The sequence below is a fragment of the Blautia glucerasea genome, assembly GCF_020537505.1.
In the GTDB taxonomy this organism is placed as follows: Bacteria; Bacillota; Clostridia; order Lachnospirales; family Lachnospiraceae; genus Blautia_A.
In genome coordinates this window covers 1-57,671 of the sequence record NZ_JAJBMO010000016.1, presented here as the reverse complement: position 1 = coordinate 57,671, position 57,671 = coordinate 1, and the positions used below count along the sequence as shown (strand labels likewise).

The following is a 57,671-nucleotide window of genomic DNA, read 5'->3' as shown; positions in this document are numbered from 1 at the left end:
AACCTCCTGTGGGAACATACCTTCCCAGGTATAGAGGACCAGCTCGGAATCAGCTGCGTATACAGGTGCCACGCAGCCACAGATTGCTGCTGCAGCAAGAATTACCGCAAGTAACTTTTTCTTCATAATAGTCGTTCTCCCTTCTTTCTTGTGAAGACACATCCAACATTTTCCAGCTATGTCTTCACTATTTACTCATCTACATTTTGAAACAAGCACCCTGTCCTTCCAATTTCCGAATTCATTTTCGTACTTTCGTTTTAAATGGGCGTTACTGTTCACAGTAACGAATGGGCTTCTCTTCTGCTTACTCTGCCTTGATCTTCGTCCACAGCTCCGCATATTTCTGCTTGATCTTCGGTTCCTGATAACGGAAGATCTCGCTGTTTGGATTTTCAAAATCCGGGATGTAGGAGGAAACGCCCTCATACTCTCCGGTGATCATAGTTTCGTAAACACTCTTTACAGGAGAAGTATAACCTACTTCTTCCGTATTGGAAAGAGCAGATTCTTCATTTAGCATAAAATTAATAAACTGATGGGCAAGCTCTGTCTCATTGCAGTCCCTTGTGATAACCATTGCATCATACCAGTTGTTGGTTCCCTGACTCGGTGTGAAGTAATCCATATTTGGATTTTCGCTTATGATATAGGAAGCATCTCCGGAATAAACAACTGCCATAGCCTTGTTTCCGGAAATCATATTGTCAATGACGTCATCACCTGCATAAATCGGGTCCATGGTATTTCTCTGGTCAACCAGCCACTGGTAAGCTTCCTGAATCTGATTCTCATCTGTAGTATTCATGGAATATCCAAGAGCCTTCAGTGCTATCATAAAGGAATCCCGCTCAGAATCATACATGTAAATATTTCCTTTATATTTGGTATCCCTAAGAAGATCCCAGCCCTCCTGAAGATCTGCCGGATCAACCACAGTCGTATCATAAAGAATACCAACCGTTCCCCAGAAGTACGGGCAGGAATAACGATTTCCCGGATCATAGCTTTTATTCATGACCTCATCCATCAGGTTTCCCTTATTCGGGATCAGATCCCAGTCAATATACTGTAGATAATCCTCTTTAATCAGACGCTCGATCATATAATCAGAAGGAATCAGCACGTCATAGGACTCACCGCCTGAAAGCTTGGTGTACATCATTTCGTTGGATTCGAAGGTTTCGTAAACTACAGTACAATTATATTCCTGCTCAAACTGTGTCAGAAGATCCAGATCCATATATTCTCCTGCATTATAAACCTTCAGGACATGGTTCTCCGCTGCACCGCCTCCGCACTTGATCAGTCCGAAGCCAAGGGCGAAAACCAGCAGAAGGGCAATCACGCGCTGAATCTTTTTCGCATGCTTGCTGGCATGCTTTTCCAGGAGCTTTGGAAGCACGTTGGCAAAAACCATGACAAGCACAATGACCAGGATTACAATTGTGGACAGGGCATTGATGGTAGGGTTGATCCGCTTGGTCATATTGTAAACCACAATGGAAATATTTTTCACACCGTTTCCTGACACGAAGTACGAAATTACGAAATCGTCAAAGGACATGGTAAACGCCAGCAGCGCACCTGCGAAAATACCGTCCTTGATCATTGGCACAATTACCTTAGTAAGCGCCTGGAAAGGGGTAGCTCCAAGATCCATGGCAGCATTTGCCAGATTAGGGTCCAGGCTTCGCACCTTTGGATAAACACTGGTGATGACATAAGGCGTACAAAAGGAAATGTGCGCCAGCAGCATGGTAAAATATCCTTTTCGGAATCCCAATGAGGAAAACAGAAGCATCAGTCCGATGGCGGTTACAATATCCGGGTTCAAAATGGGCAGGTTGTTGATATTTAAAAGTGTTTCCTTTAACACCTTCCGGGACTTGGAAAGACCAATTGCAGTGATAGTTCCCAGCACTGTGGAGATCACAGTTGCCAGGATGGCGATGGTCACAGACACGTAAACCGCTTTGCTGACCTCTGTATTGTGCAGCAGCTCTGTATACCATCTCATGGAAAATCCCGTAAACCTGGTCAGGGATTTGGATGAGTTAAAGGAAAAGATCATGGTCACCAGAATGGGCAGGTAAAAGAACACCAGGCAGATGGCCACGTAAAATTTCTGAAAAAAGCTTGTTTTTTTCTGCATGATATCCCTCCTACTCTCCTTTTTCCTTGTCCATCCGCTTCATCAGGCTCATGGAGATCAAAATGATCACCGCAAGGATCATGGAAATGGCACTACCGAAGTTCCAGTCTCCAACAGAGATAAACTGGGACTCGATCAGGTTTCCGATGAGCATGTACTGTCCGCCTCCCAGAAGCTTCGGAATAACGAAGGAGGAAATGGAAAGAAGGAAAACCATCATAATACCATTTACCACACCAGGCAGGGACAGCTTCCAGATCACCTTCCAGAAGGTCTGGAAACGGTTGGCACCCAGATCGTAGGCTGCCTCGATTAGGGATTTGTCCATTTTATTTAAGGAGGTATGGATAGGGATGATCATAAAGGGCATAAAGTTGCAGATCAGACCTACCATTACGGAAAAATCCGTATACATCATACTGATAGGTCCCAGTCCGATTTTTGCCAGAAGGTTGTTGATGATTCCGTTATCTGCAAGAAGATTCATCCACGCATAGGTACGAAGAAGCATGTTGATCCACATTGGAATGGTTACCAGCATAATGAGAAGTCCCTGGACTTTCTCAGAGCATCTCGCAATGATCAGGGCAAGGGGATAGCCAAGCACCAGACAGATAAAGGTGGTGAGAAGTCCCAGCCAGAAGGATTTCAGGATCACATTCAGGTAGGTAGCTTCCAGGAATTTGGCAAAATTTCCCCAGGTGAAGGAAAGTGTCATTACTTCATTTCCTTCTGTTGTGAACGCATACAGGGCAATGAGAAACAGTGGGATCACAAGGATAACAATTGCCCAGATAAAGTAAGGAATGATCAGGCGCTTAAACTGTTTCATCAATAAGCTCCCATTCTGTACATGACGTGAATGTCTTCCGGTCCGAATTTCAGTCCTACCTGGCGGCCCACTTCCGCATAATCGGTGGTCTGAACTTTATAGGTGCGCAGTTCTGTTTCTACGAGAATTTCGTAATGAACGCCTTTGAAGGTGACGTTTCGGACAACACCGTTGATTTTCGCCTGAGATGGTTCCACAATGTCAAGGTCCTCAGGACGAAGCACAACCTCGATTTCTTCATTATCCTCAAAGCCTTTGTCCACGCATTCGAATTCAAATCCGTCAAACTGAACCAGATAATCTCTGATCATAATTCCTTCTATAATATTGGACTCTCCAATGAAGCCTGCTACGAAACGGTTTTCGGGCTCGTTATAAATATCGGTAGGAGAACCGATCTGCTGAATTTCACCGTTATTCATAACGACCACAGTATCAGACATGGAAAGAGCTTCCTCCTGGTCATGCGTAACGTAAATGAAGGTAATTCCAACCTCCTGCTGGATTTTTTTCAGCTCAATCTGCATCTGTTTTCGTATTTTCGCATCCAAGGCGCCAAGAGGCTCGTCAAGAAGAAGGATTTTCGGCTCATTTACCAGCGCACGGGCAATGGCAACTCGCTGCTGCTGTCCGCCGGAGAGCAGGGTGACATCTCTTTTTTCGAAACCTTCCAGACCTACCATTTTCAGCATTTTTCTGACTTTCTGGGCAATCACGTCTTTGTCCATTTTTTTCAGATTCAGGCCGAATCCAATATTTTCTGCCACATTCAGATGTGGAAAAAGGGCATATTTCTGGAAAACGGTGTTTACCTCTCTCTTATATGGAGGTAACTTGGAAATCTCAATTCCGTTAAACAATACTTCGCCGCCGCTTGGCTCCTCGAAGCCTGCAATAATACGAAGGGTTGTGGTCTTTCCACAGCCACTTGGTCCCAGAAGGGTGAGAAACTCGTTCTCATAGATGTCCAGATTGATTCCGCGGAGAACCTGCTGGTCATCAAAGTTTTTGGTGAGGTTTTTCAACTCTATGAGTTTGTTCATTCGTGTGCTCCTTTCCGTCCCTAAGTGGAAATATCCATATATTTCCTCATGCCGTGAAAAAACTGGCTTTTATCAGGTGATTTTCTTCGCTAATTCCTGTGATCAGATTACTTATACTTTCTCTTTAACTTCTTTATAAGAGAGTAAACAAGAAGAATTACCACTGTAAAAGCCAGCATGATCGTACACAGCGCATTGATTTCCGGCGTGACACCGGTTTTTATCTGAGTGTACACCTTGATCGGCAAGGTGGACAGCCTCGGACCGTTAATAAAAATACTGATCACCACATCGTCCATGGACATGGCGAAGGCAAGTAATGAGCCAGATGCCACAGCCGGCATGATCAGCGGCAGTGTGATGTCAAAAAAGGCTCTCATGGAAGTGGCTCCAAGATCCCGGGCGGCTTCCTCAAGGGAAGGATCCATGCCCACAAGCCTTGCTTTTACTTCCATCAAGATATAAGGAATGCAAAATACCGTGTGCCCGATGAGCAGGGTAAGCATTCCAAAGGGCAGGTTCAGCATATAAAAAAATGCCATCAGCACCATACCCAGAATGATTTCCGGTATCATAAGGGGCAAAATGGAGATGTACTCCAATGCGCCTTTTGTTTTCCAATGGATCCGGGACAGGCCCACAGCTCCCAGAGTTCCAATCACTGCAGATACTGCGCAGCTAGCCACCCCAAGGATCAGGCTGTTTACCAGGGCTTCCATCATAGCACTGTCTGCGAACAGCTTTTCGTACCACTGGAGGGAAAATCCGGTGAGGCGCACGGGAAGCTTGGATTCATTGAAGGAGAAAATGATAACTACGGCTACGGGGAGGTACATTAAGAAGAAAATGATGCCAAGGTATATCTTCTCAAAGCGGGTGCTCCGCTTCATGCCGTAGCTCGCTTTTCTCTTCTTTCCAGCCTTTCTGGCTAATGCACTGTTTTTACCTTCGTTGTTTCGTGTGTTCATCATCCTAGTCCCTCCACTTCTTTCGCATTTGTAACCTTGCGGTACAGCAAGATCATCAAAGTGGTAAGGATCATCATGATCACCGCCAGGGCTGCCGCGAAAGGCCAGTTATTTCCCCTGGTCATCTGATCCTGGATCAGGCTTCCGACCAGCACCACCTTGTTTCCGCCCAGGATATCTGCTATGAAAAACAGTCCCATGGAGGGAATAAAGGTTAGGATCACGCCGGACAAAAGCCCTGGCAGGGTCAACCTAAAGCTTACCGTCCAGAATGCCTTCGCCTTACTGGCTCCCAGATCGCGGGCAGCTTCTACCAGTGACCAGTCCAGTTTTTCTGCGCTGGAATACACAGACAGGATCATAAATGGCAAAAGAACATAAATCATACCAATGACGATTGCCGGGTAGCTGTACATGATTTTCAGCGGCTTCTGGATCAGGTCCAGCTTTTTCAGAACAAAATTCAGAAGACCTTTTTTCTGGAGTATGATGATCCAGCCATATAAACGGATCAGGGAATTCACCCAGAACGGAAGCATTAGGAGAAGCATGGCTTTCTTTTTGCCCCCTGCTGGTAATTTCGCCATGAAGTAGCCAAATGGGTAGCCGATCAGGGTGATAAAAAGAGTGCTTGTAATGGCTAACTGGAAGGACTGGACGAAGGTGTTCAGGTACACGGGTTCCAGGATCTTCCGGTAATTATCCAGGGTAAAGATCCACTGTACACCGTGGACTTCTCCCGGGGTGGCGAAGCTTAGGGCCACCATGTACAGGAGGGGACATGCCACGAAAATCAAGGTAAAAATGTATAGCGGCAGGATCATGCCGATGGTGGCGTGAGTGTGCTTCGCCGAAGATTTGCTCCGGCTTATTTTGCCCCTCACAGTCTTTCTCCTTTTGCATTGTCTACTATAACAGCATTCTTCAGATCAAAGTACCAGTTTATCTGCTGGCCTGGCTGAATATTTGCATTCATGCCGAATCGGCTGGCTGTGATTTCTGTTCCGTCTGACAAGACTAGCAATACTCTTAGCTGTCCCGCAGCAAAATTTTTCTCCTTTACCACTGCCGAATAGCCCTGTTTACAATTTTCATCCAATATTATGTTCTCACTTCGAATTGCCACTGTTCCATCCATACCCACAAGCTCGCCTTTCAGGATATTGGCATTTCCCACAAAAGTTGCCACATAACTGGTTTTCGGGTGGTTGTAGATTTCATCCGGAGTGCCGATCTGCTCAAAACGACCCTGGTTCATAACCACAATCCGGTCAGACATGTTGATGGCCTCTTCCTGATCATGAGTGATATAGATAAAGGTAATTCCCAGCTTCTTCTGCAGGCGCTTTAATTCCAGCTGCATAGCCCTGCGAAGCTGCAGATCCAAAGCTCCAAGCGGCTCATCCAGAAGCAGTACCCGGGGATTATTTGCCAGTGCTCTTGCAATTGCCACCCGCTGCTTCTGTCCACCGGACAACTCGGCAGGTTTCCGTTTCTCATACCCCTCCAGCTGCACCAGCTCCAGCATTTCCTTTACCTTTTTCCTGATATCTGCTTTTGACACTTTTCGTATTTTCAAGCCATATCCGATATTGTCCGCCACGTTCATATGGGGAAAAAGAGCGTAATTCTGAAATACCGTATTTACGTCTCTTTCATTTGGCTCCAGATTCGTCACATCCTTTCCCTCCAGCCATACACTTCCGCTGTCTGGTTGTTCCAGGCCAGCGATAATGCGGAGAGTGGTGGTCTTGCCGCAGCCGGATGAACCAAGCAATGTGACGAATTCGCCTTGCTCTATTTTTAAGTTAATCCCCTGAAGGACATATTCTCCTGGAGTAAAACTTTTTTTCAGATCTTTTAATTCAAGAAATGAGTCAGACATTTGTCCCCTCCTCTCTGTGTGATTTCAAATTTACGAAAAAAAACACGGGATACCGACCAGCTTTATATAGAGAAATGCTTCTGCATAAACACTATACATGTCTATGCGGTGCATTTACTGCATATTGCTATATCGGTAACCCGTATTCTCATACATTTTTTCGAAAAAAGGTACACCAAAAGCTGGTCCGTCCTGCTCCATCCAGTCAGAACGCACCCCGGTAGCTCCAAGATTCTCAGAGCCTCTTCCAAGCCCGCCTAAAAAAGCCGCAACACGCGCCGTGGTCTCACGCTCTATTTTCTTTTCAAAAAAGCCTGGGGCAGAATAACCTGACATATACCTCGTCTCCTTTGTGTTACTGATCACATCCTGACCAGTAACCCTTTGTTTGCAATCAAGGTGTATTCTATCATAGAATGAACCATTTGAAAACAATTATTTTCCCATTGATGACATATTTTTTCATTTAATAAATTAGGAGCAGACTCCAAATGGCTCTGCTCCCTTGCAAAAAATTTTCTCCTATAAGAAAAAGCTGGAAATGAGACTCGAACTCACGACCCCTTCATTACGAGTGAAGTGCTCTACCGACTGAGCTATTCCAGCTTATGATCTGGCAAATGGAATCATCTGCCAGACACAAAAATTATTTTAGTTTATATACGGGAATTTGTCAAGAAATATTTAACTTGAGTTTTCTTTGCATTTTCTCAGGTAATCTCTTGTTTCCTTTTCAAAGGTAATATTCCCAAGCTTTACATAACCTTTATTTTAAACCAGTCCTTCTCTGGAAATTCCACAACTGTACAGTCGTTTGCATAGGTACATTCCGGAAGAATGATCATGGCGTGAAGGACTTCGTTATGTACTGGCAGTGGACATAAATGCCAGATTGCCTGGTTGATTTTTACCATACAGCCCTTTGGAACAATGAAAGCCTTGGTAAGTTCCGGAACCGGAGTTCCTCCGGAAGCCGGGGCAACATGGATGATCATATCATCGTCCAAAGCTACGATTCCCTCCCAGGTTGTGGTGTGATACTCAGCCATCTTTACAACGCGGTCATCTTTTTTCACCGCGATCGGAGAAAAGCCCATGCTGCCGACACAGGTTCCTGAAATGCGGTCTGGGTAAAATTTATGGATCTCACCCTGCAGCGGATATCCCTCTGGCTCTGTCATAGAATAAAAGCTTCCATATGGTGCAAAATCTGCGGTGTTAATCTTTATTGCCTGAATTTCTTTCATTTGTAAAAACCTCCTGTTTTTGTTTCCCCATTTTTATATTATTTTATTGCTTTCTCTTTTTTCTCTGCCTTGACAGCTTCTTCTGCCTTTGCAGATTTTTCTTCCTTTACTGGCTTCTTTGTAGCAGCTTTCTTTTCTACAATTTCTGTTTTCTTAGCTGCTTTTTCTGTGGCTGCTTCCACTTTCTTTGCAACTTTCGTTCTCGCAGCCTTTACCAGTTTTCCTGCATTCTTGTCTTTCGTGGTTTTCACAGCTTTTGCTACTGTCACTTTCTTCTTAGCTGGTGTCTTCCCTGGAGTACAGCTGAAAATACTTACCCCCAGTGCTGGAAGTTTTACTTTAATGGAGTGCTCCCGTTCGTCGCACTCTTCTGCTTTCGCGGTCTTTATCCGTGGATTTACCACGCCCTCGCCGCCAAATTCTGCCGCGTCGCTATTAAAGATCTCTTTATATTTACCTGCAAAAGGCACGCCCACCTGGTAATTCCCGTAGGGAATTGCGGCAAAATTACAGATTACAAGCAAAGTCTCTTCTGGCTTCTCCGTCTTGCGGAGGAAGGTGATCACATTCTCCTCATATTTCATCAACTGGATCCACTCGAATCCGTCGTATTCATCGTCCATCTGATATAGGGCTGGTGAACTCTTATAGAGGGCATTCAACGCCTGAATACATTTCGAAAGCCCCTCCGGCATCTCTGCTCCCGGCGCCATCATCTTGCAGCCAGGATGAACCATCATATAGGAATAAGCCTCTCTCACCTGCGCCAGCTTCTGCTTCCCGTCCCCTGGCAGCTTTGCCATAAGCTCCTCAAGACTTCCCACGTCCCGGCTTCCAAGCGTCAGAATATAATGCTCGGAATAGGCATACAAAGTGGAGAGTGTCAGCTGGTCATGATAATTCTTCCGCAAAATGGGATCCACAGACAGATAGAACAGGAAGTCCCTTGTCCATCCGCCGCTCCATTTGTAATCAAATCCAATGTGATCATTCTCTACGCTGTCGGTCAGCTCTGGCCACAGGCCATCCTCCTGGGCGATCAGAAGAGCACCTGGAGCACGCTTTTTCACAATGGAATTGAGATGCTTTAAAAACTCAATGGCATGGAGGTTCTCATTAGAACCATAGATATTCGGAGTCCATCCATCTTTTCTTCCATAATCCAGGTACAGCATGGCGTCTACATCATCCATGCGGAGCCCATCTGCATGGAAAACCTCCAGCCAGAAGCAGGCATTGGAGATCAGGAAATCCTTTACCATTGGACTGTCATAATTGTAAAGCATGGTCCCCCACATTGGGTGAACTGCCATATCCGGATCCTTCACCTCATAAAGAGGTGTTCCGTCAAATTTCTCCAGGCCGCCTGCGTACCCTGGAAACTGGGCCGGCGACCAGTCCAGGATCACACCGATTCCCTCCTGGTGAAGTCCATCCACCAGCGCTGCAAAATCTGCCGGTGTACCATAGCGTGTGCTTACTGCAAAATAGGCGGAAGTCGGATAGCCATCTGACCCCTCCTCCAGAAACTCCATAACCGGATGAAGCTCTACATGGGTGTAACCCTGCCCCTTTGCAAAAGCGATCAGCTCTTTTCCCTCTTTCCACTGTCCAAGGCTTGTCTCATAAATAGAAACAGGCTGCTTCCGGTCATCGTATTTCTTACGGTCTGTCATCCATTTCTCATCTGTCCACTGGAAACCGTCCACCTCTGCCACAACAGAATCCCACACTGGCGCCGGCTGGGTTCTGTTTCCATAAGGATCCGCCTTCTGAAGGATCACATCCCCCTTCACCTTGATCTCATAGCGGTAGGCATCTCCTGGTTTCACCCCTGGCACAAACAGCTCAAAAATACCGGACATGGGCATCTTGTGCATGGGAAGCACTCTGCCATCCCAGTTGTTGAATTCTCCAACCACACTTACCCGGATGGCATTTGGCGCCCACACTGCGAAATGGGTACCAGCGACACCATCCATGGTCATAGGATGTGCTCCCATTTTCTTATAGGCCTCATAATAAACGCCGCCCAGAAAAGCTCTCTCATCTTCCTCTGTGAGAAGTCCTCCAAATGCGTAAGCATCCTTGAATTTCTTCGTCTCCTTCTCAAGCTCTACCTGGAATTCATAATCCGGGATCTTTCTTCCTGGGAGCAGCACTGCATAATAACCAGCTTCGTCTTCCAGCTCCATCTCATATTTCTTACGTCCCACAGTCACAACCGCACTTTTGGCCTCTGGGAAAAATCCCTGTATCAGCACACCGTCCGGTGTCAGTCTGGGTCCCATCACATCCCTGGGCGCTGTCTCTTCCCCGTATACAACCGCTTCAATTCCTGGCCAGTCCATATAATCATATACTGTTTTACTCATAAGCCTCTCCATTTCCCCGCCACCATTCACGGATTGTCAGTCTTTCCGAAAAATATCATTATTGTTATAATTTTTCAGAAATCCAACCTGTTATTTCCTATTATTTTACCATTTTTCTCCCAGAAAGAAAAGGAATTTGTTTGACAAATATCCTTTTCTGCGTTAAATTATTGGTATATATTTTTGAAAACATCTAAGGAGGATTTTTCAATGAGCAATCGAAACTATGACGTGACTGCACTTGGCGAGCTTCTCATTGATTTTACAGAGAATGGCACCAGCACACAGGGCAACCCAATTATGGAAGCCAATCCTGGTGGGGCTCCATGTAACGTTCTGGCTATGCTGGAGCGCCTTGGCAAGAAGACCGCTTTTATCGGAAAAGTTGGAAAGGACATGTTTGGAAACCAGCTGAAGACCGCTGTGGAAGAAGTTGGAATTGATACCAGGGCTCTTATTATGGACGAGGAAGTACATACCACACTGGCATTTGTCCACACCTATCCAGATGGAGACAGAGATTTCTCCTTCTACCGCAATCCGGGTGCTGACATGATGCTGACCATGGATGAGGTACCGGACGATCTGATCCGTGATTCCCGTATTTTCCATTTCGGAACCCTCTCTTCCACCCATCCAGGAGTAAGGGAAGCTACCCGTCACGCCATTCATGTGGCCAAAGACGCTGGCTGTATCATCACCTTTGATCCAAACCTTCGTCCTCCGCTGTGGAATTCCCTTGAGGATGCCCGTAAAGAAATTGAGTACGGTCTTACCAAATGTGACGTCCTGAAGATTTCTGACAACGAGGTCGAATTCCTTTTCCATACTACAGACTATGACAAGGGCGCTGCACTTATTGAAGAGAAATATCACATTCCACTGGTTCTCATCACCCTGGGTAAAGACGGAAGCCGCGCTTACTACAAGGGACACCGTGTAGAATGTGCCCCGTTCCTTCAGGAGAATACCATCGAGACCACTGGTGCCGGAGACACCTTCTGCGCCAGCATCCTGAACTACGTTCTCGACCACGGCCTGGAAGACCTCACCGACGAGAACCTGATGGAAATGCTCACCTTCGCCAACGCAGGCGCATCCCTCATTACAACCCGTAAGGGTGCTCTTCGTGTCATGCCAACCCGCGAAGAAGTTGAGGAATTTATTGCAAAGAGCGGCAGATAAACTTACTCTTAATCTATATAAAAAAACAGAGGCAACTGATTTCTTAAATCGGTAGTCTCTGTTTTTTTATATAGCCAGATTTCCCCGGTGTGAACGGTTGAAGACAGTTAGTCGAATTTGGGGATTTTGTGAGCATAGCGATAGCCAGGTATGCACTGTCTGAGCCTTTAGGCGAGTTTGCATACCTGGCTATCAATAAGCGGCGGAGCAAAATCCCCAAATTCGACGTTGTCTGAAAACGTTCACACCGGGGAAATCGTCCGCCTTGAATATTCTTATTTATTTTACCACACGAACCTTAGAAACACCCTCAATGGCCTTCAGCGCATCCAGTGCCTCTGCGGAAGCCGCACTCTCCAGATCGATCAGGGTATAGGCGAACTCCCCTTTACTCTTGTTGGTCATATCCGCAATGTTCAGTCCCTCTGCACCAAGGATCTTAGTGAGCTGGCTGATCATGTTCGGGATATTTTTGTGGGTGATGGCGATACGTCCAACAGCCACACAGGTACCCATATCACAATTCGGGAAGTTTACGGAATTCTTGATATTACCATTCTCAAGGAAATCACGAACCTCCTTCACAGCCATAACTGCACAGTTCTCCTCAGACTCCTCTGTGGAAGCTCCAAGATGAGGAGTCACCAGAATGCCCTCATGGCCTGCAACGGTATGGTTGGCAAAGTCCGTTACATACTTCTTCACCTTACCGCTGTCCAGTGCCTCAATAAGAGCATCCTCATCCACCAGAAGATCACGTGCAAAGTTCAGGAGCACAACGCCGTCCTTCATCTTCCCAAAAGCTTCTTTATTGATCATCTTCTTTGTAGAATCCAGAAGCGGAACATGAACCGTAATATAATCACATTTGCTGTAAATCTCCTCTAAGCTCTTGCTGTGCTTAATGGTACGGGAAAGATTCCATGCTGCATCAATGGAAATGTATGGGTCATAACCATAAACCTCCATGCCAAGGGAGGCTGCCGCATTTGCCACCATGCTTCCGATGGCGCCAAGGCCGATGATACCAAGCTTTTTGCCCATGATCTCACAGCCTGCAAACTGCTTCTTCTGCTTCTCAGCAAGCTTATCAATGTCCTCCTGGTCCTTCTCCCTCTGTACCCACTCAATACCGCCTACAATATCACGGGAAGCAAGAAGCATACCAGCAAGAACCAGCTCCTTTACACCATTTGCATTAGCTCCAGGAGTATTAAATACAACAATACCTTTCTCTGCACACTCTTTCACCGGAATGTTATTGACACCGGCACCAGCACGTGCGATCACAGCTACACTTTCCGGAAGCTCCAGGTCATGCATCTTTGCACTTCTTACAAGAACTGCCTGGCAGTCATCCAGAGTATCTGCTTTTCTGTATTTTTCATCAAAAATGTCCAGGCCTTTCTGGGCAATAGGATTCAGGCAATGATACTGAAACATTACGCATTTTCCTCCTCAAACTTTTTCATGAATGCAACCAGCGCTTCCACGCCAGCCTTCGGCATTGCATTGTAAATGCTTGCTCTCATACCGCCAACGGTTCTGTGGCCTTTCAGGTTCACAAGACCAGCCTTAGCAGCCTCAGCTACAAATTTCGCATCCATCTCCTTGTCACCAGTTACGAAAGGAACATTCATAAGGGAACGGTCCTTCGGTACAACAGTGCCATGGAAAAGCTTGCTGGAATCAAGGAAATCATAAAGGATCTTTGCCTTCTCCTCATTGCGTTTCTTCATTTCTTCCAGACCGCCCATTTTCTTCAGCCATTTGAAAACCTTGCCGCATACGTAAATACAATATGCGTTCGGTGTATTATAAAGGGAGCCTGCATCTGCATGTGTTTTATATGTAAGCATGGTAGGTGTTCCCGGAAGAACATCCTCTGTGATCAGATCCTCACGGATGATGGCGATGACCATACCAGCCGGTCCAATATTCTTCTGAACACCGCCATAAATAATGCCGTATTTGCTTACATCAACAGGCTCGGAAAGGAAACAGGAGGATACATCCGCTACCAGTGTTTTGCCCTTTGTATTCGGAAGCTCTTTGAACTTGGTTCCATAAATGGTGTTGTTCTCGCAGATATAAACATAGTCTGCATCCGGGCTGACCGGCAGATCACTGCAATCCGGAATGTAGGAAAAGGTCTTATCCTCGGAAGAAGCAATCTTATTTGCTTTTCCATATTTCTGTGCTTCCTGGTATGCTTTTTTTGCCCACTGGCCAGTTACGATATAATCAGCCACCTTATTTTTCATAAGGTTCATAGGGATCATGGCGAACTGCTGGGAAGCGCCGCCCTGAAGGAAAAGTACCTTGTAGTTGTCCGGAATATTCATCAGCTCGCGAAGATCCTTCTCAGCTGTGTCGATGATCTCCTGGAATGCAGCACTTCTATGGCTCATTTCCATAACGGACATTCCGGTACCATTGTAATCCATCATCTCGTCTGCGACTTCTTTCAACACCTCTTCCGGAAGGACTGCTGGTCCTGCGGAAAAATTATAAACTCTGCTCATTTCTTCACATCCTCCTCGTCAAATACCTCATCTAAACTAGCTCCTGCAGGGACCATAGGATATACGCTTAAATCCTGGTCGATCCAGCAGTCGAGAACTACCGGTCCCTCTGATGAAAGCGCCATCTTAAGTGCAGGCTCTACTTCTTCCATCTTCGTAACGCGGATTGCTTTTGCTCCCATTGCCTCAGAGACTTTCACGAAATCCACACCGTCGTTTAAAACGGTCTGGGAATATCTGTGATCATAGAAAAGAGTCTGCCACTGGCGTACCATTCCAAGAACATGATTGTTCAGGATGATCTGGACAAGAGGTTTCCCGCAGCGAACTGCTGTGGCAATCTCGTTCATGTTCATACGGAAACAGCCGTCTCCTGCTATATTTACCACGGTTTTGTCCGGGCGGCCCATCTTTGCTCCGATAGCTGCACCAAGGCCGTAACCCATGGTACCAAGCCCTCCTGATGTAAGGAAGGTTCTCGGCTCCTTAAATTTGAAATACTGGGCAGCCCACATCTGATGCTGTCCAACATCGGTGGAAATGATCGCGTCTCCACCTGTCAGTTCATAAAGCTTCTGGATCACATATGGTCCGGTAAGCTGGGAATGATCGTAATTTAACGGATATTTTTCCTTCATATCCTGAATATGCTGTACCCACTGCTCATGGCTCTTCTCCGGAATTTTCTCAAGGAGAAGCTTCAGCACTTCCCTCAGATCTCCGATCACAGAGGCATCCACCACAATATTCTTGTTGATCTCCGCTGCATCTACATCGATCTGCAGGATTCTGGCCTTCGGTGCAAAGGTCTTGGTATCTCCTGTTACACGGTCGCTGAAACGTGCGCCCAGAGTGATCAGAAGGTCACACTCACACATTGCGTAGTTGGAAGTCTTTGTTCCATGCATTCCAACCGGACCGGTATAAAGCTCATCTTCTCCGGAAAAAGCACCTTTTCCCATAAGGCTGTCGCAGACAGGAGCCTGGATCTTATGGGCAAGTGCGCGAACCTCTTCAGATGCATCTGCGATCACGGCACCGCCGCCTACAAAGATAAATGGCTTCTTCGCTGCTGCGATCATCTGTGCTGCTGTATCCACATCTTCCGGACGGATGGCGTCCACCTTGGGCTCTACAGCTGTGATAGTGTGACGGATATATTCGCATTTTGCTGCGGTCACATCCTTGGGTACGTCTACAAGTACCGGACCTGGGCGGCCGCTTTTTGCAATAATAAAGGCTTTGCGAATGGTGTCCGCAAGCTGTGTTACATCTTTCACAATGTAGCTGTGTTTTGTCACAGGCATTACAATACCTGCAATATCAACCTCCTGGAAGGAATCCTTTCCAAGAAGGGCAGTTCCAACGTTACAGGTAATTGCTACCACAGGAACAGAGTCCATACACGCGGTGGCAATTCCTGTTACCAGGTTTGTGGCGCCTGGTCCGGAGGTTGCCAGACACACGCCGACTTTGCCGGTTGCACGCGCATAGCCGTCTGCTGCATGGGAAGCTCCCTGCTCATGGGAAGTAAGTACATGTTTGATTTTGTCACTGTATCGGTAAAGGGCGTCATAAACATTCAGGATGGCTCCGCCTGGATAGCCGAAAACGGTATCCACGCTTTGCTCCAGTAAACATTCTATGATGATCTCCGCTCCTGTAAGCTGCAATTTTGTTTCCTCCTTAGGGTATATCTTATATCTGTCCCGTCAGATCTATTATTTCACTAAAAATCCTGACGGCGGATTTCTGACTATTTCGCTTTCGGAACCTCAAGGATTGCGCCGCGGTTTCCGGAGGTAACCATTGCTGCATATCTTGCAAGGTATCCGGTAGTAACCTTCGGCTCTCTTGTCTGCCATTTTGCTTTTCTTGCTGCAAGCTCTTCATCAGAAACCTTCAGTTCCAGCTTCAGCTCCGGAATGTTGATACTGATGATATCGCCTTCCTCAACAAGGGCGATAGGGCCACCTACTGCTGCCTCTGGTGAAACATGTCCGATGGAAGCTCCTCTGGATGCACCGCTGAAACGTCCGTCTGTAATAAGGGCTACAGAAGAACCAAGTCCCATACCTGCGATTGCAGAGGTAGGATTCAGCATTTCTCTCATTCCAGGGCCGCCTTTTGGTCCCTCATAACGGATGACAACAACGTCACCCTCTACGATTTTGCCGCCCTTGATGGCTGCAATAGCATCTTCCTCACAGTCAAAGACTCTTGCAGGTCCTTCATGAACCATCATCTCAGCAACAACTGCAGAACGTTTTACAACGCTTCCGTCTGGTGCAAGGTTGCCGCGGAGTACAGCAAGTCCACCTGTGGTGCTGTATGGATTATCGATTGGGCGGATAACTTCCGGATTCAGGTTTACACAGTCTTTGATGTTCTCGCCAACAGTCTTGCCGGTTACTGTCATGCACTCTGTATGAAGAAGTCCCTTCTTGTTCAGCTCGTTCATAACTGCGTATACACCGCCGGCTTCATTCAGGTCTTCCATATAAGTCGGACCTGCTGGTGCAAGGTGACAGATGTTTGGAGTCTTTGCACTGATCCCATTTGCAAAGCTGATATCGAAATCCCAGCCAATCTCATGTGCGATTGCCGGAAGATGAAGCATACTGTTTGTGGAGCATCCAAGTGCCATATCTACGGTGAGGGCATTTAAAATTGCCTCTTTTGTCATAATATCTCTTGGACGGATGTTGCGGCGGTACATTTCCATAACCTGCATTCCCGCATGCTTTGCAAGACGAATACGCTCAGAATATACAGCCGGGATGGTTCCGTTTCCTTTTAGTCCCATACCAAGAACCTCGGTAAGGCAGTTCATGCTGTTTGCAGTGTACATACCAGAACAGGAACCGCAGGTTGGACATGTTTTGTTCTCGCACTCAGTCAGGCCTTCCTCTGTGAGCTTGCCTGCAGCGTAAGCTCCAACAGCCTCAAACATGCTGGAAAGACTTGTCTTGTGTCCGTTTAAGTGACCAGCCAGCATCGGGCCTCCGCTTACGAATACGGTAGGAACGTTGATTCTGGCTGCTGCCATCAGAAGTCCAGGTACGTTCTTGTCACAATTGGGGATCATAACAAGGGCGTCAAACTGGTGAGCCAGTGCCATGGCCTCTGTGGAGTCTGCGATCAGGTCTCTTGTTACAAGTGAATATTTCATACCAATATGTCCCATTGCAATACCGTCACAGACAGCGATTGCAGGGAACATGATCGGGGTTCCACCAGCCATTGCTACACCAAGCTTTACAGCCTGTGCGATTTTATCCAGGTTCATGTGGCCTGGTACGATCTCATTGTAGGAACAAACAATCCCTACTAATGGGCGGTCCATTTCTTCTTTTGTCAATCCAAGGGCATTAAACAGGGAACGGTGAGGTGCCTGCTGTGAGCCTGTCTTTACTGCGTCACTTCTCATAACTTGTATCTCCTTTATACTTCATAGCCGGGAAAAATTATCTATTTGCTTATAAGCGGATATCAACCAGCTCATGTAATTTCCTGGATAAGCATTTTCCACGGCTGCTAAATCATTTTGTTTCTTTCGAATTCTAAATTTCCTTAGCGATCAGGTCACCCATCTCTTTCGTTCCAACCAGGGTGCAGCCCTCAGACATAATGTCGCCTGTGCGGTATCCGGCAGTTAGAACCTTCTGTACAGCTGCTTCAACTGCGTTTGCTTCCTGATCCAGATCCAATGAGAAACGAAGCATCATGGCTGCGGAAAGGATGGTTGCAATGGGATTTGCCTTGTTCTGTCCTGCAATATCAGGTGCGGAACCATGGCTTGGCTCGTAAAGGCCGAACCTGGTCTCGTTCAGGCTTGCAGAGGAAAGCATTCCGATGGAACCGGTAACCATACTTGCCTCATCGGAAAGAATATCTCCAAACATATTCTCAGTCAGGATCACATCGAACTGCTTCGGATCTCTTACCAGCTGCATTGCACAGTTATCAACCAGCATGTGTTCAAGAGTAACTTCCGGGTAATCCTTGGCTACTTCTTCTACCACTTTTCTCCAAAGTCTGGAGGAATCCAGAACGTTTGCCTTGTCAACGCTTGTTACTTTCTTGCGGCGTTTCATGGCAATATCAAATGCCTTGATGGCAATTCTGCGGATCTCGTTTTCGTTATAGGAAAGGGTGTCGATTGCTTTCTTTACGCCGTTCTCTTCTACTGTCTTTCTTTCTCCGAAATAAAGACCGCCTGTAAGCTCACGTACGATGATCATGTCAAAACCATCTCCGATGATCTCATCGCGGAGCGGGCATGCTGCACGAAGCTCATTGTATAAATATGCAGGGCGAAGGTTTGCAAAAAGATTCAGCGCCTTACGGATAGCAAGAAGTCCTGCCTCCGGGCGTTTGGATGGCTCCAGTTTATACCATGGGGATGTCTTGGCATCTCCACCAATAGAGCCCATAAGAACTGCATCCGAAGCTTTCGCTGTGGCGATGGCCTCATCTGTAAGCGGTACCCCATGTACATCGATGGAAGCTCCGCCTAAAAGTACTTCTGAATAAGAAAAAGTATGTCCGTATTTCTCGCATACTTTGTCCAGAACCTTCTTTGCTTCTGCAACGATTTCAGGACCGATGCCGTCTCCTGGAATCAGTGAAATATTGTAATTCATAAAAAATTTCCTCTCCTTCGTTCATGATATCAGTGGGGATTTCACATCTCGCCTGCCATCAATGAATAATTGTTATTATAATAACGCACTTTCTTTCAGATTTCAACCTGTTAACGTAAAAAACTGTCGTTTGTAAAAGAAAAAGCCCCACTCTTCATAGAGTGAAGCCATTCTTTAACTCATATTCAGAAATTTCAGATTAAGCAGAAGCCTGTTCTGCTTTCTCAACTTCGGCGATTGCCTGTTTTCTCATAGGGATACGGCAGTTCTTATTGTTACCGAACTCTACGATCACGTCTTCTTCTGTCATGTCGATGATGACTCCGTAGAAGCCACTTGTAGTTACAATGCTGTCACCTACAGCCATATCGCTGAGCATAGCCTGTACTCTCTTCTGCTCTTTCTTCTGAGGTCTGATCATCAGAAAATACATAATACCGAAAAGTACAACCAGCCATACGATGGTAAATCCCATACTCATTCCGCTTGATGCGTCCATTTGCTAATCCTCCTGTCTCTTACTCTCACGCTCTGCTTTTATTGCCAGCGCATTATAGTATACTATACACAAAAAAGCCCGGTTCTTCAAGTAGTTTTGCTATTTTTTTATTTATTTCAGGAATCCCTGCTGTTTACAGCTTTCACAGAAACAGGCTGTAATTTTATTATTGGGCATATCTGCTGTTTATTTTACCCTCTTCAAATCCAGCCAGGCGCATTTCCTTATATTCTGCAAAATTGCCCTGATCCAGTGCATCCCGGATTTCTTCCATCAAGTGGTTGTAGAAATACAGGTTATGCAGCACACAAAGACGCATCCCCAGCATTTCCCTGGCTTTCAGAAGGTGACGGATGTAGGCTCTGCTGTAATGCTGGCAGGCCGGACACTGGCAACCTTCCTCAATAGGCTTCGGATCCAGCTCGTACTTGGCATTGAACAGGTTCAGTTTGCCATGATTGGTGTAAACATGGCCGTGGCGTCCGTTACGGCTTGGGTAAACACAATCAAAGAAGTCAATTCCTCTTGCAACGCCTTCCAGAATGTTCGCCGGAGTACCAACGCCCATAAGATAAGTGGGCTTATCCTGTGGAAGGTGAGGTACTACTTCATCCAGAATATGATACATCTGCTCATGGGTCTCCCCAACTGCCAGACCGCCAACTGCGTAACCGTCCAGATCCAGTTTGGAAATGGTATCTGCATGTGCAATACGGATGTCCCCGTAGATTGCTCCCTGATTGATTCCGAAAAGCAGCTGCTCTTTATTCACTGTGTCCGGCAGACTGTTCAGTCTGGCCATCTCTGCCTTGCATCGCTCCAGCCATCTGGTGGTGCGGTCTACAGAAGCCTGTACGTATTCTCTGCTTGCCACACTGCTTGGACATTCGTCAAACGCCATGGCAATGGTGGATCCCAGATTGGACTGGATCTGCATGCTCTCCTCCGGTCCCATGAAGATCTTGTGACCATCAATGTGAGACTGGAAATAAACGCCCTCTTCCTTGATCTTGCGAAGACCAGCCAGGGAAAATACCTGGAAGCCGCCGGAATCGGTGAGGATCGGTCTGTCCCAGACCATAAATTTGTGAAGGCCGCCAAACTCCTTGATCAGCTTGTCTCCTGTTCTTACATGGAGATGATAGGTATTGGAAAGCTCCACCTGGGTTCCAATATCCTTCAGATCCATGGTAGATACCGCACCCTTGATGGCACCAACCGTTCCCACGTTCATGAACACAGGCGTCTGGATGGTTCCATGTACAGTTTCAAACTGGGCACGCTTGGCGCGGCCTTCTGTTTTCATAAGTGTATATTTTGCCATATGTGAATCCTTTCTTGATTTGAAATGTTGATTTTCAAAAATTTCTTTCCTCCATCCTTTGTTTTACACTTACGGAAGAGTGTAAAACCAGGCAGAAAACTTTATATATTATAGCCCGAAATCACTGAAAATTCAACACTTGTGCAAAGAATCCTTGTTAAACTTTTACATTGCCATTTAAGCCGGGGTATCGTATAATATTACGGAATATTCCGCATTTGATATTTTACATTTAAATAAGAAAGTTTAGACACATATGCAAACAGATGAGGAGGCATATTTTTTACATGAGCAGTAAATACACATTAGGAATTGACATTGGTTCCACCACTGTCAAAATTGCAATACTTGACGAAAACGACACCCTGCTTTTCGCAGATTACCAGCGTCATTTCGCCAACATTCAGGAGACCCTGGCTGAGCTTTTGGAGAAGGCCTATGGGAAGCTTGGAGAGCTTACCCTTCATCCGGTGATCACAGGCTCCGGCGGACTTACACTTGCCAATCACCTGGGCGTACCTTTTGTCCAGGAGGTTATTGCGGTGTCTACCTCCCTTCAGAAGATTGCGCCGCAGACAGACGTAGCCATCGAGCTTGGCGGCGAGGATGCCAAGATCATCTACTTCGAAGGCGGCAATATTGAACAGCGTATGAATGGCATCTGTGCAGGCGGTACCGGTTCTTTCATTGACCAGATGGCATCCCTGCTTCAGACAGACGCCACCGGACTGAATGAATATGCGAAGAATTATAAGGCCCTTTACCCAATCGCAGCCCGCTGCGGTGTATTTGCCAAGACAGATATCCAGCCCCTGATCAACGATGGTGCTACCAAGGAAGACCTTTCCGCTTCCATTTTCCAGGCCGTTGTAAACCAGACCATTTCCGGTCTTGCCTGCGGTAAGCCGATCCGCGGACATGTTGCTTTCCTTGGCGGTCCCCTTCACTTCCTGGATCAGCTGAAGGCTGCCTTTATCCGTACCCTGAAGCTGGATGACGAGCACGCCATCACACCGGAGAATTCCCACCTTTTCGCAGCCATGGGTTCTGCCATGAATGCCAAGGATGACGTCACTGTTTCTCTTACGGATATGACAAACCGCCTGAAGAATTCCATTAAGCTGGATTTCGAGGTAGAGCGTATGGAGCCTCTTTTTGCCACAGAGGAGGATTATGAGGCATTTAACAAGCGTCAGAGCGCTTACCAGGTAAAGAAGGGCGATCTTTCCCAGTATCATGGCAACTGCTATCTGGGAATTGATGCAGGTTCCACTACTACCAAGACCGCTCTTGTAAGCGAGGACGGAACCCTGCTTTACTCCTTCTACAGCAATAATAACGGAAGCCCTCTTAAAACTGCCATCCGTTCCATTCAGGAGATCTACAGCATTCTTCCTGAGGATGCCCACATTGCTTTTTCCTGCTCCACAGGTTACGGCGAGGCACTGATGAAAGCTGCCCTGCTGCTGGATGAGGGCGAGGTTGAAACCGTTTCCCATTACTATGCAGCAGCTTTTTTTGATCCGGAGGTTGACTGTATCGTAGATATCGGTGGCCAGGATATGAAATGTATCAAGATCCGCAACCAGACCGTAGACAGCGTACAGCTGAACGAGGCATGTTCCTCTGGATGCGGTTCCTTTATTGAGACATTCGCCAAATCCCTGAACTATTCCGTACAGGATTTCGCCAAGGCTGCCCTTTTTGCAGAGCATCCGATTGACCTTGGAACAAGATGTACCGTATTTATGAACTCCAAGGTAAAGCAGGCCCAGAAGGAAGGCGCTTCCGTAGCTGATATTTCTGCAGGTCTTGCATACTCCGTTATCAAGAACGCCCTTTACAAGGTTATCAAGGTTTCCGATGCCAAAGAGCTGGGCCGTCACATTGTAGTACAGGGTGGAACCTTCTACAACGATGGTGTTCTTCGAAGCTTTGAGCGAATTGCAGGCTGTGAAGCCATTCGTCCTGACATTGCCGGAATCATGGGTGCCTTCGGTGCTGCCCTCATTGCCAAGGAGCGCTGCCACGCAGAAGGCCGCGAGACCACTATGCTTTCCATTGACAAGATCAACGAACTGAAATACACCACCTCCATGGCGAACTGTCACGGATGTACCAACAACTGCCGTCTTACCATCAACAAATTCACGGGCGGACGCCAGTTCGTAAGCGGCAACCGCTGTGAGCGCGGTATTGGTAAGGAGAAGAATAAGGATCACATCCCGAACCTTTACGAATATAAATATAAGCGGCTTTTCTCCTACGAGCCTCTTTCCCCAGATAAGGCAACACGAGGAAAAGTTGGTATTCCCCGAGTTCTGAATATGTTTGAGAATTATCCTTTCTGGTACACCTTCTTTACAGAGTTGAAATATCAGGTAGTGCTTTCTCCTACCTCCACCAGAAAGATTTATGAGCTGGGTATTGAGTCCATTCCAAGTGAATCCGAGTGTTATCCGGCCAAGCTTGCCCACGGACATGTGACCTGGCTGCTTCGAAACGGTGTGAAATTTATTTTCTACCCTTGTATTCCTTACGAGAGAAACGAGTTCCCGGATGCAGTCAACCATTACAACTGCCCGATCGTTACCTCTTATGCGGAGAATATTAAGAACAACGTGGACGAGCTTCACGATCCGTCCATTACCTTTATGAACCCGTTCCTGGCCCTGACCTCTGAGGAGATCGTTACCAGGCGTCTTACTGAGATTTTCCCGGATATCCCGTCATCTGAGGTGAAGGAGGCTGCCCACAAGGCATGGGAGGAAATGGCCGCCGTACATAAGGATATTGAAAAAAAAGGCGAGGAAACCCTTCAGTATCTGAAGGAAACCGGCCGCAGAGGCATCGTGCTTGCAGGACGTCCTTACCACATTGACCCGGAGATTCACCATGGTATCCCGGATCTGATCAACAGCTATGGAGTTGCAGTCCTCACCGAGGATTCCGTTTCCCATCTGGTACCGGTTGAACGCCCGATCCGTGTTAATGACCAGTGGATGTACCATTCCAGACTGTATGCAGCCGCAAACTTTGTCAAAACCCGTGATGATCTGGATCTGATCCAGCTGAACTCCTTTGGCTGCGGACTTGATGCAGTCACCACAGATGAGGTATACGAGATTCTGGATGGCAGCGGCAAGATTTACACCTGTCTGAAGATTGACGAGGTAAACAACCTTGGTGCAGCAAGGATCCGTGTCAGATCTCTTCTTGCCGCCCTTCGTGCAAAGGATGCCCAGAAGAAGATCCGTGACATTAAACCATCTTCTATTGAGAAGATTGTGTTCACCAAGGAAATGCGCAAGGATTACACCATCCTCTGCCCGCAGATGTCACCAGTGCACTTTTCTCTTCTGGAAGCTGCCTTTAATGCAAACGGCTATCATCTGGAGATTCTTCCAAATGATAATAAGCATGCCGTAGATGTAGGTCTGAAATATGTAAACAATGATGCATGTTATCCTTCCCTGATCGTAGTCGGTCAGATCATGGATGCCCTTTTATCAGGCAAATATGACCTGAATAAGACGGCGGTGGTCATGTCCCAGACTGGCGGTGGATGTCGTGCTTCCAACTATATTGCTTTTATCCGCCGTGCCCTTAAGAAGGCTGGAATGGAGCAGATTCCGGTTATTTCCATTAACTTAAGCGGTCTGGAGAGCAACCCTGGATTTAAGCTTACCCTTCCCCTTGTGAAAGCAGTTGTGTATGCGGCTGTATTTGGGGATATCCTGATGAAGTGTATTTACCGTATGCGTCCATATGAGCTGGAGAAAGGTATTGTAAACCGTAAGCATAAGATCTGGGAAAAACGTGTGATCGCATTTGTTTCCGGAAGTTCCTTAAGCCACAGCCAGTTTAAGAAAATGTGCCGGGAAATGGTTCATGATTTTGATACCATTCCCATCAGTGATGAGAAGAAACCTCGTGTTGGTATTGTAGGTGAGATTTTGGTGAAGTTCCTTCCAGCTGCAAATAACCATCTTGCAGAGCTTCTGGAGGCAGAAGGCGCTGAGCCTGTGGTGCCGGATCTGATCGACTTTATGTCCTACTGCTTCTATAACCAGAACTTCAAGGTTGAAAATCTTGGATTCAGGAAATCTAAGGCGTTCCTTGGAAATATGGGTATTAAAGCCATTGACTGGGTTCGTAAGACTGCAAATGAGGCACTTGCAGAGAGTCGTCACTTCCATCCCACTGCAGATATCCGTGATCTGGCGAAGATGGCAAGACCGATCGTTTCCGAGGGTAACCAGACTGGTGAAGGCTGGTTCCTGACCGGTGAAATGATGGAGCTGATCCATGATGATGTTCCGAATATTGTTTGTATCCAGCCATTTGGCTGCCTGCCGAACCACATTGTTGGTAAGGGTGTTATCAAAGAAATCCGCCGTCAGTATCCGAAGGCAAATATTGCAGCCATCGACTACGACCCGGGTGCAAGTGAAGTAAACCAGCTGAACCGAATTAAATTGATGCTTTCTACTGCGCAGAAGAATCTGAAGGCGGAGGAAGAGAATAACGCGTAAGAATGCGTTTTCGAAGACTATAAACCATACAAGAGAGCGCCGCAGGCGGTCTTTCCTATAAAGTAAAAAAGCAAGATAAAAACCCTCAGAGTTGCCGCTCCGAGGGCTTTTATCCTGCTTACATTAAGCAATATCAATTCCTTGTGCCTAATAATATTTTAGCATATCTCGTCTTTCTTTCAATATACAAAATATTCATAATATATATTTTGTTACTGGTCATGGAGTGAACAGTAACTATATTTCTTAAAACGGTAATTTTCCCGCAATTTTCTTCAAATAAGCTCCGCCCGGCATCATGGCGAACTGTTCATCGGATGGTTTGCTTACGGCAAGGTAAACAATGAAGTAGACGATTACGCCAAGAACTACTGCAATTCCAAGGCTGATAAAGTTGGAATGGATCAGTTTGTAGATTCCATAATAGGAAAAGCCTGCTACTACTGCCATAGGCACAGAAGCCAGAAGCGGATTCAGGTATGCACTTCTCCATGGATTTTTATACTGCATGTACTGCTTCATGGCACGCTCATTTAAGAGGCACATTACCACTGCATAGATGATCATTGCCACTACAATGGCATAAACGCCAAGATCTGTTGCCAAAAGCAGGATTGCCATGGCAGCTACATCCACCACCAGGGCAATGGCTGCATTGATCATCGGGATATTCGGCTTGCCGATTCCCTGGAGTACACCATTGGAAATGTTGGAATTTCCGTTGAGGATGATAGTAATCACGCCAAGCATCATCAGCTGGGCTGCTGCACCCTCAGTTCTTGGGAAAAGAAGGCGGGTGATGGGGCCTGCCAGAACTGCCAGACCTACTGCACAGGGGATGGAAATAAACATACTGATCCAGGTAGCGCGGTCAATCTTATCTCTTGCACTGCCCATGTTCCTCTTGGCATACTGGGCAGAAACCTCCGGAATCATGGAAGTAGGTGCTGTACTGGCAAGAGTCAGCGGAATATTAATCAAAGTCATATAGTAACCATACTCTGCATAAAGGCTTGTGATGGTATCATGATCAAGCCCCTTGAATCCCTGGATGCCAGAATACATGTAGCTGTTAATAAAGCCATTTACATTGTAAATGAAAGAACTGAGGATGATCGGCATTACAATGAGGACAATATTTTTCATTACCTCACTGGTAGCTTCGTCACGGGAATGGGTATCTCTGGCCAGTCTCTTTTTGATATTCTTTCGGTTCACCCAGTATACAAAAAGCATAAAGAGCAACGCAGAGGCAACTCCGGCTCCAGTTCCCATAGTCGCTCCGGCAGCGCCCCACGCATTTCGTACAGACTCTTCTGCACCGCTGAATTTGTTCAGCATAACCGTAGACATCAGGATTGCAAAAACCGCTACGAAGCACTGCTCCACGATCTGGGACAGTGAGGTAGGAAGCATATTTCGATATGCCTGGAAATAGCCTCGGAAGGTTCCCAGAATTCCGGAAAGGAAGATGGTCGGCGCCAGCATTTTCAGGGCAAGGCGTGCACCGGACATGGATTCCGGTACCAGAATGGAAGAACCAAAGAGACAAAAAAGTGCCACCACGCCTCCCATTATGATTACATACAAAAGTGCGCAGCGGAATACCTTCTGGGCATCTCTATAGCGCTTAAATGCCAGCTTTTCCGCCATAATCTTGGATACCGCCTGCGGAATACTAAAGGAGGCGATCATCAGCAGGATGAAGTATACGTTCTGGGCATAATTAAAAAGACCCATACTGCTGTTTCCAAGGGTATTGGAAAGCGGACTTTTATAGAGCATTCCGATGATCTTGGAGATCAATGCTGCGATCATCAGGAAGGATGCATTTTTTACAAGTGTGTTGTCGTTCTTTTTCCCCATTTCTTATTGTTCCTTTTTTATATTTTCGATCTGCCAGTCAATGGGGGCAAGCCCGTTTTTCTCCAGAAATTCATTGGTCTGGCTAAAGTGCCTGCATCCAAAAAATCCTCTTGACGCAGACAGCGGGCTTGGATGTGCAGCGGTGAGTACCAGCTGCTTCGGATTGTTCAGCATTGCTTTTTTCATCTGGGCAGGTCTTCCCCAGAGAAGATATACGATTGGGCGGTCTTGTTCATTCAGGGTCTGGATAACGGCGTCTGTGAATTGTTCCCAGCCGATTCCTCTGTGGGAGAATGCCTGGTGCGCACGGACAGTAAGGACTGTGTTCAAAAGGAATACGCCCTGTTTTGCCCATTTTTCCAGACAGCCATTGTCTGGGATGTAGCAGCCAAGATCACTGTGAAGTTCTTTATAGATATTTACCAGGGACGGAGGGATGTCTACGTCTTCTCTTACGGAGAAGCAGAGACCGTTTGCCTGACCGTCATTATGATAAGGGTCCTGGCCCAGGATTACAACTTTTACGTCGTTCAGGGGTGTGTATTCGAAGGCGTTGAACATGTCCTGGGGCGGGGGGAAGATCTTCGTAGTGCGGTATTCTTTCATTACTGTTTTATATAGTTTGGCGTAGTAGGGCTGATGAAACTCATTCTTCAGCGCTGCCTGCCAGTCACCAGATATCTGACCCATTGTGATTGTCACCTCATCTTTTGTATTTTTGTTTGTTAAAAGTTCTTCAATAGGGACGCATTCGGACAATGAATATTATTTGCTATAAATTTTATCACTCTATATCCTATCTTCGTACCGGAACTCCCTTTTCTGCCAAATAATCTTTTACTTGACTAATTTCCAGTTCTTTGTAATGAAACAGGGAGGCTGCGAGGACTGCATCAGCGCCACCATCGGTAAGGCCCCCGTAGAAGTGTTCCAGGGTGCCGGCACCGCCGGAGGCGATGACGGGGATGGATACAGCGTCGGATACCGCACGGGTTAAGGGGATGTCGTAGCCTGCTTTGGTTCCGTCGCAGTCCATGCTGGTGAGAAGAATCTCACCTGCACCGAGGGCTTCCACCTTCTTCGCCCATTTGATAGCGTCAATACCTGTATCCAGGCGGCCGCCATGTTTATAGATGTTCCAGCCACCGTCAGGACGGCACTTGGCATCAATAGCAACTACTACGCACTGGCTGCCAAATTTGTCTGCTGCCTCGCGGATCAGCTCCGGACGATCAATAGCTGCGGAGTTTACGGAAATCTTGTCTGCGCCCTCGCGGAGAAGCTTTTTGAAATCATCTACAGTACGGATTCCACCACCCACTGTAAAAGGAATAAATACGTTGGCTGCTACTTTTCGCACCATGTCTACTACAGTGTCACGCTGTTCACAGGAGGCGGTAATGTCAAGAAATACTACTTCATCTGCTCCTGCAGCATCGTATGCTTTCGCAATCTCTACCGGGTCTCCGGCGTCTTTCAGGTCTACGAAATTGACACCTTTCACCACACGACCATTCTTTACATCCAGACAAGGAATAATTCGTTTGGTAAACATGATTATGCCTCCTTCCCAAGCTTTGCAAAGTTCTCCAGTATTTTCAGACCGTATTTACTGCTCTTCTCCGGGTGGAACTGGCAGGCAAACAGGTTGTCTTTTTCAACGGAGGCATGGATAGTTACACCGTATTCTGTAGTCGCCTTCACAATTTCTGGCTCTTCTGCCTGAAGATAATAGGAATGGACAAAATAGACATAGGTTTCTTCCGGGATTCCTTTAAACAGACGTCCATCGTTCTGAAGGTGAAGGGAATTCCAGCCCATGTGCGGAATCTTAAGTCCGGGAGCCGGGGGAATCTTCACGATCTTACCTTTCAGAAGGCCAAGCCCCTCTACTCCTGGAGTCTCGTCGCTGGACTCGAAAAGCAGCTGCAGTCCCAGGCAGATTCCAAGGAACGGAGTTCCCTTCCCTGCGATCTCTTTGATCACAGGGACAAGTCCGAATTTGTTCAGATTATGCATAGCATCTCCAAAGCTTCCAACACCTGGAAGTATTACTTTATCCGCATTCAATAGGAGCTGGGGATCCCTGGAAACAGCAGTTTCCTCTCCAAGATAATGAAGGGCTTTTTCCACACTTTTTATATTACCTGCATCGTAGTCGATAATTCCAATCATTCGGACTCCTCCTGTTGTCTGTATTTTATACCGTGCAACCTATGCACAGCACATTTCTGTCATTATGCGAATCCTTTATCCATCTTTCTTACTGCCATGATATTCTTTGAATATATGGTTTCATATTCTTACAGTATAACGCAAAAACAGACGGTTGCAAAGAGCTAATTCCCTGCTACCGCCTGTTTTGTTAGTTTGTACTGTCTTGCACGATTAGCACTAATTTTTTTATGAAAAATTACAATTGCCGTCTTTTTCCAGTACCCTTTTCTTTGCAGAAGAAACTCTCTGCGCCTTACTTCCGGTCCAGCGTAAACCAGAATTCCACACCATTGTCAAAATTCTGCACACCATACTGCTGGTTCATGCCTTCCATAATGGCCTTTACAATGGAAAGTCCGATTCCACTGCCGCCATATTCCCTTGTGCGGGCTTTGTCTACCTTGTAGAACTTGTTCCACAGATTCGGAAGATCGGCCTCCGGAATCGGAGTACCGGTATTAAATACGGTTACTTTCACTCTGTCTTCCTGCTTCTGGACTTTGATCTCCACAATCTTTTCCCCATCCAGATGATGCAGGGCATTGCTTACATAGTTGGTCACAACCTCTTCTGTCTTAAACTCATCTGCCCATACATAAACAGGCTCTGTTTCATTAAAGATCACCCGGGCTTCTTTCTGTTTGATCATAATATCCATGGTGGAAAGAACGCCTTTGATCAAAGCCGTCAGATCAAAACGCTCCATAACAGCTGCATCTTTTCCAGATTCCAGCTGATTCAGGGTAAGAAGGTTCTTAACCAGCTTATTCATCTTGGAAGCTTCGTCGATAATGACATCACAATAGAAATCCATGCTCTCCGGATCATCGTTGATGTTCTCCTTCAGGCCTTCTGCATAGCCCTGCACAAGGGCGATGGGAGTTTTCAGCTCATGGGAAACATTATCCAGGAATTCCTTTCGCATCTCATCGATCTTCACCTTATTTTCAATATCTTTCTGCAATTCATTGTTAGCAGATTTCAGCTCGGAAATGGTCTGTTCCAGCTGACTGGACATTTTGTTGAAATTTTCACCAAGTACATCAATTTCGTTGCCAGCTTTACTCTTATATCTGGTCTCAAAATCAAGATTTGTCATCTTGCTGGTCAGCTCGGTCAGCTCGGAGATCGGTCTTGTCAGCCTTCTGGTGACTGCCATGATGCACACTCCACTTATCACAATAATGATAATTCCTACAAAAAAATAAAATTTATTGGAAATATCTGCACTTTCACGGATACTCTCCAACGGACTTCTGATCAGGAAATAATTACCATTGTCAAATTTGCCCCAACACTCTACGTAATCCATTCCCACGAAACGGTCGTGCACCTGCTGGACTACGCAGTTATCAGTTTCTTTCAGAATCTTGCCCTTGCCGTTGTCCATATCCAGGTCACTGGCATAACCGAAGAAAAGCTTACTGCGGAGCTGGTCCTCATTCTCCGGCCAACAGAGATACCTGGTATTGTCCTCGTTGATCAGAACCCAGGCCAGATTATTTCGGGAGCTTGCCTGAATAAGCTCCGATGGAAGATCGGCCTGCTCGCTTTCCCCATCGTCATCTGTCATGGAATCTGCAGCAATTTGACTTAAAACAGCTTTTGCGTCCAGAAGAGTATCTGTTTTCTTGGACACATAATATTTCTCCAGGAAAACACCGTTGATCACAAATATGGTAAGGATGGACAGGAAGAGAAGCCCAATGAAGGTAAAGGTGATCTGGTGCTTTATGGAGCGGATTTTCTTTGGCTTCTTCATCATTCAACCTCAAACTTATAGCCCATTCCCCATACGGTTTTGATGTATTCACCTTTGTCACCCATTTTGCTTCTCAGCTTCTTCACATGGGTATCAATGGTTCTGGCATCTCCAAAATAGTCGTAATTCCATACAGAATTCAGGATCTTCTCCCTGGAAAGGGCGATTCCCTGATTTTCCAGGAAATAAGTAAGAAGCTCGAATTCCTTGAAGCTGAGATCCATTGGCTTCTCATCTACGGTTGCAAGATGGGCTGCCTTATCGATCACAATGCCGCCTGCGCTGAGCACATTTTCAGCCCCAGCCTGACCAGTACGGCGAAGGATGGCTTCTACTCTGGCAACCAGGATTTTCGGGCTGAATGGCTTGGATATGTACTCGTCCACACCCAGGTCAAAGCCAAGAAGCTCGTCTCTCTCATCTCCTCTTGCGGTCAGCATGATGATCGGCACTTTGGAATTCTTACGCACCTCACGGCATACCTCCCAGCCGTCCATCTTCGGCATCATTACATCCAGGATGATCAGTGCAATGTCTTTCTCTTTATAAAAAATATCCATGGCTTCCTCGCCGTCCCCGGCTTCCAGAACCTGGAAATTTTTTTTTGTTAAAAAGTCTTTTACAAGCTTTCTCATTCGGCTTTCGTCGTCTACCACAAGAATTTTTAATATATCCATACCTCTTCCTCCTCATTTTATCAAGCGGATCTTCTTTATTCCATGTAAATATTTATGTCTGATCCATAATTGTAATCTGTAATTTTATGGTTATAGTACCAAATGAGTATGATGATTTTGTGAACGATGAGCTGTATTTTTCTGCATTCACAAAATTTTCATATATAAGATCAATATCTTAAAAGATGTAAAATATCAAAAGCTTCGCATTACGTTTCTTCTACAAACCATTCTCATAGACATCATTAATGGTGGCCTGGGCATGCTCAGATGCTTTCTTTTCCATAATTGCATTCCGGTCACTTAAGATGGCAAGCATTTCATCCACTACATCTTCCATTCTCGGGCTGGTCACACGATATAAATATCCCAGCATACGTGTCGCCGTATAATCTGTATTCATGTGTTTATAAGCAATCTCTTTACAAAATTCATCAGGATAACCTTTCTCCTGTAAGGCTTTATAAAGCTCATGGGTTCTATCTGACAGCATTGAACTAACTCCTTCAGTTTTATGTAACTAAAATAATTCTTTTACATAATTAAGAATATCCATATTTTTCTTCTGCACATTCTTATCTTCCTCTAATTCAGCCAGACTCTTCCAATAGTATGTCTTTCCGTCACATTTAAAAGAGTCCTTCTGCATCTGATCTGGAAACTTTTTAATTTCTGCCAAATAGAACTTGTGACTATACACTTTATTCTCCTTGGCACTTTCTGAGTATTTCTCATGCAATTTCTGGGCAACATAAGAAAGTTCAATATCATCTGGCCCAATTTTCAATTCTCTTGAAATATGATTTCTTATAAATTCTTCATTATTCGGATTCTCTTTGTAGTTTAAAAAGAATTGGCAGTTCCAACTTTTATCCTCATACACCAAATATCGGTTTGGAAATGGATTAAAAGAATCTCTGATCACCACAATAGAATGGTTGTGTGCAATTTCATTTAACTTATTGATATCCACGAGCAGGTCTTCATAATTATAGTTGTTCTTTGAACTCTTCGTAATATCAATAATACTTTTTACTGAAAATCCAATTCCTAATAATACAAAAATAGTTTTAAAAACAATTCCGGATATTCCAAAGAAATCCTCATAAGAGGCAAGCAACACAGAAATCAAAAAAGAAAATGCAGAAAGGACGCTATCCCACGCGACTTTTCTGCCAATAAACTGCTTCTTTTGCTCCAAGAGAAGATTTAGCTTAATATCGTCAATTAATATCTTCACTTATTAGTCTCTCTTTCACTTTTAATGTTTGAATTATACTATATCTCAGCGTATGTTTGCAACCTAAAAATTGGTTACTGTTCACTCCGTGACCAGTAACCGCTCCGCGATGCACAGAAATTGTTCGAAAATTTCCCTCGTCATTTTCTACTACATGACTTTTTTTCATTTTTGTGTTATTCTAAGAACAGTTACGGAAGTCAGGCAATCAACCGGCTTCCAGATTTAGTAGAAAGAAGGAATTTTCATGCGTCAGGAAAGTTTTAAAATGGAGCGTCCGGGACTGGTGAAGCCAGGTGATAAGGTTCAGATCACAGAATATCAGTCTTATATGAACTACAGCTACATCATCGAACCAGCCGTGGCCATGTCCGGCTGTTATCCGAACTCACGGAGAATTAAAGCAAAGGAAGGCACGATTGTCAGCGTGGAAAAGGCTCCGCTTAGTGGGTATGTGGTGATTGCGGAATTTGAAGAATGACAATTTTCCCCATTCGGACCACACTGATAGTACACTGCAAGCATGTACTTCGGTATGTTGCCAAAGAAAATAAAACAAAAGGATACATCCCCTGCCAGCTTATTTTTCACAAAAAGTATTTCAAAATAAAATAAGCTGTTCATAAAAGGCTGTATCCTTTTCTTTTATTCTATTTATATGCGACAAATCCAATGTCCTTCAGAGTCATCTTTGGTCCCTGTTTCAGAAGTTTCTGCCAGCATGCAAAACCAAGACGAAGATATGCATTTCCAAGCTTATTCAGATCTGCTGTAGAAGAATTTGTGGTATCTGAAATTTTCTGGAAGGACAGGTTGGTACCGTCTGTGTATGTTTTCATATTAATGGTAGATTTCAGTTCTACGGCACCTTCTACACCCTGGGTATCAAATACAAATGCATAATACACAGGTGCACTGGTTGAAGCCCTGGAAATTGTAACCTGGGATGCAGTTCTGGATGAGTTGCTGCTCATCTCGGTAACCAGAACCAGATCCAGCTGATCCTTGGATGCATCATAGATAATACCAGCATTTACACTCATCGTGGTTTCGGAATCATAATCTGTTATATTGATAAATTTATTTCCACTGCTGTTGGTATCACCTTTATTCTGGATATAAGTGATCAGCTTCTTAAATCCAGTTGTGGCGGTATTTGTGGTTGTGTTCCCTTTTACGGTAACTTTGCAGTTAAATTTTACACCGCCAACAGCTGCTGTGATGGTTGCTGTTCCAGCACTTTTCGCGGTAACTTTACCTTTGCGGCTTACTGTGGCTACAGATTTGTTGCTGCTTTTCCACTTCGGCTTCTGGGTTGTACCGGTCAGCTTTAACTGGTATGTTTTCTTTGCTTTCAGAGTGACAGAACTCTGGTTCAGTTTCGGTGCTTCAACCGTTACCTTACAGGTGTATTTCTTATTTCCTACTTTAGCTGTGATCACTGCAGAGCCTTTTTTCTTCGCGGTGACAACGCCTGCTGAGGAAACTGCTGCAACTGATTTCTTACTGCTGGACCATTTTGCTTTCTTTTTGGTGCCGGTGACTTTCAAGGTTTTCTTCTGGCCCTTTACAAGCTTCACGGTCTTAGCGTTCAGCTTCACGGCAGCCTGTACAGTCTGCATGGTTCCAAGGTCCGCTGCCACCTCCGGGGATAACAGGGACAGGGAAAATACTGCCATAAGCACGACGGCAAGTTTTTTCCAGATTCGGGTTTTCTTTTCCATATGATTTCCTCCTTTTGCTGCTCAGAATCGGATAAATCAGGTTCTAAGAGTTTGCTTTCTGTTAATTATAAGGGAATTGGAAATTCTTTTCAACAATTGTTTGGAAATTAACAGGTATAAAAGAAACACCCCAACTTTTTTCACATAATCCTAGATATTGTTCAGAATGGCGATGCCAGAAAAAAAGTAATTGCTCTTGGTCAAACGAAAATTCAAGCGCTCTACGTGCCGTCCGATAAAGATATTGAGAGGCTTCTAAAGCATAAAGAAAAAACGCCGTAAATACGGCGTTTTCACTATGGACCTGGCGGGAATTGAACCCGCGTCCGAAAGTCTATCCCTTGCGGCATCTCCCATCACAGTCGCTGTATTAACATTCCCTCCACAGCACGCCCATCGACAGGCTTACTGCTTCAGTAGCTTCATGATACATCTACCGGGGCAAAGCTTACCCGGCAAGGTTTCTCACAAGGTCGACGCCAGACTCCTGAAGTGTGAGTGCAACAGGACTGACGGGCAGCACTTAGGCTGCCATTACTAACTGATCGTCAGCGTTTATATTTAGAATTTCCCGTTATTACGCAGTTCGGGAGACTGCGGATGGCTTCCACAACTTCAAAACCCCCGTCGAAACCAGTACAAGCCCTAATCATATATAATAGGTATGCTGGTACGCAGACGAAGTTTGTGTAATTGTGCTTTCACTAGATTTTTATTATATGCATTTCGTGCAGGGCTGTCAAGGTAGAGACTGAATTTTTTGCTATTTTGTGGGTTGGTCGTTACCCCGTACGCGATTTCACAATGTATATTCACCGCCGCGCGGAGCAACGTTCCTAAAATGCGTGGCTACGTGAATATACATTGCAAAATCGCTGGTTACTGGCAGAGGGAAGAAAGAAACAGTAACGACAACAATGTCCTAAAATTCTCCCCGCAACAACTCCCCATCAATATATCTCGCCTTAATATTCCTATCATCTCCGATATAGCAGAAGCGTTCCAGCTTCTCCTCCGCTGTCATTTTGGTCCATGGATCTTCCATGTTGTCGATCACGAGAGCGTTGAACGCATAGCCTTTCTCGAAGGAACCCACCTTGCCGAATACACTTCCAGCCTCTTTTGTTGCATGATAGAAAGCCTGTGTGAGCGTAATCGTCTTACTCTGGTCAGGCTCGTAGAATTCTTTCAGCTTGGACAACTGCACAGCTCTTGCCACCTGACGGTAAATGGCAATCCCATGACCGCCAGCGATGTCAGAACCAATGGCAATCTTCATTCCTTCAGCCGCCATATGCTGCAGTGGCATAATCCCTGCAATAATATTCACAGTGGCATCCGGACAATGAACAGAAAAGCTTCCATACTTTTTCAGGATCTGCTTATCTTCCTCTGAAGGGAAAATAACGTGGGCAAAAATAGACGGTCCATTGTCCATCAGACCTGCACGCTCGTAAATCTCCGCGTCAGAACCGTAACCAGGAAACAGTTTTAAAGCCTCCTGCGCTTCCCAGATAGATTCCACCAGATGGGTATGCACGCCACAATGGTATTTGGCAGCCAGTTTTCCCAGCCCATCGATCAGAGTCTTGGTGCAGGTAGGGGCAAATCGAGGGGCCAGAATGGTTTTCACTTTTTTACTGCCCTCATGCTCCGCCAGATAATTTTCCGTTTCCCGTAAAGATTCCTGTGTATCTTCAATAAGAAATTCTGGAGAATTACAGTCCATGTTTATCTTTCCCACATAACCGTACATTCCCTTTTCTTCCATTCTGCCAAAGAGATAATTGGTGGCCTCCCGGTGAATGGTGGCAAACACGTTGGCATGGAAGGTACCGTGGCGAAGCATGTCGTCCACAAATGCATCATAGCAGCTTTTCCCATATTCCACGTTCTGGAAACGGGATTCCTGTGGAAATGTATAATCATTCAGCCAGTCAGAAAGCAGGCAGTCCATACCAATTCCACGCTGCACATACTGGGCTCCGTGTACATGAAGATCGGAAAAAGCCGGAATGATCAGCTTGTCGCCGTAATCCACAACCTCAGCCCCCTGATACTGCTCCGGAACTTTTTCGCAGATCTGTGAAACAACGCCATCTTCCACAATGATATAGCTGTTTTCGTGTATCTCCAAATGGTTCGCTTCCGGAGTAAATAAAATGTCTCCGTGATAAATCTTTACTGCCATTTTTTGTCCCTCGCCTTCTTAACCTTACATTTTTCTTTTTTGCTATACTCTTAAGGCATTGCCGTCAATAGTCCAGCTGCTCCTTATTTCTCATCTGCGATCCGGATCTCAAGCCGGGTCGCATAATTGTCACTATTCTGCTCCACAAACTGATCAATGATATTCACAGCCAGAATGGTATCCTCCAGGTTCAGATCCTTTCCCCATCCCTTGATTCTTTTAAAGCTGTCCTGAATCTGCTCGTATGCTCCCTTGTGATATCCAACCACATAAGTTCCTGCCGGAATTGTGCGGATCTCCGCATTTTTCTCTGGGATATCATCCGTGAGAAGTGCACCAAATTCCTTGCTTTTTTCCCCGTAAAAAACGATCGTCGGGTAAAAATAAAAGGATTCACCTGTATAAATTTCATCCTCTTCTCCAATAGGAATATACTTCCGCTCCGGATATTTCACGAGCTGAAAATTTTCGTAGTCAATTCCATCCTTGGAATCTTCAATAAACTGGATTTTTCGCAGGATTGCATGATCGATCCGCATCATTTCCTCCCACTGGGCATGAATGTCTGCGGAACGCTCCTTCAGCCTTTTCAGCGCCTCATCCGGACTTTTGGTATCCTGAAAATCCCGCACAGCGTCAATGGAATACCCCAGCTTTCGCATATAGCGGATGGAAGCCAGATTATAGGTCTGATCGAAACGATATTTCCGGTAACCGTTTTTCGGATCCCGGTAGCTAGGCTTTAGGATCCCGATTTTGTCGTAATAATGCAATGTCTGTACATTCAGTCCGAACAGCGTCGCCAGTTCATTTACATTCAGATATTCTTTGTTTCCCATAGGTCTCTCCTATCTGGCACCTTTTATATATGGCTTACTGAGAGCCTCCGGCTCACTGTTCTTTCCAGCAGCACCAAGCATGGCAATCAGCGTCAGTGCATAAGGCAAAATAGCCAGAAGGAACGGGGAAATGGAAACACCAATGGTCTGAAGACGGATCTGCAGGGCATTGGCTGCGCCGAATAACAGAGCCGCCCCAAACATTCCAAATGGGGAATAACGGCCAAGGATAACAGTAGCAAGTGCAATGTATCCACGGCCAGAAATCATGTTTTCCGTAAATACACCAAGCTGTACCAGCACCAGATATGCTCCTCCGATTCCGCCCAGAAGTCCATTCAATACCATCACGATCCAGCGGTATTTTTTCACCTGGATACCAGCGGATTCTGCTGCCTGGGGATGCTCTCCTACTGCTGCAAAGGACAGGCCCAGGTTTGTCTTTTTATAGAAGATCCAGGTCAGGATCAGAAGCACATAAAGTGTATAGGTGAGAAAATCACAGTTAAAAAAAGCATCTCCGATCAGCGGAATCCTGGACAGTCCCGGGATTGCAAGATTTGGAAAGGTTTCGATCTGCTGATAGCCCTGTCCATTTGACATCAGCTTAAATAAAAAGCTGGTCACACCAAGCATAAGCATATTGATGGCCAGACCGGAAACAGACTGGTTCTGGATCAGGGTGATAGAAAGAAGTCCGTGAAGCAGGCTGACCACAAGGCCGCCAAGCATACCGCACAGAAGGCCTGCAAACAGGTTTCCGGAGTACCAGGCCCCTGCAAAGGAAAAGAAAGCTCCGCTGAGCATTACGCCTTCCATGCCAATATTCAGGATACCGGATTTCTCCGCTATGGTTTCTCCGATTCCACCGTACATAAGCGGCACAGCCAGACGAACTGCTGCTGCCAGGAATGCGGTCATAAAGCTTAAACTGAAAATCTGCTGAAGCATTACGCATTTCCTCCTTTTCCACCCTTAGACTGTTTCTTTTTGAAATGGAACAGCTCTCTTCCAAGAATCAAAACAACAACCAGACCGATCAGAATGTTTACAATTGCAGACGGCACTCCCAGCTGTCTCTGCATGGAGCTTGCACCAACCTGCATCGCCGCATAAAGTACAGCCACAAAGAACACACCGATAGGATTGTTAAAAGCCACCAGTGCGATCAGAACCGCTGTATATCCACAGTTTGAGGAAATTCCCTCCAAAAGCTTTTTCTGAATGGCAAGAACCTCAATCCCGCCTGCCACAGCAGAAAGTCCACCGCTTAAGAAGGCAGAAAGCATAATATTTTTCATAACCGAAATACCGTTGCAGGCACTTCCCCGTTTGTTCAGGCCTACGGCTTTTAATTCGTACCCCATGGTTGTTTTTTCCAGGAAAAACCACACTACCAGCACGCACAAAATGGCAATCAGGATGCCGGCATGAAAACGGGTTGCCGGGATCAGGGTTCCAAGCTGTACGGATTTGTCGATCTTGGCGGACTGCGGAACATTTCCCTCCGGGTCCATCAGAAAGGAGCGGACTGCATAGCCAAGGAAATTGATTGCAATATAGTTCAGCATAATGGTAACGATAATTTCTGAAATATTGAATTTTGCCTTGCAAATAGCTGCGATCAGTGCCCATACACCACCTGCCAGAAATCCCATCACCAGGGAAAGAAGGATCCTTGGCACTCCTGGAATAGCAGTCCAGTTTAAAGCTACGATGGTAGTTGCCATAGCACCTACATAGAACTGGCCTTCTGCGCCGATGTTAAAAAATCCGGTACGGTATGCCACCGCACAGCCAAGTCCTGTCAGGATCAGTGGACATGCTTTTACGAAAATTTCCGCAAAACCTGCCGGAGTTCCGAAAATACCGCGAAAGAAAAGGCCGTATGCTTCTATTGGACTTGCGCCGCATGCAATGATCAGAATCGTGCCCACCAAAATAGTGATCACAAGGATCAGGAGCACGTCTGTCATTCCTCTTGTTCTTTTGTCCTTCTGCATCATCTTGCCTCCTCTTCTGAAATTCCGCCCATGAGAAGTCCAATTTTCTGTACGGTAGCTTCTTCTCTGGTCAGAACACCCACGATCTTACCGCCGAAAAGTACTGCGATCCGGTCACTTAGCGCCATGATTTCTTCCAGATCTGCGGAAATCAGCATAACACCTTTTCCTGCATTTCTCTGGCCGATCAGCTGCTGACGGACAAATTCGGTAGCTCCGATGTCCAGTCCGCGGGTGGGCTGGCTTGCCACGATCACCTTGGCGTTGTCATTTAACTCTCTGGCAATGATCAGCTTCTGCTGGTTTCCGCCAGACAGAAGCTTCACAGGTGTATCAATGCCGGATTTTCCGGAAGCGCGCACCTGGTACTGTTCCATTTTTTCGGCTGCATTTTTGCGGATGGCCGCTTTGTTTACAATGGAATGTCTGGCAAATGGAAGCTTCCGGTATTCTCTGAGAACCAGGTTCTCTGTGATATTCATTCCCGTAATCAGGCTGTCAGACTGTCTGTCCTCAGAAATATAGGAAACACCAGCTTCATAGCGTCCGCGAATGTTTATCCCTGCCAGATTCTGGCCATCCAGAAGTATCTCCCCTTCGCCTGTTTTCTGGATTCCAGTGATCACCTCTGCCAGCTCTTTCTGGCCGTTTCCTTCTACACCAGCAATTCCCAGAATTTCCCCTTTGTGAATGGTAAGGCTGATGTTTTCCAGCTTGTGACGGCTGTGTCTTCTGTGATGGTTGGACACATTTTTCAGTTCCAGCATAACTTCCTTTTTGGGAGAACCTTCTATATGATAATCATCAGAAAGCTCACGTCCGATCATGTAGGCAGACAATTCCTCCGGATTTGTATCTGCAGTGACAAGATCTGCCACCTGTTTTCCGTCCCGGAGAATAGTAACTTTGTCGCTGATGGCCATGATCTCACTCATACGGTGGGTGATGATAATAATTCCATAACCCTCTTTTTTCAGATTGCGGAGAACATCGAAGAACTGTGTGGTCTCCTGCGGGGTGAGCACACCGGTAGGCTCGTCCAGGATCAGAAGCTCTACATTCCGGTACAATGCTTTTAATATCTCAACGCGCTGCTGCTCTCCCACAGACAGGTCACTGATCATCGCGTCAGGATTTACATAAAGACCGTATTTTCCCGCCAGATCAGTCAGTTTCTTTCTTGCATCAGCACGGTCCAGGAAAAAGGAGTTGCCTTTCAGATTCAGGATAATGTTATCCAGAACTGTCATTTTGTTTACCAGGGAAAAGTGCTGTTGGACCATTCCAACGCCTGCTTCGATAGCTTCCCTTGGAGATGCAAAATCTGCGGGCTTGTCTTTCCACAAAATTTCACCGCTGTCTGCAGTGTAAAGGCCAAAAATAATATTCACAAGTGTGGTCTTTCCGGCTCCGTTCTCCCCAAGAAGAGCGTGGATCTCACCTTTCTCTACAGTCAGGTTGATATCCTTATTTGCATATACACCGGAAAATGATTTACAGATATGTTTCATTTGAAGAAGAGACATGGTTTTCTCCTTTTTCTAATGTAATCGCCTTACTGTGCAGGAAAATCCTGCTCTTTTTCCCTTAATCCACTGTCAGGTCTATTAATTTCTTAATGTATAATCGCGCTCAACCTCAAGCTCACCGGAAATGATCTTGTCAATTGCATCCTGTGCAGTTGCTTTTACTTCATCCGGAACATTGTCGGAAAGGAGAACCTCTACAGCGCCGTCTGCCATACCAAGGTTGTAAACATCTCCCTCGAAGCTTCCGTCTGCAACGCTGCCAAGTGCAGTGTCAAGCACAACATCAAGGTTGTAAAGTGCGGAATCAAGAATGTTATCAGGTGCTAAAGAGCTCTGGTCGTAGGAATCACCCTGGCACCAGATTCCAGCGTCAACAGCTGCTGACATGGCACCATTTCCGCAGGCATTTGCACAATGTTTGATCACGTCCACACCGTTGTCGATCATAGCCTTTGCAGCTTCCTGTGCAAGCTGTGTGTCTACAAAGGAGTTTGTCCATGCTGTCTGGACCTCGATGTCAGGATTTACGGATTTTGCACCGTCTTCGTATCCGTTAATAATCTTTACAAGGGAATCTCCAGGAATCGGTCCGATTGCGCCAAGCTTGTCTGACTGAGTCATGGAAGCGGCGATAATTCCTTCTACATAAGCGGTCTGCTCGCAAGCCATAACGTAGGAAGCTACGTTGTCTGCGGATGCATCTGCCTCTGTACAGATGAACTTGGTGTCTGGGTAGGTCTCTGCAACTTCCAGTGCAGGATCACCGAATTCATATCCGTGTCCGATCACCACATCATAACCTGCACTTGCATAGTCTGCAAAAGCAGCGGAAATGTCAGCAACCTCCAGGTTCTCTGTGTAGGCCAGCTCGTATCCATATTTTTCACAGGCTTTCTGTGTTCCTTCATATGCTGTCTGATTCCATCCCTGGTCATTTGCTGCTCCGGAAAGTAAAAGGGCAACCTTCAGTCCTTCTCCATCTGCTGCCTGTACCGGCTGTGCACATACACCGTTTACCATAGATACTGTCATTGCCATTGCTAATCCCATAACTACCAGTTTTTTCATCATAATCCTCCTTGATCAGATCTTATTTTCGTGTATTTTCTTATTGCAAACTCTGTGGCTGCTATAAGGTTTCATTAGGACTCTACATAGTAAACTATATAGTTGCTATAGAGTCAATACGTTTTTGTAGATTTTTACTTTTTTATCAAAACCAGGAGAGGAATACATTATTTTTTATTTAGATATGGGAAAATTAAAAATTTCTTTATTCACCGAATTCCTCTGCGACCTTCTTTAGCATCTCGCGGATTGGCAGATGATATGGACATCTTGTCTCACATTTGCCGCAGCCTACACAGGCAGAAGCCTTTACTGCCATGCTGCTGTAGCGGTCTTTTGCCCAGTCAGCCAGGTTGTAGCGCTCCAGATAGCCTGCGAAAAGGAACGCACTTGGAATGCTGATGCCAACCGTGCATGGTGCACAGTAATTGCACCGACGGCAGAAGTTGGTGCCAAGCTGATGGCGGATCTGCTCCATTTCGACAAGCTCTGCCTCTGTAAGAGGTGCTGTGTCTGAACATGCCTTAATGTTTGCTTCCAGCTCTGTTACCTCTGCCATTCCCGGAATGACCACAGTGACCGCCGGGTTGGAACAGACGTAGCGGAGGGCACGGGTTCCATTTTCAATGGCACCGCCAGCTAATGGCTTCATTGCAATAAATCCTACATTTTTTTCCTGGCATTTTCGGATCAGTTCTGCTCCCTGATTCTCCACAATGTTGTACGGGAACATGATTGTCTCCACCCAGTCAAGGCCAAGGGCCCGCTCAAAAACGGCTGTAGAATGTGCGGTAAGGCCAATATGTCCGATTTTTCCCGCTGCCTTCGCCTCTAATAAAGCCTCCAGCGCACCGCCCTCACCTACGACGGTATCCAGCTGTTCCATGCTTGGGTTATGTACCTGGTACAGGTCAATGTGGCCGGTGCGAAGATTGCCAAGGCTCTTCTCAATATCCGCAGCCATGGCTTCTTTAGTTCTCGCCATGCTCTTGGTAGCCAGGACAAATTTGTCACGGATTCCCTCAAGGGCATAGCCTAAATATTCCTCGCTGACCGTATATCCTCTGGCAGTGTCAATATAATTTACACCCTCTTCCATCAGCTGTTTCATTAAATTCTTAGTGCCTTTGGCATCAATTCTCTGAATAGGAATTCCGCCGAAGCCCATACGTGAAATCTTAAGGCCAGTTTTGCCAAGTGTTGTGTATTCCATTCTTTTTCCTCCTATTTTTAGTCCACCGCGGTTTTCATTTCTTCCGTCAGCAGATCGTGGTTATATACAAAACATGCCACCGGCATACGCCGATGGCACATAATTTACTTATAACAGATATTCGCAATCCGCGTCCGCTACTTGCTCATAAATAAATAACTGCTCCGCAGTACGGGATATTCGCAATCCGCATTCGCTACTTGCTCATAAATAAATAACTGCTCCGCAGTTATTTATTTATACTCGGGACAGATACTCGCCTGTTCTGGTATCGATTTTCAGCTTGTCACCCTGGTTAACAAACAACGGAACCATAACCTGTGCCCCAGTCTCAACTGTAGCTGGCTTGGTAGCACCCTGTGCTGTATTTCCAGCGAAGCCTGGCTCTGTCTCTGTAACTACAAGCTCAACGAATAACGGTGGCTCGATAGCGAATACATTGCCGTTATGGGAACAGATCTTAACCATCTCGTTCTCTTTCACGAATTTAAGGGAATCACCAACCTGATCCTCTGTAAGACCGATCTGGTCAAATGTCTCTACGTTCATGAAGTAGTATAATCCACCATCGCTGTAAAGATACTGCATATCAACACGCTCGATACGTGCGGTAGGGAATTTCTCTGTAGGACGGAAAGATTTCTCTAACACGGATCCTGTGATAATGTTTTTGTATTTGGTTCTAACGAAAGCAGCTCCCTTACCCGGTTTAACGTGCTGGAATTCTACGATCTGACAAACGTTGCCATCAATTTCTACTGTGACACCGTTTCTGAAATCACCTGCTGAAATCATAATTAATTTTTCCTCCTTATAGTGCTTATGACTAGAAATATTTTATTATATATGTACTATTTTTTCAACTACTTTTTTCGAATACAGCCAATTTTTCCTGTTTTTACGGGAGCTGACCCTCGATTTCCCTGATCAGTTCCTCAAAAGGCTTCACTCCTGTCACAACTTCGATGTCTGCAAATTTATGATAAACCGGATCGCGCTGCTTCAGAAGTTTCTTGATCTTCTCATCCTGGTTTTCGCCTTCCAGAAGTGGATTGCTATTCCCCTCAAGTCTCTTGCGGAGTGTCTCTACAGACCCTTTCAGATAAACGACGGTACCAAGCTGTTTTATATATTTCTCATTCTGCTCCTGAATGGGAAGACCGGCACCAAGAGAAATTACCTTTCTCTCTTTGTCATCGATCAGTGCTTTCACTGTCATAGTTTCCAATGCACGATAATATGGTTCCCCAAATCTCTGCAGAATCTCCTTCACGGATAGGTTCATCTTCTTAACAATCACCTTGTCCACATCTACAAATGTCAGTCCCAGGTCACTGGACAGACGTTTCCCCACTCTTGTCTTGCCAGAACCCATAAATCCGATAACCACAATATGGTTCATGAATTCCTCTCCTCCTTGGTATAAAAATGTAATACAATTTTCTCCAGATAGCGCTTCAAAACAATCTGGATCTCTTCCTTGGGATTGATGGGCTTTACCAGAATATTGCGAAGGCCAGCATTCTTAGCCCCCCATATATCGGTAAAAAGCTGGTCTCCGATAAAGACCGTATTCCCTGTGTCTGTGCCAAGCCGCTTCATTGCGCTTTCGTAGCCCTTTCTGGAAGGCTTGGCAGCCATTTCAATAAACTGTGCGCCTACTGAAGCGGCAAAGGGTTCTACCCTTTTTTTCCTGTTGTTTGACACCAGGCAGCAGGAAAAGCCAATTTCCCGGAGCCGTTGAAAAAGACGGATGGCTTCCGGATCTGCCGGTGCCCCATGAGGAACCAGGGTATTGTCAATATCAAACAAAATTCCCCTGTATCCCTCCTGGTATAATTTTTCGTAGTTGACTACATATGCTGAATCCAGATATTCATCTGGAAAAAAGCGCTCAAACATCCTGTTACATCCTTTAATTCTTTTATTTTTCCTGACAAAAACAGATATTTTCGCCGCGCAAACACAGACGAAAGCAAAGTCCAAAACAATTATGTTAATACAGCCATGCGAATATTTCTGTCAGCATTCCATTATCTGCGCAAATATGTCTGCAGTTCCTCGTAATGGTCCTTCATCACATCATAGCCGTGTTGATAAAAAGCCATCAGCTTCTTTCTGTTCGCCTCCGTGCGTCCCACGGTAGGCATCTCCGGACGGATGACAAAAATATGGCCTTCCCGCTCCCATTTTTCCAGAAGCTCCAGCGTCCGGTTATAGTTGCGGTAACGGTTGTACAGAGTATTCAAAAACTCCGGATAGTGGCGGAATGCTGCCACATAAAGCGGTGTGCTCTTCCCGGGCTTCTTCTTACGGTAGCCCATATTTCTGGTAAGGATCACCACATTCTTCCGATATCCCTTCTCCATGGCATGGATCAAAGGAATGGAATCTGCAATGCCGCCATCCAGATAGGGAACACCATCAATCTCCACTATAGGACTTGCAATGGGAATACTGGAAGAAGCCCTTCCAATATTCATCAGACGCTTTCTGTCCTTTTTCTCCGACAGATACTCTGCATCTCCGGTCTGACAGTTGGTCACAACCAGCTCGCATTCCATATCAGACTGAAAAAAGGTGTCAAAATCAAATGGAAACAATTCATTTGGATATTTGTCAAACAGCATATCCATGTCAAAAAGCTCATGCTTCTTAAGAGCCTCCTTGGTAGCAATATAGCTGTTTGCCTTATCCTCTATGATCATGCAGTCCCTGGTTCTTCCAGGCTGCCATGATACATAGTCAAGGGCATTGCAGGAACCAGCGGAAACACCCACCACATATGGGAATTTCAACTCTTTTTCCATAAGAAAGTCCAATACCCCTGCTGTAAAAACGCCTCTGCTTCCCCCGCCCTCCAGAACCAGGGAAGACTGCTGCTTCACTGTCACTCTTATTCACGCTCCTTCAGCGGTACGTATACTGCCGGAGTCAGAACACTCTTGTACGCCGGACGGATGATCTTGTCTGTGTTGATCAGTTCCTCCATTCGGTGAGCGCTCCAGCCAACAATACGTGCCACAGCAAAAATCGGTGTATACAGCTCAAGCGGCAGATCCAGCATGCTGTAAACAAAGCCGCTGTAAAAGTCCACGTTTGCGCTGACACCTTTATAAATATGGCGCTCCTCGGCAATGACCTCCGGAGCCATTTTCTCTACCATTGCGTAGAGATTGTATTCTTTCATACGGCCCTTTTCCTCCGCCAGGGTCTCTACAAAGCCCTTAAGAACCTGGGCACGGGGATCGGATACGGAATAGATTGCGTGTCCCATACCATAAATAAGGCCTCTCTTATCGAAGGCTTCTTTGTGAAGAAGCTTCTTCAGATACGATCTTACTTCCTCTTTGTCGGAAATGTCTTTCACATTCTTCTTCAAATCCTGGAACATGCTTACAACCTTAATATTTGCCCCGCCGTGTTTCGGTCCTTTCAAAGAACCAAGAGCAGCCGCGACGGCAGAATAGGTGTCCGTTCCAGAGGAAGAAACCACGTGAGTGGTAAAGGTAGAGTTATTACCACCGCCATGCTCCATATGAAGGATCAGGGCAAGATCCAGAATCTTCGCTTCCAGATGGGAATACTTCTTATCCGGACGGAGCATACAAAGGATATTTTCTGCTGTGGAAAGATCCTTCTTGGGATTATGGATATAAAGGCTCTTGCCGCATACATAATGATTATAAGCCTGATATCCATAAACAGATAAAAGCGGAAATACACTGATCAGGTTCAGGCACTGTCTCAATACATTTGGAAGGGAAATGTCATCTGGTTCCTTATCATAGCAATAAAGTGTGAGCACACTTCTGGACAGGGCATTCATAATGTCCTTAGACGGAGCCTTCATGATAACATCCCTTACAAAGTTTGTGGGAAGGGAACGCTGATTCGCCAGCAGCTTACTGAAATTCTCCAGTTCGTTCTGATTGGGAAGCTTACCAAACAGCAAAAGATAAGTAGTCTCTTCGAAACCAAATCGGTCATCTTCAATAAATCCCCTGGTAAGCTCCTTAATGTCATATCCTCTGTAGGAAAGACTGCCCGCACAGGGCACTTCCCTGCCGTCAACCACTTTCGTAGCACATACATTAGAAATCTGTGTCAGACCAGCCAGGACACCTTTACCATTGACATCACGAAGCCCCCGCTTTACGTCATATTTCTGGTAAAGAGACAGATCCAGGCTGGAATGATCCTTGCAGATCTCCGTCAGGTTCTCTATTTCCGGTGTTACTTTCATGTTAAATCCTGCCATTCAAACAAACCCCTTTCTCTTTTAATATGTCCGATAATCCGTTCCTCCCTCAATACAATAATGCTGTCAGAGCCTTTTATCCGGCGCTGTGTTATCCGCAGCACTTTTCGCGGTTCTGGCATTACATGGATAATCTGTGACTATTATTATTTTCACATTTTTAGTGAATATAAAAAAATAGTATAACATTTTACGCAAATCTAATCTATAGACACTTTCCTATCTCTGTTTATACGTGGACAGGAAATCTCTCATCTTGTCCATGGCTTTCTCCAGCTGACGCACATTCGGCAGATATACTACACGGAAATGGTCAGGGCAGTTCCAGTTAAAGCCCTTGCCCGGTACCAGAAGCACCTGTTTCTCATGTAAGAAATCAAGAGCAAACTGCTCGTCATTGTAAATATTGAATTTCTCTGTATCGATCTTCGGGAAAATGTAAAAAGCAGCCTTGGGCTTTACTGCTGTGATTCCCGGAATGTCATTAAGCGCCTTGTAAATGAAATCTCTCTGCTCATAAACTCTTCCGCCTGGCTGAATGTACTCATTTACACTCTGGTATCCGCCAAGTGCAGTCTGTACAATGGACTGTGCCGGTACATTGGAACAAAGACGCATGGAAGAAAGCATGTTAATGCCTTCAATATAGCCCCTGGCCTTATTCTTGGCACCGCTTAAGATCATCCATCCAATACGGAAGCCTGCGATCATGTGGGATTTGGAAAGTCCGGAAAAAGTAACACAGAACACATCCGGTGCAAGGGATGCAATGGAAGTATGCTTATAGCCATCCATGATCAGACGGTCATAGATCTCATCTGAGAAAATGATCAGCTCATGTTCCCTTGCAATCTGTACGATCTGCTCCAGGATTTCCTTGGGATAGACAGCTCCTGTAGGGTTATTCGGGTTGATGATAACAATGGCCTTGGTCTTATCTGTGATCTTGCTCTTAATATCCTCAATATCCGGATACCATTCGGACTGCTCATCGCAGATATAGTGGACTACATTTCCGCCTGCTAATGTAGCGGTAGCTGTCCATAAGGGATAATCCGGTGCCGGGATCAGGATCTCATCTCCATTGTCCAGAAGAGCCTGCATACAAAGGTTGATCAGCTCGCTGACACCATTTCCTGTATAAATATCACTCATGGTAACCCCGGAAATACCGCGAAGCTGGGCATACTGCATGATGGCCTTTCTTGCGGAAAAAATTCCCTTGGAATCAGAATATCCCTGAGAGGTACGAATATTGCTCAGCATGTCCAGAATTACTTCCTGCGGTGCGGAAAATCCAAATGGATATGGATTGCCGATGTTCAGCTTCAGGATCTCCATTCCGTCTTCTTCCATTCTCGCCGCTTCATCCACAACCGGACCTCTCACATCATAAAGTACGTTATCCAGTTTACTGGACTTCTCGAATGTTTTCATTCATTTCACTCCTCATCTTACTACTTATGACCGGCACGTCCAGACTTCCTGCAAGTTTTGCCTGTGAAGCCCTTTCCTCTCACACATGGAAGAGTCTCTGCATCTCTCTTTTCTGCTCCGGCATAATGTATTTCTTGCTATCTATCATCTCATATTTGACTCGTTTTCGCAAGCCTTAATGAAATTTTTGGAAATATGAAAAAAACTCTTTTCATTTTTAGCACTTTAGTGTATAATAGCGTCGTTAAAAAATTTTACACCTATCTGGATGAGGAGGAATTACAATGTCTTACACAGAAGAAGTATACGAAAGAGTCGTAGCACAGAATCCAGGTGAGCCTGAATTTCACCAGGCAGTAAAGGAAGTTCTGGATTCCCTGAAGGTCGTAATCGACAAAAATGAAGAAGAATACCGCAGCATGTCCCTTCTGGAGCGTCTTGTAGAGCCGGAAAGAATCATTTCCTTCCGTGTTCCGTGGGTAGATGACAAGGGCGTTGTCCAGGTAAACAAAGGATATCGTGTACAGTTCAACAGCGCTATCGGACCTTATAAGGGTGGTCTTCGTTTCCATCCGTCAGTAAACCAGGGTATCTTAAAATTCCTTGGATTTGAGCAGACATTTAAGAACTCCCTTACCGGACTTCCAATCGGTGGTGGTAAAGGTGGCTCCAACTTTGATCCGAAGGGCAAATCTGACAGAGAGGTTATGGCATTCTGCCAGAGCTTTATGACAGAGCTTTCCAAATATATCGGTGCTGATACTGATGTTCCAGCTGGTGATATTGGTGTAGGCGGACGTGAGATCGGTTACTTATTCGGACAGTACAAGAGAATCCGTGGTTTATATGAGGGTGTTCTCACAGGTAAAGGACTTACCTACGGCGGATCTTTAATCCGTACACAGGCAACCGGATATGGTGTCGTTTATATGCTTAATGAGATCATGAAAGCCCATAACGATTCTATCAATGGAAAGACCTTCATCGTAACAGGATCCGGAAACGTTGCAATCTACGCAGTTGAGAAGGCTCAGCAGCTTGGCGGCAAGGTTGTTGCTATGTGTGACTCCAACGGATATATCTATGATCCGGAAGGAATCAAGCTTGACATTGTAAAAGATATCAAAGAAGTAAAACGTGGACGTATCAAAGAGTACGCTGACCGTGTTGAGAGTGCTACTTATACAGAGGGTACTGGAATCTGGAACATCAAATGTGATGTATATCTTCCATGTGCTACTCAGAACGAGCTTGCACTTGACGGTGCTAAGACACTTGTTGCAAACGGCTGCAAATATGTAGTTGAGGGTGCTAACATGCCTACTACTCTTGATGCTACAACATATCTCCAGGAGAACGGTGTTCTGTTCATGCCTGGCAAAGCAGCTAACGCTGGTGGTGTTGCCACCTCTGCTCTTGAAATGAGCCAGAACTCCATGAGACTTTCCTGGACAGCTGAGGAAGTTGATGAGAAGCTTCACGGAATCATGGTAGATATCTTCCACAAGGCTGATGACGCAGCTAAGCGTTATGGCATGGAGGACAACTATGTTGCCGGTGCTAACATCGCTGGATTTGAGAAGGTTGTAGATGCTATGAAAGCTCAGGGTATCTGCTGATTTAATTAATTCTGCGTTTACACAGTAAAGGAGCGTCGCTTCATAACTGAAACCAGTCAGTTATTTTGCGACGCTCCTTTTTTAGAAAAATATATTCATCAGAACTTCAGATAAACAGAATCCGTACTGGAATTCATACGTGTCTGGAACTGCTCCATAGAAACAGACTCTGCATTCCAGAACAGATTTTGCACAGCAAATCCCAGAAGTATCTTTCCGGAATTCTGAACAAATGTATTATATCCGATCGCAGTTCCGTTTGCATCGTGAATATAATTGTTTCGAATAGTAGCATCTACAAAATTATAAAGTCCGTCAAACTGAATGCCGATATAATCCTGAACTTCGCCCTCTGTCTGAAAGCCATATGCACTTACCGTTCCGCATCCATAGCCAAATTCACAATTCTGAATGATAATTCCGGTAACATTTCCTTTTTCATCTCCTGTTTTTGCAAAAGGATTGCTCTTAAAAGCTCCGAATCGGTGATTTCTGCATTTGCACCGAAAACAGGCATGGAAAAAAGACCGATGAACAGAAGCATCGGAACCAGTGAGCTTAGAATTCTTTTTATAGGTGTCCTCCTTTACATTAAAATACGCTATTTGTTACAGTTCCCAAAACAACCTCCTTTCTCACATATAACTATTTGTGCCAGCAGTGCAGACACAAATTTAATTCATAAATTTCTTCAGTTCATCCATGAATGTGCTTACATCTTTAAATTCTCTGTATACGGAAGCAAATCTCACATACGCCACTGAATCCAGGTCTTTCAGATGGCTCATCACAATTTCTCCGATCTTTGTGCTGGAGATTTCTTTATCCTCTGCACTGAAAATATCACCTTCTATGGCATCGATCATAGCCTCCAGTTTGTCACTGGAAATGGGACGTTTATAACAGGCACGGCGGACACCATTGATCAGCTTGTTACGGTCATACTGCTCACGGTTCAGGTTTTTCTTGATCACGATCAGCGGAATTGTTTCTACATTCTCATAGGTGGTAAATCTCTTTCCACAGGAGTCACACATCCTTCTGCGTCTTATGGAATTGGTCTCCTCCACTGGTCTCGAATCTACCACTCTTGTATTATCCTGATTACAGTATGGACATCTCATATATTTTCCCTTTCTCATTCCTTTGTATATGATTTTTCTTTCTCAGTAGCATAAAACGGACTGAATCACTTAACTATAATTATACTTTAATCATAGAAAGTATGTCAACAAACTCCATGAATATTTTCAGAATTCTTGCATAATCTCATAAAAAACAGGTATTTTTCATGCGTATCTGCGAATTAAAGCAAAAAGAAGTGATCAATATCTGTACCTGCCGGACACTTGGCTGTCCTGTAGATGTGGAGTTCAACTGTGAAACAGGATGTATCACTGCTCTTGTGGTACCCGGACCGAACAGCTTCTGCTTCTGTTTCTGGCCCCCGGGCAGCGAATATGTAATTCCCTGGAACTGCATCAGACAAATTGGAGAAGACATTATTCTGGTAGAGATTGACGAAAAGCATTGCTGCAGAAAAAATTAGATTTCCCGATTGTCAAGGGCTATTATTTTTTATATTTTCCTGAAAAAAGAATATTTATCCTCCGGCATGAGAATCATTGTTACTACACCAGAATTTGTTTACTTATGCACAAAAGGAGGATTCAAATAATGGCACTTAACAAAGTTGAAATTTGCGGAGTCAATACATCGAAGCTTCCGGTACTGAAAGCAGAAGAAAAAGAGGAGCTTTTCCGCAGGATCAAAAAGGGAGACGAAGAAGCCCGGGAGCTTTATATCAAAGGGAATCTGCGGCTGGTTCTCAGCGTGATCAAGCGTTTTTCCAACAGCAATGAAAATATGGATGATCTTTTTCAGATCGGCTGTATTGGACTTATAAAGGCGATCGACAATTTTGACACTACATTGAATGTGAAATTTTCTACTTATGCGGTGCCTATGATCATTGGGGAGATCCGGCGGTATCTTCGGGACAACAATAGCATACGGGTGAGCAGATCCCTGCGGGATATTGCTTATCGGGCCATTTATGCCAAAGAGACTTATATGAAAACCCATCTTAGGGAGCCTACTATTGCAGAGATTGCCAGCGAGATCGGGATTGAAAAAGAAATAATCGTGTATGCCATGGATGCCATTCAGAATCCGGTGTCCCTTTTTGAGCCGGTTTATACGGAGGGTGGGGATACGCTCTATGTGATGGATCAGATCAGCGATAAGAAAAACAAAGAGGAGACCTGGGTGGAAAATCTGTCGCTGCGGGAGGCTATCAACCGGCTGAATAAGCGGGAGCGGCATATCATCGACTTACGTTTTTATGAGGGAAAAACACAGATGGAAGTCGCCCAGGAAATCGGGATTTCCCAGGCGCAGGTCAGCCGGTTGGAAAAAAATGCGCTGAAAACCATGCGAAATTATCTGAGGGCGTAGCTGAATGTTGGTTCCCGGACGCACTTTTGCAAGGTATATTCACGCTACATGAATATACCTTGCAAAATCGCTGGTTACCAACCAGCGATTTCACTTACTAAAGTACTACTATTCCAATGCCTTTTCTAATTCTTTTACTACAATCTTAAGGGCCTTGATTCTGGCATATTTTTTGTCTACAGATTCCAGAATATGCCACGGTGCATAAGTGGTACTGGTCTTGGCCAGCATTTCGTCTATGGCGCATTCGTAGGCGTCCCATTTCTCACGGTTGCGCCAGTCTTCGTCAGTGATCTTCCACTGTTTTTCCGGGTTATTCTGGCGGTCGGTGAAGCGGGCAAGCTGGGTGTCTTTGTCGATCTGTACCCAGAATTTGATGATCACGGCGCCCCAGTCGGACAATTCTTTCTCGAATTCATTAATCTCGTTATAGGCACGTTTCCAGTCGTTTTCGCTGCAGAAGCCTTCCAGGCGCTCTACCATTACACGGCCATACCAGGTGCGGTCGAAGATGGCGATATGACCGTCTTTTGGAAGCCTGGTCCAGAAGCGCCAGAGATAGTGGCGGGCTTTCTCGTGGGGCTCCGGGCTGGCGATTGGGTGGACTTCGAAGCCGCGGGGATCAAGGGCTTCTGTGATCCGCTTGATATTGCCGCCTTTTCCAGCTGCATCCCAGCCTTCGTAGGTGATGATTACCGGCACACGCTTGCGGTACAGACGGTTGTGCAGTTCGCCCAGTTTCTTCTGGAGATGCTTCAGCTCTTTTTTGTATTCCTCGTCCTCGATCACCTTGTCTGACAGTTCAATTTCTGAGAGCTTTGGCATTTTCTCAAGTGGGAAAACGTTTGGAAGAAGCGGCGCACTGTGGGCGCTGTTCTGCAGGGCTACCTCAATGTTATTTACCATTGTCCCAAGAACCTGAAGCTCTGCAAAGTTACGGTCTTTTGCATCGATGATATACCAGGGCGCAATGGAAGTATTGGTGTCAGTCAGATAGCGGTCGAAGATCTTCTGGCAATGTTTATAGTGATCGTTCTGCCACTTGTCAAAGGTATCCACACGCCATTTGGTGTCCTGCTCTTTGTTCAGCTTCTCTATACGTCTGGTCTGCTCTTTTTTGTCAATCTGCATGAAAAATTTCAGAACCAGGTAGCCGTTGTCTGTGAGCTGCCGCTCGAAATGCTTGATACTTTCAATCCGTTTGGCGTAATCCTCTTCTTCCAGGCCATTCAGACAATCCTTGCAGGTCTGCTCCATCCAGCCAGAGTCCAGAAACGTAAATTTACCGGCTTCCGGGATCTGGTTGAAATAGCGGTACAGAAAAGGTCTGCGCAGCTCATCTTCTGTAGGCTTGGACATGGTTGCCACTTTAAAGAAGCGTGGATCAATGTATTTGATCACTCTGCCGATAGTGCTTCCCTTGCCGGACGCACCCCAGCCTTCAAAAAGCACCAGCACTGGCAGCTTGTGTTCTTTTAGTTTCATCTGCTGCTGATATAGCTTTTCACCAGCTTCCTTTATCCTCTTTTTCAACTCTTCTTTTTCCGGAATTTCCTCTGGGATCCAGGTTTTCAACATAAAAATGTCCTCCTCACGTACAATTATTTTCAAATTCCAAAACGATCCTTCCTGCCAAAAGTTAGTTTTATATTTTTCGTGCTTTTGTTATTTTCTGTATTATAACATAGTTATTCCCATTTTGCATGAATTTTACAAATATTTAACCAAATTTGACTTGCACTTATTACTGTTCACAGATAGTGTTCCGCGAGGTGTTTTTTGTGAGCAAAGCTCACAGAAAGCCCGAGAACCTCGGCGCGAAATCATGCGAAAGCATGATTTCTGTGCATCGCGGAGCGTGTTACTGGCCATGGAGTGAACAGTAACTTGCACTTTCGTTAACAACAAGAAGGCCTGCAACTTCTTCTATACAACCAGCTATTTTTGTGTTATCATACTGGAAAACCATATTTTGTACAGATCTTGCAAGGACGCAGCATTTTGAATGTTGCGCCTTTCTTTTCGTCAAGCGGATCTTCAAAACTTACAAAAGGAGGAATTCCCATGCCTTTCACTGTTTTTATTGAAATGACGTTGTCTGCCATCCTGACCGTGTGGTCGCCGGGACCAAACAATATTCTTCTGCTATCCACTGCCAGCAAATACGGTGTTTCTGGAAATCTCCGGTTTATGACCGGGATCTGGAGCGGTTCTCTTACCCTGATGTGTCTTTCCGGGCTGTTCTGCAGCACTCTGGGAAAAATTGTTCCGGGGATCCAGCCGGTTATGAAATACCTGGGTGCAGCCTATGTGCTTTACCTTGCCTGGCAGACCTGGCGCAGACTTCCCCCTTCTGACAGCACCCAGGAAAAAAAGCCGACCTGGATCATGGGATTTTTCCTCCAGCTGATAAATGTAAAGATCATTATTTATGGGCTGACTATGTTTTCTGCTTATATTTTACCTTATGAAACAAGGATTCCTATGCTGTTTTGCTTCGCTGTTTATCTGATGTTCCTTGGTGCCCTTGGAAACCTGATCTGGGCATTTGCAGGAAACGTGCTGAAAAGATTTTACACTGGTCACTATAAGCTGATGAATGGGATCATGGCCTTGCTGCTGGTGTGGTGCTCTCTTAGGATTACCGGACTGCTGTAAGATATTCCCCGTACAAAACATGCGCTGCAAGTTTGGCTCGTTATCGCGGCAGTCACTAAGATTTCGTGCAAGCACGAACTCTGCCTCGTTGCCCGCGTAAATTAAAACACCTCCCAGGATGCGGTACTTATCCACATCCCAGGAGGTATTTTATTAGGGCACTATTCAATTTATCAGACACATGCATCAAACCAATGCACGTTTATGCCATACTATTTAAATGCGTCTACCAGTTCCTGGCCATCGTCATATCCCTGGTTTTTCAGTTCTTCCACGAACCACTCGTCCACACCGTCTACCGCCTCTTTGAAGGAATCAATATCCATATCCTCTTTTGCAGTAAAGGTGACACCATTTTTCTCTTCCCAGCGGTTCATGATCTCATTGGAACCGGAGCGGTTGATGTAACGTTCATACTCCACAGCCATTCTTCCGGCTTTGTCTACAACGGCCTGCTGCTCTGGTGTAAGGCCATCATAGATATCCTGGTTGATGCAGAAAAACAGGCAGTCATAAATAGCATCCCACAGGGAGCAATATGGCTGAACCTCCTGTACACTGGCTGCATCAATTGCAGGAAGCGGGTTCTCCTCGCCTTCTACAGTGTTCTGCTGAAGGGCGGTATAGGTCTCAGACCAGTTCATGTTGGTTGCATCTGCGCCCCATCTCTTATAGCACTCCATAAGAAGGTTGGAACCGGCAACACGGATCTTCAGGTTCTTCATATCATCCACGGATTTTACTTCCCGGACGCTGTTGGTCAGCTCACGGAAACCATTCTCTGCAATACCCATGCAGTGCAATCCGTACTCGCTGAGGATTTCCTTCATCTTTTCTCCAGCCTCGCCGTCAAACTTGGCATCTGCATCTTCCACAGAGTCATAAATAAACGGCAGGGAAACTACGTTAAATCTTGGGTCAAATGCAGAGTAGATCAGGTTGGAATGCATGGAAATCTGTACTGGGTCTCCGTTCATCAAAGCCTGGATTCCCTCGGACTGGTTTCCGTTTGTCAGCTGGTCTGCTGCATATACATTTACTTTTACCTTTCCGCCTGTGGCTTTTTCCATCAGCTCACCGAATTTACGTCCGCCCTCTGCCCAGGTGGAAGTCTCGGTTGTGGAGCACGCAAAATTCCAGGTGGTCTCTTCCCAGTCAAGGTCGCTGTAATCACCGATTCCGGTAAACGCCTCTACCAGTTCTTCTGCGTCCTCATATCCCTGGGATTTCAGCTCCTCGATAAACCACTCATCTACACCGTCAACTGCTTCCTTGAAGGACTCAATGTCCATATCGTCTTTTTCAGTAAAGGTAACACCGTTTTTGTCTTTCCAGCGGTTCATGATCTCTTCATCACCGGAACGGTTGATGTAACGCTCATACTCAACAGCTTTCTGTCCAGCCTCGTCTACAACCGCCTGCTGCTCTGGAGTCAGTCCATCATAGATTTCCTGGTTGATGCAGAAGAACAGACAGTCATAGATGGCATCCCACATGGAGCAATATGGCTGAACCTCCTGTACGCTGGCTGCGTCGATTGCAGGAAGCGGGTTCTCCTGTCCCTCAACGGTGTTCTGCTGAAGGGCGGTATAGGTCTCAGACCAGTTCATGTTGGTTGCGTCTGCGCCCCATCTCTTATAGCACTCCATAAGAAGGTTGGAACCGGCAACACGGATCTTCAGGTTCTTCAT

49 protein-coding genes, 1 tRNA gene and 1 other RNA gene (1 of these 51 running past the window's edge) are annotated in these 57,671 nt (G+C 45.7%); 7 read left to right on the top strand and 44 right to left on the bottom strand.

Going from position 1 to position 57,671, the window contains the following annotated elements:
- The 11 genes from LIQ05_RS12875 to glgB form a co-directional block, all read right to left on the bottom strand.
- Positions 1-126, bottom strand: the 5' end (the start) of a protein-coding gene (locus LIQ05_RS12875) for a polyamine ABC transporter substrate-binding protein (protein ID WP_226821200.1). Its footprint begins 903 nt before the window's first position; only the first 126 of its 1,029 coding nucleotides appear in the window; the start codon lies at positions 124-126; its stop codon lies off the left edge, out of view.
- Positions 127-307: 181 nt separating this feature from the next.
- Positions 308-2,155 (bottom strand): extracellular solute-binding protein, encoded by a 1,848-nt coding sequence (locus LIQ05_RS12870; RefSeq protein WP_226821198.1) that lies wholly within the window; start codon positions 2,153-2,155, stop codon positions 308-310.
- 10 nt (positions 2,156-2,165) lie between these two features.
- Complete coding sequence (locus LIQ05_RS12865; protein WP_226821196.1) at positions 2,166-2,987, bottom strand: ABC transporter permease; 822 nt, start codon at positions 2,985-2,987, stop codon at positions 2,166-2,168.
- Positions 2,987-4,030, bottom strand: a complete 1,044-nt coding sequence (potA, locus tag LIQ05_RS12860; protein ID WP_226821194.1) for a spermidine/putrescine ABC transporter ATP-binding protein — start codon at positions 4,028-4,030, stop codon at positions 2,987-2,989. Before potA ends, LIQ05_RS12865 begins: the two co-directional genes overlap by 1 nt.
- Before the next feature lie 107 nt (positions 4,031-4,137).
- Positions 4,138-4,920: an ABC transporter permease gene (locus tag LIQ05_RS12855; protein WP_226821256.1), complete on the bottom strand. Its 783-nt coding sequence runs from the start codon at positions 4,918-4,920 to the stop codon at positions 4,138-4,140.
- A gap of 77 nt (positions 4,921-4,997) precedes the next feature.
- On the bottom strand, positions 4,998-5,822 hold the full coding sequence (locus LIQ05_RS12850; RefSeq protein ID WP_226821254.1) for an ABC transporter permease: 825 nt from the start codon (positions 5,820-5,822) through the stop codon (positions 4,998-5,000).
- Between the two features lie 56 nt (positions 5,823-5,878).
- Positions 5,879-6,883 carry an ABC transporter ATP-binding protein gene (locus LIQ05_RS12845; protein WP_226821189.1) on the bottom strand — a complete coding sequence of 335 codons (1,005 nt, stop codon included), beginning with the start codon at positions 6,881-6,883 and terminating at the stop codon, positions 5,879-5,881.
- 114 nt (positions 6,884-6,997) lie between these two features.
- Positions 6,998-7,219, bottom strand: a complete 222-nt coding sequence (locus LIQ05_RS12840; RefSeq protein WP_226821183.1) for a hypothetical protein — start codon at positions 7,217-7,219, stop codon at positions 6,998-7,000.
- A 197-nt stretch (positions 7,220-7,416) separates the two neighbouring features.
- A tRNA-Thr gene (locus tag LIQ05_RS12835) sits at positions 7,417-7,489 on the bottom strand.
- Between the two features lie 149 nt (positions 7,490-7,638).
- Complete coding sequence (locus tag LIQ05_RS12830; protein ID WP_226821181.1) at positions 7,639-8,130, bottom strand: ureidoglycolate lyase; 492 nt, start codon at positions 8,128-8,130, stop codon at positions 7,639-7,641.
- Between the two features lie 38 nt (positions 8,131-8,168).
- A complete protein-coding gene (gene glgB / locus LIQ05_RS12825) occupies positions 8,169-10,505 on the bottom strand; it encodes a 1,4-alpha-glucan branching enzyme (protein WP_226821178.1) in 2,337 nt (778 codons plus the stop codon).
- Positions 10,506-10,715: 210 nt separating this feature from the next.
- On the opposite strand from glgB, the gene LIQ05_RS12820 reads away from it, so the two are divergent.
- On the top strand, positions 10,716-11,690 hold the full coding sequence (locus LIQ05_RS12820) for a carbohydrate kinase family protein (protein WP_226821174.1): 975 nt from the start codon (positions 10,716-10,718) through the stop codon (positions 11,688-11,690).
- 279 nt (positions 11,691-11,969) lie between these two features.
- On the opposite strand, the gene LIQ05_RS12815 is transcribed toward LIQ05_RS12820, so the two are convergent.
- The 7 genes from LIQ05_RS12815 to tgt all read right to left on the bottom strand — a co-directional run bounded on the left by LIQ05_RS12815 (position 11,970) and on the right by tgt (position 20,684).
- Positions 11,970-13,133, bottom strand: coding sequence for a phosphoglycerate dehydrogenase (locus LIQ05_RS12815; protein WP_226821172.1), 1,164 nt, complete (start codon positions 13,131-13,133; stop codon positions 11,970-11,972).
- Entirely contained in the window at positions 13,133-14,215 is a 1,083-nt protein-coding gene (serC, locus tag LIQ05_RS12810; RefSeq protein ID WP_226821168.1) for a 3-phosphoserine/phosphohydroxythreonine transaminase, read from the bottom strand. Before serC ends, LIQ05_RS12815 begins: the two co-directional genes overlap by 1 nt.
- The gene (ilvB, locus tag LIQ05_RS12805) at positions 14,212-15,888 is read right to left on the bottom strand and encodes a biosynthetic-type acetolactate synthase large subunit (protein WP_226821166.1); all 1,677 of its coding nucleotides are present in this window, start codon (positions 15,886-15,888) and stop codon (positions 14,212-14,214) included. The genes serC and ilvB overlap by 4 nt, the downstream gene beginning before the upstream one ends.
- 83 nt (positions 15,889-15,971) lie before the next feature.
- Positions 15,972-17,645 (bottom strand): dihydroxy-acid dehydratase, encoded by a 1,674-nt coding sequence (gene ilvD, locus LIQ05_RS12800; protein WP_226821164.1) that lies wholly within the window; start codon positions 17,643-17,645, stop codon positions 15,972-15,974.
- Positions 17,646-17,778: 133 nt separating this feature from the next.
- Positions 17,779-18,861 (bottom strand): 3-isopropylmalate dehydrogenase, encoded by a 1,083-nt coding sequence (leuB, locus tag LIQ05_RS12795; RefSeq protein ID WP_226821162.1) that lies wholly within the window; start codon positions 18,859-18,861, stop codon positions 17,779-17,781.
- A 199-nt stretch (positions 18,862-19,060) separates the two neighbouring features.
- On the bottom strand, positions 19,061-19,360 hold the full coding sequence (gene yajC / locus LIQ05_RS12790; RefSeq protein WP_118584184.1) for a preprotein translocase subunit YajC: 300 nt from the start codon (positions 19,358-19,360) through the stop codon (positions 19,061-19,063).
- A 166-nt stretch (positions 19,361-19,526) separates the two neighbouring features.
- A complete protein-coding gene (gene tgt, locus LIQ05_RS12785; RefSeq protein ID WP_226821154.1) occupies positions 19,527-20,684 on the bottom strand; it encodes a tRNA guanosine(34) transglycosylase Tgt in 1,158 nt (385 codons plus the stop codon).
- 287 nt (positions 20,685-20,971) lie between these two features.
- On the opposite strand from tgt, the gene LIQ05_RS12780 reads away from it, so the two are divergent.
- Complete coding sequence (locus tag LIQ05_RS12780) at positions 20,972-25,219, top strand: 2-hydroxyacyl-CoA dehydratase (protein WP_226821151.1); 4,248 nt, start codon at positions 20,972-20,974, stop codon at positions 25,217-25,219.
- Positions 25,220-25,465: 246 nt separating this feature from the next.
- Here the strand turns inward: LIQ05_RS12780 and LIQ05_RS12775 are convergent, their stop codons facing one another.
- The 8 genes from LIQ05_RS12775 to LIQ05_RS12740 all read right to left on the bottom strand — a co-directional run bounded on the left by LIQ05_RS12775 (position 25,466) and on the right by LIQ05_RS12740 (position 32,981).
- Entirely contained in the window at positions 25,466-27,085 is a 1,620-nt protein-coding gene (locus tag LIQ05_RS12775) for a putative polysaccharide biosynthesis protein (RefSeq protein WP_226821149.1), read from the bottom strand.
- Positions 27,086-27,088: 3 nt separating this feature from the next.
- Positions 27,089-27,775, bottom strand: a complete 687-nt coding sequence (ung, locus tag LIQ05_RS12770; RefSeq protein WP_226821147.1) for a uracil-DNA glycosylase — start codon at positions 27,773-27,775, stop codon at positions 27,089-27,091.
- A 106-nt stretch (positions 27,776-27,881) separates the two neighbouring features.
- Entirely contained in the window at positions 27,882-28,640 is a 759-nt protein-coding gene (hisF, locus tag LIQ05_RS12765) for an imidazole glycerol phosphate synthase subunit HisF (RefSeq protein WP_226821144.1), read from the bottom strand.
- Between the two features lie 2 nt (positions 28,641-28,642).
- Entirely contained in the window at positions 28,643-29,260 is a 618-nt protein-coding gene (gene hisH, locus LIQ05_RS12760; RefSeq protein ID WP_226821136.1) for an imidazole glycerol phosphate synthase subunit HisH, read from the bottom strand.
- Positions 29,261-29,555: 295 nt separating this feature from the next.
- Positions 29,556-31,067, bottom strand: a complete 1,512-nt coding sequence (locus tag LIQ05_RS12755; protein ID WP_226821134.1) for a sensor histidine kinase — start codon at positions 31,065-31,067, stop codon at positions 29,556-29,558.
- Positions 31,064-31,741: a response regulator transcription factor gene (locus LIQ05_RS12750; RefSeq protein WP_226821132.1), complete on the bottom strand. Its 678-nt coding sequence runs from the start codon at positions 31,739-31,741 to the stop codon at positions 31,064-31,066. The genes LIQ05_RS12755 and LIQ05_RS12750 overlap by 4 nt, the downstream gene beginning before the upstream one ends.
- 220 nt (positions 31,742-31,961) lie before the next feature.
- Complete coding sequence (locus LIQ05_RS12745; RefSeq protein WP_226821130.1) at positions 31,962-32,234, bottom strand: hypothetical protein; 273 nt, start codon at positions 32,232-32,234, stop codon at positions 31,962-31,964.
- Positions 32,235-32,261: 27 nt separating this feature from the next.
- The gene (locus LIQ05_RS12740) at positions 32,262-32,981 is read right to left on the bottom strand and encodes a hypothetical protein (RefSeq protein WP_226821127.1); all 720 of its coding nucleotides are present in this window, start codon (positions 32,979-32,981) and stop codon (positions 32,262-32,264) included.
- Between the two features lie 247 nt (positions 32,982-33,228).
- Between LIQ05_RS12740 and LIQ05_RS12735 the strand changes: the two genes are divergently transcribed.
- Positions 33,229-33,462, top strand: coding sequence for a hypothetical protein (locus LIQ05_RS12735; protein ID WP_226821125.1), 234 nt, complete (start codon positions 33,229-33,231; stop codon positions 33,460-33,462).
- 169 nt (positions 33,463-33,631) lie between these two features.
- On the opposite strand, the gene LIQ05_RS12730 is transcribed toward LIQ05_RS12735, so the two are convergent.
- The 15 genes from LIQ05_RS12730 to LIQ05_RS12660 form a co-directional block, all read right to left on the bottom strand.
- On the bottom strand, positions 33,632-34,705 hold the full coding sequence (locus tag LIQ05_RS12730; RefSeq protein WP_226821123.1) for an Ig-like domain-containing protein: 1,074 nt from the start codon (positions 34,703-34,705) through the stop codon (positions 33,632-33,634).
- Between the two features lie 296 nt (positions 34,706-35,001).
- Positions 35,002-35,351, bottom strand: a transfer-messenger RNA (tmRNA) gene (gene ssrA, locus LIQ05_RS12725).
- Between the two features lie 276 nt (positions 35,352-35,627).
- Positions 35,628-36,896, bottom strand: a complete 1,269-nt coding sequence (locus tag LIQ05_RS12720) for an amidohydrolase family protein (RefSeq protein ID WP_226821121.1) — start codon at positions 36,894-36,896, stop codon at positions 35,628-35,630.
- Positions 36,897-36,979: 83 nt separating this feature from the next.
- On the bottom strand, positions 36,980-37,735 hold the full coding sequence (locus LIQ05_RS12715) for a MerR family transcriptional regulator (protein WP_226821119.1): 756 nt from the start codon (positions 37,733-37,735) through the stop codon (positions 36,980-36,982).
- Positions 37,736-37,744: 9 nt separating this feature from the next.
- On the bottom strand, positions 37,745-38,686 hold the full coding sequence (locus LIQ05_RS12710; protein ID WP_226821117.1) for an ABC transporter permease: 942 nt from the start codon (positions 38,684-38,686) through the stop codon (positions 37,745-37,747).
- A complete protein-coding gene (locus LIQ05_RS12705) occupies positions 38,686-39,738 on the bottom strand; it encodes an ABC transporter permease (protein WP_226821252.1) in 1,053 nt (350 codons plus the stop codon). Before LIQ05_RS12705 ends, LIQ05_RS12710 begins: the two co-directional genes overlap by 1 nt.
- Positions 39,738-41,264, bottom strand: coding sequence for an ABC transporter ATP-binding protein (locus LIQ05_RS12700; protein WP_226821115.1), 1,527 nt, complete (start codon positions 41,262-41,264; stop codon positions 39,738-39,740). Before LIQ05_RS12700 ends, LIQ05_RS12705 begins: the two co-directional genes overlap by 1 nt.
- Before the next feature lie 81 nt (positions 41,265-41,345).
- Complete coding sequence (locus LIQ05_RS12695) at positions 41,346-42,305, bottom strand: BMP family protein (RefSeq protein WP_416385999.1); 960 nt, start codon at positions 42,303-42,305, stop codon at positions 41,346-41,348.
- A 235-nt stretch (positions 42,306-42,540) separates the two neighbouring features.
- Complete coding sequence (locus LIQ05_RS12690) at positions 42,541-43,548, bottom strand: aldo/keto reductase (protein WP_226821111.1); 1,008 nt, start codon at positions 43,546-43,548, stop codon at positions 42,541-42,543.
- A gap of 237 nt (positions 43,549-43,785) precedes the next feature.
- Positions 43,786-44,343 (bottom strand): elongation factor P, encoded by a 558-nt coding sequence (gene efp, locus LIQ05_RS12685; protein WP_226821109.1) that lies wholly within the window; start codon positions 44,341-44,343, stop codon positions 43,786-43,788.
- Positions 44,344-44,446: 103 nt separating this feature from the next.
- Positions 44,447-44,950 (bottom strand): shikimate kinase, encoded by a 504-nt coding sequence (locus LIQ05_RS12680; RefSeq protein WP_226821107.1) that lies wholly within the window; start codon positions 44,948-44,950, stop codon positions 44,447-44,449.
- A complete protein-coding gene (locus LIQ05_RS12675) occupies positions 44,947-45,450 on the bottom strand; it encodes a YqeG family HAD IIIA-type phosphatase (protein ID WP_226821105.1) in 504 nt (167 codons plus the stop codon). Before LIQ05_RS12675 ends, LIQ05_RS12680 begins: the two co-directional genes overlap by 4 nt.
- A gap of 131 nt (positions 45,451-45,581) precedes the next feature.
- Entirely contained in the window at positions 45,582-46,442 is an 861-nt protein-coding gene (locus tag LIQ05_RS12670) for a patatin-like phospholipase family protein (protein WP_226821103.1), read from the bottom strand.
- A gap of 2 nt (positions 46,443-46,444) precedes the next feature.
- A complete protein-coding gene (locus LIQ05_RS12665; RefSeq protein WP_226821101.1) occupies positions 46,445-47,809 on the bottom strand; it encodes a citrate/2-methylcitrate synthase in 1,365 nt (454 codons plus the stop codon).
- Between the two features lie 219 nt (positions 47,810-48,028).
- Positions 48,029-49,246, bottom strand: coding sequence for an aminotransferase class I/II-fold pyridoxal phosphate-dependent enzyme (locus LIQ05_RS12660; RefSeq protein WP_226821099.1), 1,218 nt, complete (start codon positions 49,244-49,246; stop codon positions 48,029-48,031).
- A gap of 284 nt (positions 49,247-49,530) precedes the next feature.
- Here LIQ05_RS12660 and gdhA point away from each other — a divergent pair, with 284 nt between their 5' ends.
- Positions 49,531-50,865: an NADP-specific glutamate dehydrogenase gene (gene gdhA / locus LIQ05_RS12655; RefSeq protein ID WP_226821097.1), complete on the top strand. Its 1,335-nt coding sequence runs from the start codon at positions 49,531-49,533 to the stop codon at positions 50,863-50,865.
- A gap of 674 nt (positions 50,866-51,539) precedes the next feature.
- Here gdhA and nrdR read toward each other — a convergent pair.
- A complete protein-coding gene (nrdR, locus tag LIQ05_RS12650) occupies positions 51,540-51,989 on the bottom strand; it encodes a transcriptional regulator NrdR (protein WP_226821095.1) in 450 nt (149 codons plus the stop codon).
- Positions 51,990-52,156: 167 nt separating this feature from the next.
- On the opposite strand from nrdR, the gene LIQ05_RS12645 reads away from it, so the two are divergent.
- Both LIQ05_RS12645 and sigG read left to right on the top strand, forming a co-directional pair.
- A complete protein-coding gene (locus LIQ05_RS12645) occupies positions 52,157-52,414 on the top strand; it encodes a PRC-barrel domain-containing protein (protein WP_226821093.1) in 258 nt (85 codons plus the stop codon).
- A 128-nt stretch (positions 52,415-52,542) separates the two neighbouring features.
- A complete protein-coding gene (sigG, locus tag LIQ05_RS12640; RefSeq protein WP_226821091.1) occupies positions 52,543-53,322 on the top strand; it encodes an RNA polymerase sporulation sigma factor SigG in 780 nt (259 codons plus the stop codon).
- Between the two features lie 108 nt (positions 53,323-53,430).
- Here the strand turns inward: sigG and pap are convergent, their stop codons facing one another.
- Entirely contained in the window at positions 53,431-54,900 is a 1,470-nt protein-coding gene (gene pap / locus LIQ05_RS12635; RefSeq protein WP_226821089.1) for a polyphosphate:AMP phosphotransferase, read from the bottom strand.
- 486 nt (positions 54,901-55,386) lie between these two features.
- Between pap and LIQ05_RS12630 the strand changes: the two genes are divergently transcribed.
- Positions 55,387-55,980, top strand: a complete 594-nt coding sequence (locus LIQ05_RS12630; RefSeq protein WP_226821085.1) for a LysE family transporter — start codon at positions 55,387-55,389, stop codon at positions 55,978-55,980.
- A gap of 212 nt (positions 55,981-56,192) precedes the next feature.
- Here LIQ05_RS12630 and LIQ05_RS12625 read toward each other — a convergent pair.
- The coding region (locus tag LIQ05_RS12625; RefSeq protein ID WP_226821083.1) for a DctP family TRAP transporter solute-binding subunit at positions 56,193-57,671 on the bottom strand (1,479 nt) is incomplete at its 5' end.

What these genes read in the sequence shown, in the direction of transcription:
- LIQ05_RS12870 (WP_226821198.1), bottom strand. Translation starts at nt 2,155, where the DNA reads ATGCAGAAAAAAACAAGCTTTTTTCAGAAATTTTACGTGGCCATCTGC.
- LIQ05_RS12865 (WP_226821196.1), bottom strand. Translation starts at nt 2,987, where the DNA reads ATGAAACAGTTTAAGCGCCTGATCATTCCTTACTTTATCTGGGCAATT.
- potA (WP_226821194.1), bottom strand. Translation starts at nt 4,030, where the DNA reads ATGAACAAACTCATAGAGTTGAAAAACCTCACCAAAAACTTTGATGAC.
- LIQ05_RS12855 (WP_226821256.1), bottom strand. Translation starts at nt 4,920, where the DNA reads ATGAAGCGGAGCACCCGCTTTGAGAAGATATACCTTGGCATCATTTTC.
- LIQ05_RS12850 (WP_226821254.1), bottom strand. Translation starts at nt 5,822, where the DNA reads ATGATCCTGCCGCTATACATTTTTACCTTGATTTTCGTGGCATGTCCC.
- LIQ05_RS12845 (WP_226821189.1), bottom strand. Translation starts at nt 6,883, where the DNA reads ATGTCTGACTCATTTCTTGAATTAAAAGATCTGAAAAAAAGTTTTACT.
- LIQ05_RS12840 (WP_226821183.1), bottom strand. Translation starts at nt 7,219, where the DNA reads ATGTCAGGTTATTCTGCCCCAGGCTTTTTTGAAAAGAAAATAGAGCGT.
- LIQ05_RS12830 (WP_226821181.1), bottom strand. Translation starts at nt 8,130, where the DNA reads ATGAAAGAAATTCAGGCAATAAAGATTAACACCGCAGATTTTGCACCA.
- glgB (WP_226821178.1), bottom strand. Translation starts at nt 10,505, where the DNA reads ATGAGTAAAACAGTATATGATTATATGGACTGGCCAGGAATTGAAGCG.
- LIQ05_RS12820 (WP_226821174.1), top strand. Translation starts at nt 10,716, where the DNA reads ATGAGCAATCGAAACTATGACGTGACTGCACTTGGCGAGCTTCTCATT.
- LIQ05_RS12815 (WP_226821172.1), bottom strand. Translation starts at nt 13,133, where the DNA reads ATGTTTCAGTATCATTGCCTGAATCCTATTGCCCAGAAAGGCCTGGAC.
- serC (WP_226821168.1), bottom strand. Translation starts at nt 14,215, where the DNA reads ATGAGCAGAGTTTATAATTTTTCCGCAGGACCAGCAGTCCTTCCGGAA.
- ilvD (WP_226821164.1), bottom strand. Translation starts at nt 17,645, where the DNA reads ATGAGAAGTGACGCAGTAAAGACAGGCTCACAGCAGGCACCTCACCGT.
- leuB (WP_226821162.1), bottom strand. Translation starts at nt 18,861, where the DNA reads ATGAATTACAATATTTCACTGATTCCAGGAGACGGCATCGGTCCTGAA.
- yajC (WP_118584184.1), bottom strand. Translation starts at nt 19,360, where the DNA reads ATGGACGCATCAAGCGGAATGAGTATGGGATTTACCATCGTATGGCTG.
- tgt (WP_226821154.1), bottom strand. Translation starts at nt 20,684, where the DNA reads ATGGCAAAATATACACTTATGAAAACAGAAGGCCGCGCCAAGCGTGCC.
- LIQ05_RS12780 (WP_226821151.1), top strand. Translation starts at nt 20,972, where the DNA reads ATGAGCAGTAAATACACATTAGGAATTGACATTGGTTCCACCACTGTC.
- LIQ05_RS12775 (WP_226821149.1), bottom strand. Translation starts at nt 27,085, where the DNA reads ATGGGGAAAAAGAACGACAACACACTTGTAAAAAATGCATCCTTCCTG.
- ung (WP_226821147.1), bottom strand. Translation starts at nt 27,775, where the DNA reads ATGGGTCAGATATCTGGTGACTGGCAGGCAGCGCTGAAGAATGAGTTT.
- hisF (WP_226821144.1), bottom strand. Translation starts at nt 28,640, where the DNA reads ATGTTTACCAAACGAATTATTCCTTGTCTGGATGTAAAGAATGGTCGT.
- hisH (WP_226821136.1), bottom strand. Translation starts at nt 29,260, where the DNA reads ATGATTGGAATTATCGACTACGATGCAGGTAATATAAAAAGTGTGGAA.
- LIQ05_RS12755 (WP_226821134.1), bottom strand. Translation starts at nt 31,067, where the DNA reads ATGATGAAGAAGCCAAAGAAAATCCGCTCCATAAAGCACCAGATCACC.
- LIQ05_RS12750 (WP_226821132.1), bottom strand. Translation starts at nt 31,741, where the DNA reads ATGGATATATTAAAAATTCTTGTGGTAGACGACGAAAGCCGAATGAGA.
- LIQ05_RS12745 (WP_226821130.1), bottom strand. Translation starts at nt 32,234, where the DNA reads ATGCTGTCAGATAGAACCCATGAGCTTTATAAAGCCTTACAGGAGAAA.
- LIQ05_RS12735 (WP_226821125.1), top strand. Translation starts at nt 33,229, where the DNA reads ATGCGTCAGGAAAGTTTTAAAATGGAGCGTCCGGGACTGGTGAAGCCA.
- LIQ05_RS12730 (WP_226821123.1), bottom strand. Translation starts at nt 34,705, where the DNA reads ATGGAAAAGAAAACCCGAATCTGGAAAAAACTTGCCGTCGTGCTTATG.
- LIQ05_RS12720 (WP_226821121.1), bottom strand. Translation starts at nt 36,896, where the DNA reads ATGGCAGTAAAGATTTATCACGGAGACATTTTATTTACTCCGGAAGCG.
- LIQ05_RS12715 (WP_226821119.1), bottom strand. Translation starts at nt 37,735, where the DNA reads ATGGGAAACAAAGAATATCTGAATGTAAATGAACTGGCGACGCTGTTC.
- LIQ05_RS12710 (WP_226821117.1), bottom strand. Translation starts at nt 38,686, where the DNA reads ATGCTTCAGCAGATTTTCAGTTTAAGCTTTATGACCGCATTCCTGGCA.
- LIQ05_RS12705 (WP_226821252.1), bottom strand. Translation starts at nt 39,738, where the DNA reads ATGCAGAAGGACAAAAGAACAAGAGGAATGACAGACGTGCTCCTGATC.
- LIQ05_RS12700 (WP_226821115.1), bottom strand. Translation starts at nt 41,264, where the DNA reads ATGTCTCTTCTTCAAATGAAACATATCTGTAAATCATTTTCCGGTGTA.
- LIQ05_RS12695 (WP_416385999.1), bottom strand. Translation starts at nt 42,305, where the DNA reads ATGGCAATGACAGTATCTATGGTAAACGGTGTATGTGCACAGCCGGTA.
- LIQ05_RS12690 (WP_226821111.1), bottom strand. Translation starts at nt 43,548, where the DNA reads ATGGAATACACAACACTTGGCAAAACTGGCCTTAAGATTTCACGTATG.
- efp (WP_226821109.1), bottom strand. Translation starts at nt 44,343, where the DNA reads ATGATTTCAGCAGGTGATTTCAGAAACGGTGTCACAGTAGAAATTGAT.
- LIQ05_RS12680 (WP_226821107.1), bottom strand. Translation starts at nt 44,950, where the DNA reads ATGAACCATATTGTGGTTATCGGATTTATGGGTTCTGGCAAGACAAGA.
- LIQ05_RS12675 (WP_226821105.1), bottom strand. Translation starts at nt 45,450, where the DNA reads ATGTTTGAGCGCTTTTTTCCAGATGAATATCTGGATTCAGCATATGTA.
- LIQ05_RS12665 (WP_226821101.1), bottom strand. Translation starts at nt 47,809, where the DNA reads ATGGCAGGATTTAACATGAAAGTAACACCGGAAATAGAGAACCTGACG.
- LIQ05_RS12660 (WP_226821099.1), bottom strand. Translation starts at nt 49,246, where the DNA reads ATGAAAACATTCGAGAAGTCCAGTAAACTGGATAACGTACTTTATGAT.
- gdhA (WP_226821097.1), top strand. Translation starts at nt 49,531, where the DNA reads ATGTCTTACACAGAAGAAGTATACGAAAGAGTCGTAGCACAGAATCCA.
- nrdR (WP_226821095.1), bottom strand. Translation starts at nt 51,989, where the DNA reads ATGAGATGTCCATACTGTAATCAGGATAATACAAGAGTGGTAGATTCG.
- LIQ05_RS12645 (WP_226821093.1), top strand. Translation starts at nt 52,157, where the DNA reads ATGCGTATCTGCGAATTAAAGCAAAAAGAAGTGATCAATATCTGTACC.
- sigG (WP_226821091.1), top strand. Translation starts at nt 52,543, where the DNA reads ATGGCACTTAACAAAGTTGAAATTTGCGGAGTCAATACATCGAAGCTT.
- pap (WP_226821089.1), bottom strand. Translation starts at nt 54,900, where the DNA reads ATGTTGAAAACCTGGATCCCAGAGGAAATTCCGGAAAAAGAAGAGTTG.
- LIQ05_RS12630 (WP_226821085.1), top strand. Translation starts at nt 55,387, where the DNA reads ATGCCTTTCACTGTTTTTATTGAAATGACGTTGTCTGCCATCCTGACC.